This window comes from Rhodococcus sp. ARC_M6 (assembly GCF_022810305.1).
Lineage (GTDB): Bacteria > Actinomycetota > Actinomycetes > Mycobacteriales > Mycobacteriaceae > Rhodococcus_F.
Genome location: NZ_JALGQH010000005.1, coordinates 171,818 through 228,636, shown reverse-complemented (window position 1 = coordinate 228,636; position 56,819 = coordinate 171,818). Strand labels below are relative to the sequence as shown.

The window sequence follows — 56,819 nt, the reverse complement described above, 5'->3', positions numbered from 1 at the left end:
CAGCCATCCGACGCGTTCCACGTACTCCATCGGTGTGCAGCCGAACTGTTCGCGGCAGAACTCCAACTCGTCAACTGTTTCCGCGAGGTGAGTGTGCATCCGGACCCCGGCAGTACGGGCCACTATCGCAGACTCGCGCAGTAGAGCCTCCGTGACCGAGAACGGGGAGCAGGGCGCCACAGCGATCTGGAGCATCGATCCGGGACTAGGGTCGTGCCAGCGATCGATGACGGCCTGGGTTCCGGTCAGGACGTCGTCGAGTTTTTCCACGACGTGATCGGGTGGCAATCCGCCTGAACTCTGTCCGAGGTCCATCGATCCGCGCGTCGGATGGAACCGCAGGCCGACTTGTGCTGCGGCGGTGATCTCCGCTTCGAACACGTCTCCAGCGTCGCGCGGAACTACGTAGTGGTGATCCGTGGTGGTGGTGCACCCCGTCTTTGCCAACCATGCGAGACCGCCCGTCGCGGCAGTGTGTACGGCGTCCGCGTCTATGCCCGCCCAGACGGGATACAGAGTGGTCAGCCACTCGAAGAGCGTCGAATCGGCAGCCAAACCGCGAGTGATCCACTGGTACAGATGGTGGTGGGTGTTGACCAGTCCCGGTGTGATCAGGCATCCGCGGGCATCGATGACTGTCGCTCCGGGAAACGCCGGTGCAGGTCCAGCGCCGAGCGCGGTGATCGTGTTACCGGCCACTGCCACGTATCCGTTGGTGAACTCGGTACCCGCGCCGTCGATTGTGGCGATGTGGGCGTCCTTGACGACGTAGTCGGTCATGACAGCCAGCCTGAAAATGGTGTCCACGAAGGACCGGCATCCGGTGCGTCCGAGCGACTGACCGCCGCCTGGATCAGCCCGTACGGGCGATCTGCGGCCTGAAAGACCTCGTTGTTGTTCTCGACCCCGAAACGTTCCAGAGCGTAGTCGAAATGGTGTTTGTTGGGTGCAGAGAGGCGGACCTCGGCAATGATCGGGAACTCCTCCAGGATTGCCCTGCCGATCTGGAACAGTGTCTGCTGCAACGCAAGTGAGTGAACTGTCGCAAATTGCATCACAATCGTAGCCTTGATGCCCGCGTAGACCGACTCCCAGTCGACGTCGGTCCCGACGAACCGCCACTGCGCGACCAAAGCGGTGGCCAGGACACGGTCCTCGGTAGGTTCGAGAACCGTGTACGGATCCTGAAGGAACCCGGTGAACTCGCTGCCACTCGACTTGAGCAACACCAGGTCTTTCAAGCCTCCGATCACCCACGTTCCGGTGTCGTCCTGGGTGATCGACGCGGTCCGCACTTCCTGGCCCTTACGGACCCAGGTGTGATCGTGCTCGGTACCGTCGACAATCGCTCGCTCCCACGCGTATTCCTCGATCTCGATCCGGGCACCGGTGACGGGTTCGATGTCGTCGACAAAATGGGCGGCAAGTTCGAGCCCGTACGACTCGATCGAGATCAGGCCCTTCTCCTTGGCGTAGGCGTACGCCGTTTGCTTCTGGGAGTCGGTGGGGAGCACCGTGGATTGGTTGCCGGTGAGGTACGCGTCGGCGAAATCGCCTCGGAGGCACGTGGAGACGTTTACATCATGAATTTCGTGGCGGGGTCTGTCGCGGTAAATTCGGACGACACGATTCTCGGCCTTGCCGTACTGGTGTCCGGTGAGTTCGATCGATCCGGAGAGCGGCGCCGCGGTCGGGTTCTGTTTGCTCACAGTAGTTTTCAGCTCCCGCGGTAGGTGGAATATGCAAAAGGCGACAGCAGCAGTGGGACGTGATAGCCGCGTGCCGTGTCGTTGATCCGGAAGGTGACACTCACTTCCGGGTAGAAATTTTCTTGTCCGGTCTGCTCGAAATATGCTCCGGTGTCGAAGATCAGGTGATAGTTGCCCGGTGTCAGGCCGTCGGGGGCAAGTTCGGCTATCCGCCCGTCGGAGTCGGTGTAGCCACGTGAAATGGGCGCTCCGTCTGCGACACACAGTTGGACGCCGACTCCCGCTGCCGGCTTGCCGGTGGTGGAATCGAGAACGTGCGTGCTCAATACCTTGCTCATGGGGTCTCTCCCGGTAGCGCGTCGATCAGACGGGTGAGTCTGATGCGATTGATTGCAGCTAACTCTGTTCGTAGCACGGAACGCTCGGTGGCGGGGTCGTTTTCGAGACGCTCGAGAAGTATGTTCAGGAGCTCCGACCCCGACCGGCCACTCGCGCACACCAGATAGACGTGCGAGAACTTTTCCTCGTACTCCGCATTCTTGATGCGCAACTGGGCCAGCACCTGTTCGGATGCCGTAGACACGAGCGTCTGCTCCATGGTCGAGGATGCGCTGTCGGTGCGCTCACCGATACGCGGATGCCCCGCCAGTGCCTTGTCGATCTCGGATTCGGGGAGACCACGCAGCACGGAATCCGCAGTATCGAACAAGACGTCGATATTCGGGTAGGGACGGGCGGCTGCCACGGCCGACGCCCAAGCCGAGGAATGGCAGCATTCGAGCAGCGCCTTCAGCGCAGACTGATCCGCGAGGGCGTTGAATGCATCGAGACCACTGGAATTCCAGGCAGGCATGACCACAGCATTACCTGAACATGTTTCGGTGCGGTAGCGCAGCAATTACAGAAGATCAACCATCTAGATCTTCTTGTTCGTTGTCGGTCGGTATCTTCGTAGACATGACTGATACTCCGAAATTGCCATCCGTCGTGCCGTCCCTGGCGAACCTGCGCGATATCGGGGGACCGGAGTCGCGGTTCGGCGGTTCGGTACGAACCGGTGCGGTGTTCCGCTCGACGGACCTTGCTTCGCTGACAGGGGCGGGCGAGCAGACGTTGGCGGAGCTGGCCATCACCACGATTTACGACCTGCGCACCGCGTCCGAGCGTGAAACTGCGCCCGACCGGATTCCTGCCGGAATTCGCGACCTCGGCCTGGACGTATTGGCGGACAAGGAATATCGGGCCATTCCGGCTCAGATGCAGGAGATGATCGCCAACCCTCGAGCAGCTACCGAACTGCTGGGAACCGGTCAGGCACTCGAGTATTTTCAGGGCAGCTACCGCGATTTCGTGACGCTACCCAGTGCTGTCTCGTCGTACCGGCAACTGTTCGTGGATTTGGCGCAACCGACCAGCGCGCCGGCACTGATCCACTGCACGACCGGCAAAGACCGAACCGGGTGGGCGGCCGCCGCCCTCCTGCTGTTCCTCGGCGTCTCGGAAGACGCGGTGTTCGAGGACTACCTGCTGACCAACACGATCCTGCTCCCGATGTTCGCGCCACTCTTCGAGCGGTTTGCCGCTCAGGGCGGCGATCCGTCACTCCTCGAAGGGGTTCTGGGTGTGCGCCGCGAGTACCTCGAGGCGTCACTCGACGAACTTGCATCGGTGCACGGTTCCATCGACGCCTATTTCACGGACGGACTCAAGATCGACGAGCACACACAGACTCGGTTGCGGGAGAACCTGATCGGTTAGCTCGCCGGGGTGCGAGCGCGCCGCCGAGCGAGCAGGGAAACTATCCCGATTCCGATCGCGATACCGACCAGATCGGCCGCGCCGTCCCAGACCGAACCCGACCGTGAAATCGGCAGCACACCCTGCAGGACTTCGGATACCGCGGCAAAGGCGATCAGCCAGAGCGCCGTGAGCCACCACGGGATTCGGGCATGCAGTGATGTCATCGCCAGGACGACGAACATCAACGTGTGCGTGACCTTGTCGCTGTTTTCCGGTCCCGACGGCACCGTCGAACCGGGGGAGAACAGCATGATCAAGGCAATGACCACAGCGATGGCGAGTGGCCAGTATCGGTTGTTTTTCACGCGTGAGTCACAGTCAGTTCGAGGGCGCCTTCGGCGAAGCGCGTGACGGCAGCGGAGGCGGTGGCGAGGGCTTGGTCGTGGCCGGCTCTCGCCCAACCGCTGAGAATGCCCGTGCCGCCTTCAGGTGCGAGAAGTACCTCCGCGAGGAGTTCTCCGGTATTCGGCTGGCACACTGCCCACGAGTAGACGCTGTTCTCAGCCCACTGAGATGCCCGGAGGCCGACGTAACCGGGGTCGGTGATCCCACCGTCGGCCAGGGCCGGCCGGTCGTCCACACGCTCGTCGGCGCGTAGGGCGCGGAGGTACCAACCACCGGCATTGATCTCGATCGGATCCATTGGTTACGTGTTCCCGTCATCTCGAGACCTGCGGCGGTTCTTCTTGCGTTCTCGGTCAGTTCCGAACAGGAGCGCGCCGGCCAACGGAATGGCCAGGAACCACAGCCACGTCCCGGTCACGAAGAACAAGATGACTGCCAGAATCGGGATGACGGCCATTATGCGGCCCGACCAGTCGGGACTGAACTCTCGTGCCGGCGGCGAGGTGGGTGGAACCGTCGACATCGGAGCTGTTCCCGGCGCCTGATAGTTCCCCGGTAGGTCGGCGAAGACCGGTACGAGTTCGCTGCGAGTTGTTGCAGCCGTGACGATTCCGCTGCGCTCGTCGAATTCCGAGACGGTGAGGCGTCCGGCGGCAAAGTGCTCGCTCAGTAGCGAGAGTGCTTGCTCGCGTTCGGTGGTACCGATACGAATGTCGGGAACGTCAGCCATGAGTTACAGACTACTGGCCGGAAACGACTGTGCGCCCCGCCGGTAGTTCATTGACTACCGACAGGGCGCACAGTGTGAATTCTTTTACTTCAGTTCTGCGAGAACCGTGCCCTGAGTGATGGCAGCACCGGCTTCGACAGTCAGACCGGTGACGATGCCGGCCTTGTGTGCGTTGACCGGGTTTTCCATCTTCATGGCCTCGAGGACTGCGATGAGGTCGCCTTCGGCAACTTCCTGGCCTTCGATGACAGCGACCTTGACGACGGTGCCCTGCATCGGAGCGGTGACGGCGTCACCGGATGCTGCGCCTGCGCCGGCGCCGCCGCGCTTGCGTGCCTTCGGCTTCTTGCGGATGGCACCGGAAGGTGCGCCGCCGCCGTTACCGAGTGAGAACTGACCGGGCAGGGAAACCTCGACGCGACGTCCACCGACCTCGACGACGACGTTCTGACGCGGCAGAGCCTCGTCCTCGTCGTCTGCCGGGGTGCCGGCGCCGGCCCACGGCTCGATGGTGTTTTCCCAGTCCGTTTCGATCCACTTGGTGTAGATATCGAACGAAGTGCCGTCGCCGACGAATGCCGGGTTCTCGACAATGTGGCGGTGGAACGGCAGAACCGTTGCGAGGCCGTCGATCTCGAACTCGGCCAACGCACGCGACGCACGCTGCAGAGCTTCTTCACGCGTTGCACCGGTGACGATGAGCTTGGCGAGCATGGAGTCGAACTGGCCGCCGATGACGTCGCCGGCAACAACGCCGGAGTCGACGCGCACGCCGGGGCCCGCGGGCTCACGGTAAACGGTGACGGGGCCCGGAGCCGGCATGAAGCCGCGGCCGGCGTCTTCACCGTTGATACGGAACTCGAAGGAGTGTCCACGCGGGGTGGGATCTTCCTTGATGGAAAGCTCTTCGCCGTTGGCGATGAGGAACTGCTGACGCACCAGGTCGATACCGGCGGTCTCTTCGGTGACGGGGTGCTCGACCTGCAGGCGCGTGTTGACCTCGAGGAAGGAGACGGTGTCGCCCTGGACCAGGTACTCGACCGTGCCGGCGCCGTAGTAGCCGGCTTCCTTGCAGATAGCCTTCGCGGAGGCGTGGATACGTGCGCGCTGGTCGTCCGTCAGGAACGGTGCCGGAGCTTCTTCGACGAGCTTCTGGAAACGACGCTGCAGTGAGCAGTCACGGGTACCCGCGACGACGACGTTGCCGTGCTGGTCGGCGATGACCTGAGCTTCGACGTGGCGTGCCTTGTCGAGGTACTGCTCGACGAAGCACTCGCCGCGACCGAACGCTGCGATGGCCTCACGAGTAGCCGACTCGAACAGTTCGGGGATTTCTTCGATGGTCTGGGCGACCTTCATGCCGCGTCCACCGCCGCCGAAAGCTGCCTTGATGGCGACCGGAACGCCGAACTCCTTGGCGAACGCGATGATCTCGTCGGCGTTCTTGACGGGGTCCTTGGTGCCGGCTGCCATCGGAGCCTTTGCGCGCTCGGCGATGTGGCGGGCCGTGACCTTGTCACCGAGGTCGCGGATGGACTGCGGCGACGGGCCGATCCAGATCAGGTTCGCGTCGATGACGGCCTGGGCGAAGTCGGCGTTCTCCGAGAGGAAGCCGTAGCCGGGGTGGATTGCGTCGGCGCCGGACTTACGGGCGGCGTCGAGGATCTTGTCGAATACGAGGTAGGACTCGGCGGACGTCTGTCCACCGAGGGCGAATGCCTCGTCTGCGAGCTTTACGAACTGAGCGTCGGCGTCGGGTTCGGCGTAGACAGCGACGCTGCCGTAGCCGGCGTCCTTGGCTGCCCGAATGACCCGTACCGCGATCTCACCGCGGTTCGCGACAAGCACCTTCGTAATGTGCGCGCTGGCATGACTGGGCACTGAGCCTCCTGTGGTTCGCATTGTCTTTATCTCCGCGGTGTATTCCTCTGGGATTTCACCATCGGTGGATTACTGGCATCGCTTCGGAGTGTATTCATGGCTGCGATGCAGGTTGTAACCGGATCGGAATAGCCCGGTACGACTCATGAAACGGTCTGAAAAGCTACTGGCGAGTAGCTCGAACTGTCCGTTGTGGGCGGGTTGTCGTCGGTTTCGGTCGCAGCTGCCTCGATCGCGCGACGCAGCGCAGCTACATAGGTGTGCACCGAAGCGTTGGCGGTGTCGTTGTTGGGGTATCGCACGGCGAGATTGAGGCCCGTCGGTGTGCGATTGATCCAGATGTACACGTCGTGGGTGAATGCCTTGCTGCGCAGCGCGCGCGCATTCCACTCCGGCCACTGCGCGGCCTCGGGTACAAAGCGAACATCCATGTAGGACACCACGAATCGTGGCCGGATCGGAGTTCCGAGTTTCTCACCGATCCGATCGAAGGGGATGGCCGCAGCAGGCTTCATCGCGGTGAGGGACTCGGCGGCTCGCCGCGCGAGAGTGTCGAACGAGGTGTCGTCGCCGACCTCGAAATCGATCGGACACAAGCCCACGAACCAGCCGAGAGCGCCGGCCCATTCCTGGGCGGAGCGAGTGTGGACCGGAGTCACGATCTGGAAGCGGTCGGCGCCGGCAACGTCATGGCCGACGGCGGCAAGCGCGCCCAGTAAACCGGCGAAGTAGCCGACTCCGGCCTCAGCGGCGCGCGCACTGAAGCGCTTGGAGTGATCGGAGTCGAGCAGCCACATCGACAGTCCGTTCTGGGACTCGGTGCCACGATCTCCGATCGGCAGTGGAAACTGCGGTAGGCCGCCGTCGGCGAGCGCCTTGCTCCAGACCTCGAGAGCTGCGTCTTCGGTTTCCTGGTCGGACATGTGTTCGCGTTCGAGGGTCCCGAAATCGACGTAACTACCGACCGGGAACAGGTTGGCCGGATTGCCCGTCAGTGCTTCGCGGTACAGCGAAGTGATCTCGTGCGCGATCAGGACGATCGAGAAGCCGTCGATGATCGAGTGGTCCGCAGCAAAGAACACCGTGGACGGGCCGTCGCCGCCACGAGGCGTGAGTGTTGCGAACACGTACGACGGCCAACTGTGGGGGGAGGCAAAATCGTCGAACAGTCTGTGAAGGTGCTCGAAGTTGACCTGGCTCGGCGCGTCGTAACCGTGGTTGACAACTCCGATGTCGATGCCGCCGATCGGCACGGTGTGCCGAGTGATCTCGCCGGTCGAGGTGTCGAGTGCCGTATGTGAGCGCAAGACCTCATGGCGATCGATCCACTGCCGCAACGCAATTCGAAATGCGTCGACGTCCAGGGAGCCGGGAATTTCGAAAGCTGTACCCAGCCACGACTTGTCGCCGGAGCCGGCGGAAGAGCGTTGCAGGTGGGCCTCGTGAATGTACGACGCGGGCCGCGGATCAGGCGTCCACGGACCGGTTGCGCACGGTAACCATTCGATCAGCGATCCGCTCGGAATCGCGTAGTCGGCAAGTTCGGTGAATTCCATGTCTCTCTCAGCCCCGCAAGCGACGCTTGATGCGAGCGAGCATTGCGGACATGCCGCGCAGTCGCAGCGGGCTGACTGCTGCAGCCAGGCCGAGTTCCGAATAGAAGTCGTCGGGAACAGCGAGGATCTCGTCGGCACTGTGCCCGTCGAGGCCCTGCGCCAGGATCGACGCGAAACCACGAGTGGTCGGGGCCTCGGCCGGAGCGCTGAAATAGAGCCGTACCTTGGCACGATCGGAATCGTCGACCGAAAGGAACAGCGGTGACTGGCATTCCGGAACCGGCTCCATCGCGCTCTGCTCGAGCTCGGGAGGTAACGGCGGAAGTTCGCGGCTGAATTCGAGGAGCAGTGTCAGTTTGTCGGACGTGCCGACGGCCGCGAAATCCTCGACGATCTCGGCCAATGCTGGTGGTAGAGAACTCATGCCGAAACCTCGAGGGGAGCGTCGCCGGGCTCTTCGCCGATAGCGATGGGGACACGAACGGCATTGCCCCATTCGGTCCACGAGCCGTCGTAGTTGCGGACGTCGGGGTAACCGAGCAAGTGAGTCAAGACGAACCATGTGTGGCTCGAACGCTCACCGATGCGGCAGTACGCCACGATCTTGTCCTCGCGGGACAGATCGCCGTAGATCTCGTCGAGTTCTGCGCGAGTGCGGAAACGGCTGTCCGGTGCTGCGGCCTTTGCCCAAGGAATGCTGCGTGCGCTGGGAATGTGTCCGCCGCGCAACGCGCCTTCCTCCGGGTAGTCAGGCATGTGGGTGCGTTCGCCGGTGTACTCCTGCGGTGACCGCACGTCGATCAGCGGACCGGTACCGAGGTGTGAGAGAACGTCGTCCTTGAACGCGCGGATCGAGGCGTCGTTGCGCTCCACCACGGGATAGTCGGTGGACGTGGCATACGGGACGTCGAACGAGGTGTCGCGGTTTTCGGCGATCCAGGCGTCGCGGCCGCCGTCGAGCAGGCGGACGTCCTCATGTCCGAACAAGGTGAACACCCACAGTGCGTACGCGGCCCACCAGTTGCTCTTGTCGCCGTAGATGACGACGGTGTCGTCACGACTGATGCCCTTGCGGTTCATCAGGTCTGCAAAGGCCTCGCCGTCGATGTAATCGCGCGTGACCGGATCGTTGAGATCGAGGTGCCAGTCGATCTTCACGGAGCCGGGAATGTGCCCGATGTCGTAGAGCAGGACATCCTCGTCGGACTCGACCACTTTCAGTCCCGGCGTACCGAGGTTTGCCGACAGCCATTCGCTCGAGACCAACCGGTCGGGATGGCTGTACTCGGCAAACGCGGGCGAAGGGTCGGGGGCAACGGGCACGGGCTGGCTCCTGTAAGGCGAATCGATCAGTTCGAAGACGGACTGCATCGATTCTAGGCGCTTCCTGCGCGAAGGCGCGCTGGAAGCAAGTTCGGCCCACCCGTACCCAGTGCCGAAGAACTAGATCTGCGGTGTACCTGCTTCGACTACCGAATCTCTCAATTGTTCGGTGAGACTTCCGATCGGCGTTACACCGCGCTCGCAGATGTCCTGCAAAATTCGGCCGAGTTCAGTGAGGAATTTCACCATAGTGACGTTCGCTACGCCGGTATCCGGGAATCGCGATCGGAGTGACAAACCGCGATTGGTTCGCGAGATCCAGAACTGGGCGTCGTCCGCGACGGTGACGTTGCTGATGTGGTGAGCATTGAGCAGTTCATGATCGTCGGTACCGGGAAGTTTGCGGTAGTCGATGTACGACACCATGAAAACATCCGTACGAGTACGACGGATCTTCCCGCCCAAAGCATCTCGAACCTGCGCCATGGTCAGGCCCTCGAGTGTGAGCGCAACACGGAATGACGCGTGTGTGTGCGCCAGCGAAGCGCCGAAATCGGCGTCCGGGGTGACCTGCACGGTGATCGGTGCGCTTGTGGTGAGCCATCCGATGGCGTCGGCCCACCGGGGATCCTTGCGGATGTGTAGCGGAAACTGCAGTGGCAGTGCCGATTTGCCGGTACTTGCCTGAGTTGTCAGCCCCATTGCCGTGAGAATTCCCGTGAACACACTGCCGCCCGCCGCGAGGCATATCGCATCGAAATCGGCAGTCCGCTCCGCATCGAGTAGGACACGCACGTCAGCACCTTGCGGCGCTGGTTGTCCGGCCACTACGCCGAGGTCCAGTGGGAAGCTCGGCGACGTTCCGCCGCAGATTTCGTAGAATCGCTCCCACTCCCGGATGCGCGGATCATTGTCGACGGGTACCAGGCCGTCCGCTTCCAATTCGCAGTACCGTACGAAACTTCCAGGATTACCCAATTTGTCCATCAACTCGGCAACGGCCTGTGCATCGTCGAGGCGGGGGAGTGCGTTCAGTCCCTCGTAGATCTGCCGAAGTTCACCGAGGGCGATGACCAGTGAATAGCCGTCGACCAGGGTGTGGTCGAAGGCGCTCAGAACGGTGTAGTGCTCGTCGCGTTCTACGGTGGCAAAGGTGTACGCGGGGAAGGTCAAGGGATCACAGACCAGTGTGAATCGCTGCTTGAGATGGCGCCGTAGCTCGTCGGTGGTCACTGTTGTCAGCGGGTCCGACGTGATGATTATCGCGGTATCGGCATTGAGATCCAAACGGACAGTGGAAAATTCGTCGATCTCGAAACCTGTGTGCAGCGTATCGTGCCGGCTGATGAACAGGCGTAGTGCGATTTCCAACGCCGGCCGGTTCAATTGGCCGGGGAGGTCGAAAGCGGCCGCCATCCAGACGCTTCGGCCGACGCCGTGGGTGCGGGCAGTCTCCAGATGAAAATGCTGGTTGTACGACGGTGGCACCAGTGATTCGGTGAGCGAACCCTCGATGGGCTGCATCGCCCATTCGGTGACGACGCCAGGTTCGAGACCGTATCCATCGATCGACGTTACGTGCATCAGACGACGCCGAATGTGTCCGAGAAGGAGTAATCACCCTGTGTTGCAACAGCTTTGATTACTCCGGAGAGATGCGTGGCGAACCGTGTGACCGATTCGTGCGCGGTGGGGGTATCCGGATGCGAGATCGCCATCCAGGCGCCCTCGTGTACACGGTTGATCCAGACGGACGCGATCTGCGTTTCCTTTCCACCGACAATTCCTGTTGCGTTGGTGGCAACATAACTATCGGAGTCGGGCGTCCGTCTGCCGTCGATGTACGAGACGAGCGGCGGCGGCGTCAAGGTCTTCGACAATCCGCTCGACGCGCCGGCGTCGCCCATACTGGCGAGAACGACGTCGATGACCTGCTGCACCGATACGTCCAGAAGTGTCTTGCCCTGGTGATACGCCTGCTGTCCAGTTTCGGCCAACGCGGTGAACGATCGTTTCTCGCCGATGTCGATTCCCACCGGAATCAAGTTGATGAACCAACCTTGGGAGGACTCGTCGTTCTCGGTTCGTGTGTTGACGGGGGACAGTGCAATGTAATTGCTCCGTCCCGCCAGTTCGAATTCGGTGATGGCGAGTGCGGTGAAGATTCCACCGATGAAGTTCGAACCGTTGGCTTTGCAGACCTCGCCGAATTTCTCGCATTCGGCGCTGTCGGCCAGGTCGAACCGTGAACCGATGGCTGGTTTCGGGGCGTCGTCAGCACCGAGGGGCAGCGCGAATCCCGGAAACGAACCACCGCTGCGCATCAAATATCCGAGCCATTGGTGAACCTCGGGGGATTCCATCGTCAGGACGGAGGCCCGGGCGAATTCACGTCGGCCCACTTCGGCGTAGCTGCCTGCCGGCGGCAACGCCGCGTCGACACCGGCAACGTCGGCCGCATACAGCGCGCGCAGTTCCGAGTACATCAAGACCATGGAATACAGGTCGGTATGTGCGTGATCGACCGCGTGGAACATCGTGAAACTCGGTGCATTGCCTGCGGTCGCCGCATGCTCGACGGCGCCGAACACGAATGCCGGCCAAGCGAGTGCGCTGGTCTCCGAAGCGAACCGCTGCGCGACCAGTGCGCGGACGTCCTCCGGATCGCTCAATTCCGGGCCTTCCCGGCACGTGAGGTCGATCGACTCCGACGGCACCACATGCCGTCGCACGGGAAAAGTGACATCCGTCGGATCCGATGTGGCCTCGTCGAACGAGAACCAGCTGTGCAGGGTGTCGTGGCGGCGAACGTACTTCGCCAGACTACGTGTCATCGCTTCGCGGTCCAGGTTGCCTTCGAAGTCGAATGCTATTCCGATCCACGGCGACTGCGGGTCGCCGTTCTCGGCAGCGGCACGTGCACGTCGGACATGACGGTCCTGCATCGTTGTGGGTGGTAGATCTCGATCGATCGGTGCTGAGACGGCGCGTTCAGCGCTGGTTGCGGTGACGCCCCATTCGACTACCCTCCCCGGTTGCGGGCACCAGTGGGTGATCAGGTTCAGATCCATCGAGAAAAACTCCTGCGCATGTCGTGATAACCGTCTGTCCTGTTTGTAGGCAGACGAAGAACTATCCCATTTAGAGGACCGGGTTGTCTGATCTTTGGCTTTCTAAACCGATCACGTATCCACAGGCATGAATCGGGGCAGTGCCCGAGACGACACCGACGCACCACAGAACTCGCCGCGCTGCCAGAGCCGAAGGACCTCGACTACTGTGACCAGGTGCTTCCCAACTCGGGCCCGGTCATCGCTGACTCTGGGCGGACTACTCTCGCGCAATCGACCTTGAAACCCTGGCTCGGTCTTGCGACCAGCCTTGCTGCGGCTTTCATGCAACTGCTCGACGCGACAATTGTCAATGTCGCGTTGCCGAGTATCGCCGTCGACTTGGGTGCGGGTGTGTCTGCGCAATTGCTGATGGTCAGCGTGTACGTGTTGGCGTTTGCGTGCTCACTGATCACCGCAGCGCGCCTGGGCGATCTCTGGGGGCGTCGTAGCGTCTTCCTGACTGCGCTGGCGGTCTTCGTTCTGGCGTCGCTGCTCTGTGGACTCGCGCAGAGCGCCGTGATGCTCATCGTGTGCCGTGGCCTGCAGGGTTTGGCGGCCGGTTCGATGTCGGCGCAGACCTTCGCGATCATCTCGGGGCTCTTTCCCAAAGACCGGCACCCGAGGGTATTCGGAATCTACGGCGCCACCATCGGACTTGCGACCGTCAGTGGTCCGCTGATCGGCGGATTGCTCATCGAGTGGAATCTCTTCGACTGGGGTTGGCGCCTGATCTTCTTCGTCAACATTCCGATCGGCATCGCGGCATTGGTGCTGGGTTACTTCCACCTGGCCGACGCTCGGTCGGAGCACGTGCGGTCCTTGGATCTGGTGGGCGCAGTGTTGTCGTCCCTGGCGCTGTTCTTGTTGATTTTCCCACTCGCCGAAGGGCGCGCGAGAGGTTGGCCGATTTCGCTGGTGCTGATGATCGCTGCGTCGATACCCGTGGCGGTTGCGTTTGTCGTCTACGAATACCGGTTGGGCAAACGCGGCGGGGATCCCGTTCTACGGCTCGAACTGTTCCGAGATCGAGCGTTCGCGGTCGGCGCCGCGTTGGCGTTCGTGTTCTTCGGAACGCTGACCTCGTTGATCTTCACCATCAGTCTGACATTGCAGTTCGGGTTCGGATTCTCGCCGCTTCGAGCCGGTGTCATGACGTTGCCCTGGGCCGTGGGAATGGGCGTCGCTGCGGTCTTTTCGTCTGCTGTGTACAAACTTCTCGGCAACCGTGTGCTGATTCTCGGGATGATCGTTTTCGCGGGCTCGTTATTGACGCTGGGGGAAATTCTGGGGCGGGTGGGAACGGATCCTTCGTGGCTCTCGCTCGCTGGACCCCTGCTGATCGGTGGCGCCGGGCTGGGACTCTTTGTCGCGCCCTTGCAGACGGCCATCCTCGCGAGCGTTCAGCCGGAACACGCCGGTTCGGTGTCAGGACTTCTGCCAACGGTGCAGCAGGTCGGTAGCTCGATCGGGCTGGCATTGATCGGAGTCGTGTTCTTTTCCCTGGTTGCGGGCAACGCGCCTGCGGCAGTGCATGACGAGCGAAGCAACTATGTCGCAGAACTCGAGGCAGCGGGGCTCGATCAGGGGATCCGGGATATTGCCGAGAAAACCTTTGTCGATTGTGCGACAAGCCAACTCGAATCAGGATCGCCGATGAGCGTGGCGCCGCACTGTCGTTCCCAGGGTTCCGCACTTGCCGCGAGCGGCCCGGCCCAGATCGCAGTCAAAACTGCCTACACCTCGACGAGATCGGCAGCGGGAGAAGCCTTCCTGCAGGCCCAGCGAAGCGTGCTGACGATCATTGCCGCAATTGCACTGGCAATCGCGCTCGCATCGCTGGGTCTGCCCAGGAAGAATTCCGTAACCTAGAGGATGCTCTGAGTCCGCCACAGTTCGGAAACGGAAACGCCGACACGCTCCAAAAGTGTTCGTACCAAGGGTAATCCGATGCCAATGACACTCGACGGGTCGCCCTCGATTTTCTCGATGAACCATCCGCCCAGGCTGTCCAGGGTGAATGCGCCCGCAACCTGCAGTGGTTCTCCGGTGGCCAGATAAGCCTCGAGGTCTGCTGTCGACGGATTGGCGAAATGCACCACGGTGGCGCTGTGATCGGATGCCACGCGGACGATGTTTCCGTCGATCACCCGCATTACACAATGGCCGGTGAGCAATGTGGCACTACGGCCGGCCATAGCGGCCCAGCGGTGACGCGCGATATCGACACTGCCGGGCTTGCCCTGCAATTCGCCGTCGATCAGAAGCATCGAATCACAGCCGACGACAACAACATCGGTCAAACCGTCGACAGCCAAACCGGGAACGATCTCAGCTGCCTTGGCCTCGGCCAGGACCGTGACCACCTTTTCGGGGGCTGCACCCGGACCGAGTTCACCCGCGATCTTGTCCTCGTCGACACCGGACACACGTACAACAGGCAAAACCCCGGCCGCCCGCAATACTGCGAGGCGAGCCGGGGATGCCGAAGCCAGAACTAGTTGAGTCACAGGAGCAGGCTAGATCAGCCGCGCCGCATCGACGGGTTCAGGTATGCGTACGGAGAGTACGGCGCACGCGTGCGATGGAACTGCGTCGGATCGCCCCATGTTTCCGTGGGAACGGTCTCGGCCGGAGCGGAGCCGCCGCCGGCTGCAGCAGCAAGGACACTGACCAGCGCCGCGATCTCGACGTCGGTGGGCGAGCCCTTGACGATCTTGATCACGGACGCGTCGGAAACCGGGGTTTCCGTCAGTTCAGCGAGGACGCCGTCAGCCGCAGATTCGTCGACGACGACACCGTTGGCGGACTGAGCCTCTACAACTGCGACATCTTCGCGCGCGATGTCCTCGGTAACTGCGGTCATAGGGGAATGTTCCCATGCTTCTTGGGCGGAAGGGAAACAGACTTACGCTCGAGCAGTCGTAGTGCGGCGACGATCTGGCCACGGGTGTGCGACGGCGGGATGACCGCGTCGACGTATCCGCGCTCGGCAGCGACATACGGGTTGACGAGGGTGTCCTCGTACTCGTTCTGCAGCTTCAAACGCAATGCGTCGACGTCGTCACCGTTCTTCGCGGCTTCGAGAAGCTGCTTGCGGTAAACGAATCCGACAGCGCCCGAAGCGCCCATGACGGCGATCTGTGCGGTCGGCCACGCCAGGTTGAGATCGGCGCCCATGTGCTTGGAGCCCATGACGTCGTACGCTCCGCCGTAAGCCTTGCGAGTGATGACGGTGATCTTGCCGACCGTGGCCTCGCCGTACGCGTATAGCAACTTCGCGCCGCGGCGGATGATGCCGTTGTACTCCTGCTCGGTACCGGGCAGGAAGCCCGGGACGTCGACGAGAGTGATGATCGGGACGTTGAACGCGTCGCAGGTACGGACGAAGCGCGCAGCCTTCTCGGAAGCATCGATATCGAGGCAACCGGCGAACTGCATGGGCTGGTTCGCGACGATGCCGACGCTGCGGCCGTCGACGCGACCGAAGCCGACGATGATGTTCATCGCGCGCTCGGCCTGGACCTCGAGGAATTCGTCGTCATCGAGGATGCGACGGATGACCTCGTGCATGTCGTAGGGCTGGTTGGCCGAATCGGGGATCAGGGTGTCGAGTTCGATGTCCTCGGCGGTGAGGCTTTCCTCGATGGATCCGACGATCGGATCGGTGATCTCGCCGCGCGGTGCTGCGGCCTGGTTGTTGCTGGGCAGGTAGCTCAGGAGGTCCTTGACGTAGTCGAGGGCATCCTGCTCGCCGGAAGCGACGTAGTGAGCGACACCGGACTTGACCATGTGGGTGCGTGCGCCGCCCAGGTCTTCCATGGTGACGTCTTCGCCGGTGACGGTCTTGATGACGTCGGGACCGGTGACGAACATCTGCGAGGTCTCGTCGACCATCACGACGAAGTCGGTGAGAGCGGGGGAGTAGACGTGGCCGCCGGCAGCGGGGCCCATGATCAGGGAGATCTGCGGGATGACGCCGGATGCCTGGACGTTGCGGTGGAAGATCTCGCCGTACAGGCCGAGCGAGACGACGCCTTCCTGGATACGGGCGCCGGCGCCTTCGTTGATGCCGACCAGCGGACGGCCGGTGCGGATCGCGAGGTCCATGACCTTGACGATCTTCTCACCGTAGATTTCGCCGAGGGATCCACCGAAGACGGTGGCGTCCTGCGAGAAGACGCAGACGTCGCGGCCGTCGATGGTGCCGTAACCGGTGACAACGCCGTCGCCGACGGGACGGTTGTCGGCGAGGCCGAAGTTCACCGAGCGGTGACGGGCCAATTGGTCGAGTTCGACGAACGAACCTTCGTCGAGGAGTGCGGTGATGCGCTCACGGGCGGTCAGCTTGCCTTTGGCGTGGACTTTGTCGATGGCGGCTTCGCCGCTCGGTGCCTGCGCCTGCGCTTGCCGAATCCGCAGATCCGCGAGCTTTCCCGCGGTCGTGTGGATATCGGGTGCGGTCGCCGCCTCCGGCGCGTTCGGCTCTTGGACAGTGGTCATGAGTCGTGAGCTTAACGAGAGCAGTTGGGCCGCCTCGAAGGCAGGTCCGGTTGTGGAGGTTTGACCAACCGAAGCTACTGACCAGTACATTTTGCTTGTCGTCCTAGGCTGGGACTATGTGGACCGACCTGAACCGACCGCCCCTTGATCACGCCGCATTGCAACGCGTCCTCGTGCGTAGTGACGACAACACCGACGCCCGTGCTTTCTGGAACCGACTCGACGTAGTCGAGCGCACCGGATCCACCAATGCTGATCTCTTGGTCCGCGCTTCGGATCTCGGCGCCGATCGTCATGTGCTGATTGCCGAGTATCAGGAAAGTGCGCGCGGTCGACACTCACGCAGTTGGGTCAGCCCGGCGCAGGCCCAGATCTCGATGTCGGTTCTGTTGGTCATGCCCGGACTGAACCTTGCGGACATGGGATGGCTGCCGCTTCTGGCCGGTATCGCCGTCGTCGACGCGTTGCGGTCGGTAGCCGAGGTGCCGGCAGAACTGAAGTGGCCCAATGACGTTCTGATCGGGGACAAGAAGGTGGCCGGCATTCTCGCGGAGGTGGCACGGACCACCCCCGACCCCGCCGTCGTGGTGGGCGTCGGTTTGAACGTCAGTCTCGGGGAAGATGAACTTCCGGTGCCGACGGCAACGTCGTTGCTCCTCGAGAACGCCGAGACGATCGATCGCGACACGTTGGTTCGAGCGATCGCCCGCGAATTGGCGACGCAGTTCCGCGGCTGGGAGAAATCAGGATGGGACACGGCTGTGCTGGCGGCCGAATACCGTCAGCGCTGCGGGACGCTGGGCAAACGCGTTCGCGCAGTACTGCCCGGAGACAAAGAGGTTTTCGGAATCGCAATCGACATCGACACCTCGGGTCGTGTTGTCATCGAGATCGAAGACGGCGGCGGTGAAACTTTCGCGGTTGCGGCCGGAGACATCACGCATTTGCGGGCTGCGCCGATCGCAGACTAGGAGAACAGCGAGCCTTGTCGGTTTTCGTCTGTTCGAGTGATATTTTTCGGTCATGACCACACCGATCGTGCTTCCGACCGATTCCGAGATGGCGGAGAGTGCCCGCCGAGTTCTGACCGGGATGACAGTGCTGCTGGGCCTGCTGACGCTCGGCCTAGGTATCGCGGTGCTGGTGTGGCCGAACGCCACACTGTTCGTCGTCGCGGTAGTGATCGCCATCCAGCTCTTCGGCTTCGGCATTGTTCAGATCATCCGGTCCTTCGCCGACGTCACAGCAACGGGCGGCACTCGGACTCTGGTCGCGATTTCGGGTGCACTCGCAGTGCTCCTCGGCTTCCTCGTTCTGCGCAGCCCGCTACAGACCGTGGTGCTGATCGCCCTCGTGATCGGCGCGTGGTGGGTATTCCGCGGCGTGCTCGACATCGTCGACGCGGCCAAGGGCGGAACAGTGGATCGCGGACTGTCGATCGTGCTGGGCGTGATCAGCATCGTGGCCGGTGCAATCGTCCTGCTGCAGCCGGAACTGTCCCTTGAGGTGTTCCGCATCGTCGTCGGTGTCTGGATGGTTCTCTACGGCATCATCATCGTCATCACACCGTTGGTGCTGCGCAAGCTCAGCAAGCCCTGACAGCACTGTCCGGCTGAGGTGGCAGACTGCCACTCATGGGATATCCGGAAGATGCTCTCGCGCAAGACGAGGAACTGATCCTGCATCGGCATCCGCATTGGAAGATGTTGGTGCTTCCGGCACTCACCTTTGTCCTGGCGACGGCGGTGGCGGGGTTTCTGCTCGGGCTGACACAGGATCGGGCGGACGGTACGACGCGAACAGTTCTGTCGATCGCGATCGGTGTCATCTGGCTGGGGGTTGTTCTCTGGCGCTCGGTGGCACCGTTCACGGTCTGGAAGTTCACGCATTTCATCGTCACTGATCGACGAGTCCTCATTCGGCACGGCGTCCTGACACACACCGGTATCGATATTCCGATGGGGCGGATCAGCAACGTCCAGTTTCGGCACGGCCTGATCGATCGAATGCTCAAGACCGGCACTCTCGTGATCGCGTCGGCCAGTGACGATCCGCTCGAATTCGATGACATTCCGGACGTCGAGCAGGTTCACGCGATGCTTTATCACCAGGTTTTCGACTCCACCTTGCAACCTCGGGAACGCAATCGCACCGACGATCACTACCCGGCTGATCATGATGCGGACGACGAAAACGGCTGGTAATCAACGTGCAAAGGACCGCAGTACGTACGCTGTCCCCTGTGACTGCCGTATTGCTAGCCGAAGACGACGAGGCCATCGCTGCACCGCTTGCCCGAGCATTGGGGCGCGAGGGGTACACGGTTACCGTCGAACAGACCGGGCCCGCTGCACTTCAACAAGCGCTCGAGGGTGACTTCGATCTGTTGATTCTCGATCTCGGCCTGCCCGGAATGGATGGTCTCGAGGTGTGCCGCCAGATTCGCGCACATCGAACGGGATTGGCGGTATTGATGCTGACCGCTCGAACCGACGAGGTCGATTTTGTCGTCGGTCTCGATGCGGGGGCCGACGACTACGTCGGAAAGCCGTTTCGCCTCGCCGAACTCATGGCTCGTGTTCGAGCACTGCTGCGTAGGCATGGCAGCCGTGAAGACAGCATCGTCGAGGTCGGTGGCATCCGTCTCGAACCGGCGGCTCGTCGCGTCCTGGTCAACGGATCCGAGATCGCCTTGGCCAACAAGGAATACGAACTCCTGCGGGTGCTCCTCGAGCATGCCGGTGAAGTTGTCTCGCGAGATACGATCCTGCGTGAGGTCTGGGGCGACGTCGAACTTCGTGGATCAAAAACATTGGACATGCACATGTCCTGGCTGCGACGGAAGATCGGCGACGAGGGACCGGCTGTCGAACGTCGGATCGCCACGGTGCGCGGCGTCGGTTTCCGCATCAACACCGACTAGAACGAACCCCGGTCGATGCGTCGTCGCATTCTTCAATCGATTCTCGGTGTCGTGATCCTCACGGCTCTGCTCCTCGGTGCTCCGCTGATCTACACCGCGTGGTTGTGGGTCGAGGATGTGAGCCGGAGCGACCTGCGTGTCCGCTTGGATCGGATGGCAACCGAGGTGATCGCTCAAGAAGGTGCGAGTGGGGTGGTCGACGGGACCCTCGACACCGACGCACTACGCCTACTGACCCCGCGAGGCGGCCGCCTGGTGATCGTGTATCCGACGGTCTCGGACGGGGCCTCACGTGTCGACCTCGGTGAGTCGGCGGTGAAGAACCCACTCGTCGAATCGCTGGCGATGGGATCGTCGGGATCGCTGCGCCTCGAGGTTCCTTCGGAGAAAGTGCGTACTCAGCAGAAACAAGCTGTTGCTGCGGTCGGGATTCTTGTCCTCCTCGCAATGACGACCGGCGCTGTTGTCGCCGTTGTGACCGCGCGCCGACTCGCCGATCCACTGCAAGACGTCGCCGACCGGGCGGCGCGATTGGCAGAAGGCGACTTCCGGCCCGATCCCCGGCGCCACGCCATCCCGGAACTCGACCGAGTTTCCGATGTTCTCGATGCCGCGACCGTCGAAATCGCGGGACAATTGCAGCGGGAGCGCGCCTTGGTCGGGGACGTCTCGCACCAATTGCGCAGCCGACTGACCGCAGTGCGGTTGCGTTTGGACGAGTTGTCCGTGCACGAGGATCCCGACGTAGTCAACGAGGCCGAAGAAGCGATGGCTCAGGTCGACCGGTTGACGGACGGGATCGACGAGCTGGTCCGGTCTTCGCGAAGCAGCAGTTCTGCGACCAAGAGTGTGTCCGTGGTCGGGGAACTCGAGAGCGTGACGCGCGATTGGCGACCACAGTTCGAGGACGATGGCCGGAAGCTCCGTCTCAACGGTGACCGGGGTGTGCTCGCGTCGACCACCGGTTCTCGTTTGCGGGAAGCCGTCTCGGTTTTGGTCGACAACGCGTATGAGCACGGCGGCGGCAACGCCGCAGTCTCGGTGCGGTTGATCGCGGGAGCGGGTCAACGGGAACCGATGGTGTGCGTCGAGGTGACTGACGAGGGCGAAGGCGTCGACAACAATCTTGCCCCGCACATTTTCGATCGCGGATTCTCCGGAGCCGGCTCGACCGGTGTCGGATTGGCGCTTGCCCGGGCATTGATCGAAATGGACGGCGGACGACTCGAACTGCAACGGCGCAAGCCGGCACTGTTCGCGGTGTTCTTGCCGGTGGCAACCGGGCGGGGACAGGAACGACCACCCGACGTGAGTGTGCTCCGGGAGCCGCGCTGAGCGCGGTCAGGAGTGGCCGAGTTCCTCTTCCTCTTCGGCAGTCCGTACGTGTTCCTCGGTAATGATCGGGCCGTTCTCTTCCGGGAACACGAACTTGCGGAAGGTCCAGAACCGGAAAATCATCTGCAGAAGGTTGCCGATGATGTAGGCACTGACGAAGTCGGCGATGTTCTCCGTGGCCAAACTGACTTCCGGCACGCGGAGATTGAACACGTAACTCGAGATGTACAGCGGGATGAAGCTGATCACCACGCCGATAGCGCTGATCATGAAGAACAACGCCGCCTCATGCGCGGGTTCACGGCCGCCGCGATTCTTGAACGACCACTCCCGGTTGAGGATGTACGACGCGATCACGGCGATCACGCCGGCGATGATCTTTGCGGTGATCGGCTTGGATTCGAGGATCGACAACTTGAGCGTGTAGAAGATGCCCGAGTCGATCAGGAAGGTCGTGCCGCCGACAATCGCGAACTTGATCAGCTCGCTGTGACGCAGTGCGATATCTCGGAACGGCTGGGGTATGCGGGCGATTACCCCGTCGACAAATGGCACAACTGATGAGTTTACGAAACGAAACCGCGTCGCCACCAATTTTGCGTGGAATATCAGCAGAATCACAGATAGGGGTCACTGATTGAACGCAGCGCCGCGGCACATGACAATATTGAGAGCCGTGACCGGCAACAACGCAGATCAGATTCCCGCCCGCCCGACCAGTGCACGACCGGCAAACGCTTCGATGCCTGTCGTCACCATGATCGGTGGCGGACAGCTGGCCCGAATGACGCATCAGGCGGCGGTGGCTCTCGGCCAGACGCTCCGTGTGCTCTCGGGTACGGCCGGCGAGCCGGCGGCGCAGGTCAGCCCCGATGTCGTCCTGGGTAGCCACGACGATCTCGACGCACTGCGAGCAGCAGCCGTCGGATCCAATGCGCTCACGTTCGATCATGAGCAGGTTCCGACCGAGCACCTCGAGGTGCTGGTCGCCGAGGGCGTCAACGTGCAGCCGCCGCCGCACGCACTCATCTTCGCTCAGGACAAATTGCTGATGCGTCGCAAGCTGGCCGAGTTGGGTGCACCGATTCCCGCGTACGCCGAGGTGACGTGGGCCGAGGACGTCGTACGTTTCGGGGCCGAGCACGGCTGGCCGGTAGTCATCAAGGCAACACGCGGCGGCTACGACGGCCGCGGAGTGTGGATCACCGACGACTCCGAGGAAGCCGAGGCGATCGTCACGGAGCAGCTGGACAAGGGTGTGCCGTTGATCGTCGAGGAAATGGTCTCGATGCGCCGCGAGCTGTCGGCAATGGTCGCGCGGTCACCGTTCGGACAGGGCGCGTCGTGGCCCGTCGTGGAGACCGTGCAGCGAAACGGCCAGTGCGCCGTGGTGATCGCACCGGCTCCCGATCTTTCCGACGCCGTGGCTGCAGACGCCGAACAGTTGGCGCTGCGGATCGCGTCGGAACTCGGTGTTGTCGGCGCGATGGCAATGGAACTGTTCGAGACCACCGACGGCCGCCTGATTGTCAACGAACTGGCGATGCGCCCGCACAACTCCGGCCACTGGACCATGGACGGTGCCCGGACCTCGCAGTTCGAGCAGCACCTGCGCGCGGTACTCGACTACCCCCTCGGAGACACGACGCCCATCGCGCCGGTCACGGTGATGGCAAATGTGTTGGGCGCCCCCGAAGCTCCGGAGATGACGATGGACGAGCGCGTCCACCACCTCTTCGCACGGATGCCGGATGCCAAGATTCACCTGTACGGCAAGGATGAGCGCAAGGACCGCAAGATCGGGCACGTCAACATCGTCGGCGGCGCCGGTTCGATCGACGATCCGAATTATGTTGCCGCAGTTCGGGAACGAGCTGAGCGGGCAGCGCATTGGCTTTCGTACGCAGTTTGGACCGACGGATGGGATGTACACGGTGAGTGAAAGTATGGGCGCACAGGTCGGCCTGATCATGGGCAGTGACTCGGATTGGCCGGTCATGGAGGCCGCAGCCGAAGCGCTCGCCGAGTTCGGAATCCGCTTCGAGGTCGGTGTTGTCTCCGCGCACCGCACGCCCCAGCGGATGCTCGACTACGCCAAGGATGCAGCGGGCCGCGGTATCAAGGTCATCATCGCCGGAGCCGGCGGGGCGGCGCACCTTCCCGGAATGGTTGCCTCCGCAACACCGTTGCCCGTCATCGGTGTACCCGTGCCGCTGAAGTACCTCGACGGTATGGACTCCCTGCTGTCCATCGTCCAGATGCCGGCCGGTGTGCCGGTGGCGACGGTATCCATCGGCGGCGCTCGCAACGCCGGCCTGCTGGCGGCACGCATTCTCGGAGCTTCGGATCCGGCGCTGCAGGCTGCCATGGTGGTTTTCCAGGAAAGCCTCGAAGCGATGGTTCTGGAGAAAGACAAGGCGCTGCGCGACAAGCTGCTGGGCTAGAGATTTTTTGTGTCTGAACATCGCGGCCTGCCGCTGATCCGAGCTAGTCGGGGCAGCGCGCAGGCCGCTTTTGTTACGCGCCTGGCACTGCGCTACGCGCGACTCCTGGGCGCCGACGTCACATTCGACCCGGAATTCGGCATATTTGTCGCCTCGGGCATGCGCCGCGGATTTGCCCGTGGCGGAACAACTCTCGGTGGGGTGTACCTCACCCGCCGCAATGTCAGCCGGACGGTGCTCAGGCACGAAGCGATTCACGCGGACCAATGGGCAAGGGCTGGGTTGGCATTCGGGGTCATGTACCTCTACGAGGAGATCCGTCGCCCCGGTCTGCGCAATCGCTTCGAAATCGAAGCGGGACTCGCAGACGGCGGCTACACGCACTGAGTCGCTACTGTTGGCGGCATGGCTCGCTTTCCGACTAGTGAACGCTTCGTCCGTTGGAGCGCGGATCATGCGCGCGGTATCGATATCGGTATCGCAGTCCTGGTGACACTCTCCAGTCTGGTGGTGGCGGTAGAAACCGGCCCCCTCGCGGTACCGATCTCCCTGGGCATGACGGTGCCGCTCGCCTGGCGGCGATCCAAGCCCGAACTTTCCGGCATGACAGTTGCGGCCTTTGCGGTCCTCCACGTGATCTTGATCGGGAACACACTGCTCGGCAGTGCGATCGCGGTGCCGATCTCGCTGTACGCGTTGGCCGCGTACGGCGCGCGCTGGAGCAGTCTCACCGGGTTGGGGTTGGGGCTGCTCGGGGCGATTGCGGCTGCTATCCGCTATTTCAACTACGAAGATATCGCGCTCTCGGCGTTGCTGTTTCAGTGTGCGGCGGTGATGGTCTTCGTTCTTGCAGTGTGGGCGTTCGGGGACCTACGACGCGTTCGCACCAAGCAGTTGGAGGGACTCACCGAACGCGCGCATCTGCTCGAACTCGAGCGCGCTCAGGAAGCTGAAATCGCCACCATCAGTGAGCGTTCGCGTATCGCCCGCGAGATGCACGACATCGTCGCCCACTCGTTGACCGTCGTCATCGCCCAGGCGGACGGTGGACGCTACAGCGCAGCGCAAGATCCACAGGCCGCGGTTCGGGCGCTCGAAACCATCGCGGCTACGGGTCGGCAGGCCCTGACCGACATGCGGGCACTCTTGTCCGTACTCCGCGAAGACAGTCCACGAGACTTTGCAGTGATTCCGGGCGTCGGCGACATCGATACCCTGCTCGGTGAATTGACTCGTAATGGCCTCGACGTCGAAGTTACTGTCACCGGTGAACCGCGCGAACTCTCGGCCGGCGCCGGGTTGACTGCGTATCGCATTATGCAGGAATCGCTGACCAATGTTCTCAAGCACGCCGGACCAGGCGCCCACGCTGCCGTCGAGATGACCTGGACGGAAACCGAACTGGTACTCGGAATCACCGACGACGGACGCGGCGGCAGTGCTGCCTTGGTCGAATCCTCACCCGGTGGACAAGGCCTGATCGGGATGGCGGAGCGTGCTCGCCTGCACGGCGGCACGGTCACGGCGGGCCCTCGGCCCGGCGGTGGATACAGCGTGCGCGGCGTCCTGCCGTACCGGACCGACTAGGTGGCACTTAGGGTGAATGGCATGGACGAACAGGCGAATCCGATCGCAGTGGCACTGGTCGATGATCAGCAACTGGTCCGAGCAGGCTTCCGAATGGTGATCGATTCCCAACCTGATCTCCACGTTGTGCTCGAGGCGTCGGATGGGCAGCAAGCTCTCACGGAATTGACTACCCGTCGGGTCGACGTGGTGCTCATGGACGTACAGATGCCGCGTATGGATGGAATCGAAGCAACGCGGCGGTTGCTGGCCAACCCGAACGCTCCGAAAGTGGTGGTGCTCACCACTTTCGACAACGACGAGTACGTGATGTCGGCCATCCGAGCCGGTGCCAGCGGATTCCTCCTCAAGGATGTACCACCGGAACAGTTGCTCGACGCCATTCGCACGGTGCATCGCGGTGATGCGGTGATCGAAGCCCGGGCCACGCGGCGGTTGCTCCAACACGTCGGACCACTGCTCGAAGGTTCGGCGCCCGGAGCGAAGCTCCCGGAAGAGTTGACGCCGCGGGAAGTGGAAGTCCTTGAAGCTATGGCGTACGGACTGTCCAACTCGGAGATTGCCGCCAAATTTCACGTCTCCGAAACGACCGTGAAAACCCATGTGGGAAGAGTTCTTTCGAAAACCAAATCTCGCGACCGTGTGCAGGCAGTCGTCTTCGCCTTCCAGGTCGGTTTGGTTCGCCGGGCAGACCTCTTGGGTACTGCAGACTGACCTGGTGTCCTCCCGGAGGATGACACACTCCCACTGAAGATGGCCCCGCGCTCCGACGCGGACAGCAGGCGCGCTCCCATAACGTCGACAACATGAATCAGCACAGGGGCAGTACGCCTGAAATAGCAGTGCCACCGGCGATCACGGCGCGTGGTGTCACCAAGATTTACGGCACCGGCGAAACAGCTGTGCATGCGCTGGGCGGCATCGACGTCGATTTCGGGCGGGGGATGTTCACAGCGATCATGGGTCCGTCCGGGTCCGGGAAGTCGACGCTCATGCATTGCCTTGCCGGTCTCGACACCGTTTCCGGCGGCAGTGTGTTCCTCGGCGACACCGAGGTGACAAAACTTGGCGATACCGAATTGACCGAATTGCGGCGTGAGCGTATAGGTTTCGTATTTCAGGCCTTCAATCTTCTGCCGGTGATCTCGGCGCGCGAAAACATGCTCTTGCCTATGCGTTTGGCCGGGAGTGAGCCCTCGGGGGAGTGGATGGACGAAGTTGTCACTCGACTCGGGTTGACCCATCGCCTCGATCACCTACCTCACGAACTCTCGGGCGGCCAGCAGCAACGCGTGGCAGTGGCGCGGGCACTGCTGCCGGCGCCGGACGTGATCTTCGCGGACGAGCCGACCGGAAATCTTGATTCACGCTCGGGAACAGAGGTTCTCGGATTGTTGCGTACCGCAGTGCGTGAGAGCGGGCAGACGGTGGTGATGGTGACTCATGATCCATTGGCTGCGTCGTACGCAGATCGAGTGGTATTGATCGCAGACGGTCGTATTGCCGGCGAAATCCTTCGTCCCACCGTCGATTCCGTGATCGGTGCGATGCGTGCGCTCGGCGCCGACGACCTCGCTGACATGCCGGAAACCGCGAGCGTGCTGCGATGAGGGGATTGGTCATTGCGCAGGCCAAGGCGCACGCGGGCCGCTATGTAGCATCGATCCTGGCGGTGGTGATTGCGGTCGGGTACATCGTCGCGACGCTGACGCTGAGTTCGACGGTAAATGCCAGTATCAGTAAATCCCTTGCCTCCCAGTATGAAACGACGGATGCAGTTGCTTCCGGGCCGGGAGTGAGCGTTGCCCTCCTGGAGTCGGTTCCGGGCGTGCGCGCAGTCGCCGAAGACGTGTCGGGCTCGGTCCGCGTGGATTCCGCAGCCACGGGTGCCTCGTACGGTGAGGCTCTCTCGGTTGCGCCCAGCGCGGAACTGCGGTGGGAGAAACTCGCCGAGGGTGTTGTGCCCACCGGGCCTGGACAGGCGCTGGTGAGTGCTGACTCGGGGATCCCCGTGGGCGCCGATGTCACGGTGACAGCGGCTAACTCGACCGATGCAGCCACGTCGACCGCACGAGTTGTCGGACTGGTGGACCTCGAGGGATCAGCGCAACGTCTCGGCGGAATGAAGGTATTTGCGACACCCGAGCAGGTGAGTTTGTGGGCCGGAGAATCTGCCACCCGTGAGTTTCGTGTCGCCGGTGACAGTTCGGGGACTTCGTCGGAACTAGTTGATCGCGTGGCGAGTGCTCTGCCGGCCGGATCGACGGTGATCTCCGGGGAGTCCGCTACCGAAGCAGCAGCCGCCCAGTATCTGGGCGGCACGGACATACTCAGCACGGTGTTGCTTGCATTCGGTGCCATCGCGGTAGTTGTTGCGGCACTGGTCATTGCCAATACATTTGCTGTTCTGCTTGCTGCTCGCACTCAGGAGCTTGCATTGCTGCGGTGCATCGGAGCAACGGCCAAACAAGTTCGCCGAAGCATCCGCGCCGAAGCTGCTGTCGTCGGTGGGATCGCCTCGGTGATCGGGGTGGGACTCGGCATCGGACTGGCGTGGTTGATCGGGGCCGTTGCCACCGCTGCTGACGTGCCTGTGCCGCTCTCCACACTCAGTGTCACGCCGGTGACGGTACTGGTCGGTCTCGCCGTCGGAATCGTGATGACCATGGTCGCAGCGTCGGCACCGGGACGCGCCGCCACCAGACTTTCGCCGATGGCTGCTCTTGCGCCGATGGAGTCGAAGCCGGAACGTATTCAAGATTCCGTCGTGCGCCGGGTGCTCGGAATTGTGGCGCTCCTCGCCGGAATTGCGATGACTGTCCTGGGCGTCAGTGGGCAGCAGGTGCTGCCGGCAACGATCGGTGGGTTGCTCTCGTTCCTGGGGATCGCAGCTTTAGCGGGGCGGATCGTTCCCGCGCTGATCAACAAGGCCGGCGGATTGCTGGCGCGTGCGATCGGTCCGGTCGGTGGCCTTGCCGCTGGTAACGCCGGCCGCAATCCGCGTCGAACATCCGCCACCGCAGTGGCATTGCTGATCGGTGTTGCACTGACGAGCACCCTGGTTGTCGGGATCGCCACCGTCAAAGCTGCTGCGCCCGGAGCCTTGGACAGTCAGTTTCCGGTCGACGTGATAGTGAGCGGTTCGGGTTCTGCGCCCCTGCCCGCCGCGCTCGGTACCGGTATCGGTCTGGTCGACGGTGTGCGCGCCGTGACCGGTCTGGAAAACGCCGACCTGGTTCTCGACGGACGTGGAGCTCTGTCCGGTTACGGAGTCGACGGGGCGCTGGTGAAAGATATTCTGCGTACCGAGATTTCGGTTCCCAGCGCAGGTCAGCTGATCCTTTCGCCGGCTGTGTTGAGTGACTACGGTCTCGGCACCGGCGATACTGCAACGGTGCGCGGAGATCGTGGAAGCGTCAATTTGAGGGTCGTCGAGGGCGTGGAAGGTCAACCCGCCCTACTGGATCGGGGGGACCTCGCTGCGGCCGCGACACTGCCAACCACTGATGCGTACTGGGTCAGACTCGATACCGAGACCGACGACCAAGCTCTGGTAACTACTGACCGAATCACCGAACTGGCTCGCCAGGAAGCGCCGGGCAGCAATGTTCAAGGCATGACCGAGATGCGTTCGACTCTCGATTCGATCCTGGACACGATGCTCATGGTGGTTGCGGGCCTGCTGTCGGTCGCGGTCCTGATCGCGCTCATCGGTGTCGGAAACACGATGGCGCTCTCGGTCCTCGAACGACGACGCGAATCCGGGTTGCTGCGAGCACTCGGCATGACCAAGAAGGGAATTCGGGCAATGCTGATCTGGGAAGCTCTACTCGTGGCGGGAGTTGCGTCGGTGATCGGAGTTGTGTTCGGTCTGGTGTTCGGCGTCGCGGGGACGGCGTCGGTGTTCGGGATCGACGAAGTTGCCCTGGGCGCGGTTCCGTGGGTGCAGTTGGTGGCAATTACGTTGATCGGTGGGATCTGCGGAGTGATCGCGTCACTGCTGCCCGCTCGCCGCGCTGGGATGGTCTCGCCGGTCAGTGCGCTCGCCGGTTGAACAACTCGAGTTGAGTCAGAACTGCTTCGTGATCTTTTCGGTGCTCACTCGGCGCGCGGTAGTTTCCGCGTCCGGGTGGGCCACCTGCACGAGCGAGGCACCGGCGGCGAAGACGGATAGTAGACCGTCGATGAGTTCTTGCGCTGAATCCCACGGGCGGCTCGACAGCACTCGGTCCGCGGAGGTGAGCTCGCGAGCAGTCGAAGATTCCTTTGCAGCACTGATAGTTTCCGCGACCGATCGACCTTCCAGTGCGGATCCGGCTCCGGCACTGCGGAACTGATCGCCATGCACACGAATGGACGTCGCGTAGTCCGCAACTCCGATCGGCAGGCCACTCAAGCCTTTTCCGAAAGCGTCGAGCGAGAGAGCCGCAACCTCGGGCACGTCAGTGACGTCACCGAGGCGGTCCTCGGTGACAAAAGCGAGTTCGGCATCGGAATCAGGGGAGAGGACAACCTCGCACCCGGCCCACCACACACCGAGCAGCACGGCAACACTCTGCCAGTGCGCGGGCAGCAGTACGGCGACCTTCGCGCCCGGATCGAGAGCGAACTCGTCAACCATCATGTTCGCTGTCTTGGCCGCCCAGTTCATCAAGGTGCTCGCCGAGAGTTCGATGCGCTCGCCGCTCGCGTCGTCGTAGTACGTGACCCGCGGGCCCGCCGAGTCGGCAGCCAGGATCGGTCCGAGGAGCGCGTCGGTCAGGTTGTCGACAGGTGAAGGCATCAGGTCAGTTTACGCAGTGGTCAGTTGACACACCGAGGCCCGCTGGATGCCGCGTCGATCGGAGGGCCCGGGGGAGCGGGCGTCGGACTGGTCTCGGTCGTGCTCGCAGAGTTCGACGTCGAGGTGGAACCGGAATCACTCGGTGACACGGAGTCGGCAGACTGCGGGCCGGAGTAGCCCGCGGCGAGAACGACGCGAACTGTGTTCGAAGGCAACGATGAATCTGCTTTCACCGTCAGACCTCCGAGGGCGTCGGCGACCGCGAGTGCGGCGTCGTCGTCCGCGGACTTCGAGAAGACAGTGGATTCGGAAACGCTTGCGCCGGTGTTGTTACCGACCTTGCCCTCCTTGTATCCGAGGGCGCTCAGCGCCTCGGAGACACCGCTCGCAAGTCCGGCGGTGTCACTCGCATTGGCAACGTCGACAGTGAACTTGGACGCATCGACAGTCGGTGCCGACGACGTCGTGGTTTCCTCGGCCGGGGCGTCGGCCCCGACCAGGCTCGCGATGTACTTCTTCACGTCCTTCGGATCGACCTTGACGATGGACTCGCCGTAGTCGGTCATCCCGTTGATGTCGAGCACCGGGATCGTCTCGAACTGAACTTTGCCGCCTGCGAGATTCTGTAGTTGCTTGGCGAATTCGATGATGTCCCAATCGTCGTCGATGACAACCGAGCGTTCGACGGCGTTGGTCAACGAACCGAGTTTGCCGGGATCGCTCAGTGTTTTTGCGCTGAGGACCTTGCTGACGAGGGAGGCCATGAAGACCTGCTGACGGACGATGCGGTCGAGGTCGCCACGGGGGAGATCGTGACGTTGCCGCACGAAGCTGAGGGCATCGGATCCGTCGAGAGTTTGTTCACCGGCGGGAAAGTTGGCGCCCGACATCGGTTCGTCGACCGCAGCGTTGAGGCAGACATTGACGCCGCCGACGGCATCGGTCAGGAGGACAAATCCGAGTAGACCGATTTCGGCGTAGTGGTCGACAGTGATGCCCGTCAGGTTCGAGACGGACTTGATCAACGCGGTCCGGCCCGCTTCGGTAGATTTGCGATCGGCTTCCGAATCGCTGGCACCGTTGTTGACCAGACGCAGTCGCTCGGTCTCCTTGGTCGCACCAAAGGCACCGTTGATCTTCGACATGCCGATGCCCGGGACGTTGACGTAGGCGTCGCGCGGAATGGAGATCGCGGTGGCGGAACTGCCGTCGTTGGGCACGCGGATCAAGATGATCGTGTCGGTGTTGGACGCGACCTCCTCGCCGGCACGCAACGAGTCCAATTCTTTCTGCGAGAGCGGGTTTCCATGCGCATCGGTTCGACTGTCGGTTCCCACCATCAGGATGTCGATGGCACCGTCCTTGCCGCCGCCCAAACCGAGGCCGCTCGCGGTGGCGAGACTGTTGCGTAGGGAGTCAACTCCGCGCCAGGCGAAACCGGTAACCAGCAACACCAGAACGGACACCACGGCGACAGCTATCCGTCCGGGGCTCGTCTTCTGCCGAGCAGGCGCAGGTCGTGGACGTGCGCGGCGTTGTGGTTGCTGGTGTGACACCCACTCAGGTTACTGGTCTCTCTGCGCGTCGCCGGTACCTCGACGCGGCGTGCCAAACTGAACGGTGTGACGAACATCCTGCTCACCGGCGCCCGTGGACAACTCGGAACGCGCATCGAAACGCTGGCCCGTTCGGCGGGTCTCGCCATTGCGGCGTTCGATTCGTCGCAGTGGGATATCGCCGACCTCGGCGCAGTCGAGCGGATCATGAGCTCGAACGACGTGACGCCGAACAGCGTGGTGATCAACTGCGCCGCCTACACGGCAGTGGATGCCGCTGAGTCCGACGAGGCGGTAGCTACCCGAGTCAACGCCGTCGGACCGGGCAACCTGGCCGATGCCTGTGCTCGTGTCGGTGCTCGACTCATCCACGTATCCACCGACTACGTCTTTCCCGGCGACGCACACACTCCCTACGAGAGCGACGCACCCACCGGTCCGTCGACGGTCTACGGTCGCACCAAGCTGGCTGGTGAGGAGGCCGTGCGGGAGTCCGGGGCCGCTTCCGCGATCGTTCGAACCGCCTGGGTGTACTCCGGCGAGGCCGGCGATTTTGTCGGCACAATGCGCAGGCTCGAAGCCGAGCGTGAGTTCGTCGACGTCGTCGACGACCAAATCGGTTCACCCACCTACAGCCTCGATCTTGCGGCCGGACTGCTCGAACTCGCAGCCCGACCCTTCACCGGCAGCACGACTCTGCATGCCACCAATGCCGGGCAGGCCAGTTGGTTCGACCTGGCTCGCGCGGTGTTCGAGGAGATCGGTGCCGATCCCAACCGGGTCCGGCCGTGCAGTAGCGCGCAGTTCGTTCGCCCCGCCCCGCGCCCGGCGTATTCGGTCCTGTCCGGCCACGCGTGGGCGGCGGCCGGACTGAGCCCGCTGCGTCCGTGGCGTGAGGCGCTTCACGACGCTCTGGGGCGCTCACAGTTCGGGCGGAGCGCTGCGGGCGGCTAGGCTGACCAGCGTGAGTCCCAAGCTGGCCGTGGTAACGGTGACCTACTCGCCAGGCGAGCATCTCGAGAACTTTTTGAGCACACTCGCTGTGGCGACGACAGAAAAACCCCAGGTCATCATGGCCGACAATGGGTCGACCGACGGTGCTCCCGAGGCAGCCGACGCGAAGTACGAGCATGTTCGTCTGCTTCGTACGGGCGGAAATATCGGTTACGGCGGTGCCATAAATCGGGCCGTCGCGGAGATCGATCCGGCGATCGAATTCCTCGTTATTTCCAATCCGGACGTCCAATGGGCACCCGGTTCACTCGACAAATTGGTCGCTGCGGCAGATCGGTGGCCAAGGGCCGGTGCACTCGGGCCCAAGGTCCTCGAACTCGACGGCAGTGTCTATCCGTCGGCGCGAGCCGTTCCCGACATCGCCTCCGGCGCAGGGCACGCAATTCTGGGAACCGTGTGGCCGAAGAATCCGTGGACCACTCGATACCGCCAGGAAAACGAGGCTCTGACCGAGCGGGCCGTCGGCTGGCTGTCCGGCTCGTGCCTGTTGGTTCGTCGGGACGCATTCGACGCCATCTCCGGATTCGACTCCCGCTACTTCATGTATATGGAAGATGTCGATTTCGGTGACCGCCTCGGAAAAGCAGGGTGGCTCAACGTTTTTGTACCCTCAGCTGAGGTGACTCACGCGAAAGGGCATGCGGCCGGGCGCCATCCGGAGTTGATGTTGCCGGCACACCATCGCAGTGCCTATCGTTTCCAAGCCGACCGCCATCCACACTGGTGGCAGGCGCCGCTGCGTCTTGCCCTACGCGGCGGGCTGGCCGTGCGGTCCAAGATCGCCGTGGCATCCGCAGTACGTGCGCGTAGTCGCACCGAAAACTCGACCGACAACACTTCAGTTTCGAATCACGGGGGACAACGATGACCGAGCCGAATCCGACCGACGCCGTAATCCTGGTAGGAGGCAAGGGTACTCGCCTGCGCCCGTTGACCTTGTCGGCGCCCAAACCGATGCTGCCGACTGCAGGCTTGCCGTTTCTGACACACCTTCTGGCGCGGATCGAGGCCGCCGGAATCAAGCATGTCGTGCTCGGTACTTCGTTCAAAGCGGAGGTGTTCGAGGACTACTTCGGTGACGGTTCCAAGATGGGGCTCGAGATCGACTACGTCTTCGAAACCGAACCGCTCGGAACCGGCGGCGGCATTCGTAACGTTCTCCCGAAACTGCGCGGCGACAACATCATGGTGTTCAACGGCGACGTGCTCGGCGGCACAGACTTAAACGCGATTCTCGACACCCACGCCAAGACCGATGCAGATGTGACTCTGCACCTCGTCCGTGTCGGCGATCCGCGTGCATTCGGTTGCGTTCCCACCGACGACAACGGCCGGGTATCCGCGTTCCTGGAGAAGACGCAGGATCCGCCCACCGATCAGATCAATGCCGGTTGCTACGTCTTCAAGCGCGAGATCATCGAGCAGATCCCCGCGGGACGTCCCGTTTCCGTCGAGCGTGAGGTTTTCCCCGCACTGTTGTCCGAGGGCAAGCGCGTTTTCGGCCACGTGGACTCGTCGTACTGGCGTGACATGGGTACCCCGGAAGACTTCGTTCGTGGTTCCGCAGACCTGGTGCGAGGTATCGCGCCTTCGCCCGCTCTCGACGGCCCGCGCGGTGAGTCCCTCGTGCACCCGGGCGCCGGCGTTGCTCCCGGTGCCGTACTGATCGGCGGCACGGTTGTCGGCCGCGGCGCAGAAGTAGGCGCTGGTGCGCGCCTGGACGGCGCCATTCTGTTCGACGGCGCCGTGGTCGAGGCCGGCGCGACGGTGGAACGGTCCATCATCGGTTTCGGTGCCCGGATCGGACCCCGCGCGCTCGTACGTGACGCAGTGATCGGTGACGGCGCCGACGTCGGTGCTCGTTGTGAGCTGCTTCGCGGTGCTCGCGTGTGGCCGGGCGTGACACTGCCGGACGGTGGCGTGCGTTTCAGCACAGATGTGTGATTGTTGAGCTTCGCAACTGGAATACTAGTGGGATGACTTCATTTCCGAGCCGGTACGTCGCTCTCGGTGATTCGTTCACCGAGGGCGTCGGCGATGCAGACGAGCGCTTTCCCAACGGCTTGCGAGGGTGGGCTGACCGCGTCGCCGAGCAGTTGGCGAGCGGCAATCCCCAGTTTCGCTACGCCAACCTTGCTGTCCGTGGCCGCTTGCTCGGTCCGATCATCGAAGAGCAGCTTGCGCCGGCACTGGCCCTGAAGCCGGATCTGGTGTCGATCTACGCCGGCGGAAACGACATGATGCGTCCGAAGTTGGATCTTGACGCATTGGTGGATCACTACGACACCGCGATAGCGCAGCTCACCGAATCCGGTGCGCGCGTACTGATTTTCACCGCCTACGACACGGGATGGTCGGCGTTCTTCGGCAAGCTCCGTGGCCGCATGGCGATTTACAACGAATTGGTTCGTGAAGTAGCCGACCGGCACGGCGCGACCATCGTCGACTTCTGGCGATTCGACGAATACCAGGACTTGCGGATGTGGGACTTCGACCGGCTGCACATGTCGCCGGCCGGGCACCAGAACATGGCCACTCGTGTCTTGGACGCGATCGGCGTCGACCACGGTCTCACTCCGCCGGATCTCGGTCCTGCACCGGTTCTGTCCAAAGCGGAGACCCGGGCCGAAGACCGTGCGTGGACCCGAGAGTTCTTGGTGCCGTGGGTAGCTCGACGCGTCAAGGGGACTTCCTCCGGCGACGGCGTCAGCGCCAAGCGGCCGGAACTTGCTCCGGCATTTCAATCCTGACGGCTTTTCAGTCCTGATCGAGGCGAGTGCGGGCCAGTGCGACCAAATGGTCGATGGTCTCGCGTTCCGCTGACTCCGGAAGTGCGTCGACGGGCCACCACCTCAGGTCCGTCGACTCCTCACTGCGCACGATCGGCGAATTGTCCGGTGCCACAACAAGAAACCTCAGGTCGAGGTGCCGCGTCGGAACGCCCAGTGAACAGGTGATCGGATGGGTGTGCGCCGAGAGCAACGTGGGATCGATGCGGAGATCGTGAATACCGGATTCCTCGCGGGCCTCACGCAGCGCCGAGTCGACCACGCTGTTGTCTTCCGGTTCACAATGCCCGCCGAGTTGGATCCACCGACCCACCCGTGGATGCAGAGTCAGTAAGACATGTCGTCCGCTCTCGTCGAGAACCAGCGACGACGCAGTGATATGCCCGGGTGCGTGACGACGGAGGCAACCGTCGGGTGCCGAATCGAGAAACGCCAACATGGTGTGCCGCAAGGACTCATCGTGCTCGGAGGGCGTGATCCAGCCCTCGAGAACACTTGTGGCGGACGCATGCAGGGTTTCGGCGCTCACAGCTCTACCAGGGCATCGCCGGGCGCGGAAGCCTCACGCACAGTGAGCGGTTCGAGCGGATGGCCGATGGCAACAGCGCCGAGTGGCTGCCAATCCGCAGGAAGCCCCAACAGTTCTCGTACCGCATCGGCCGCGAAAATCGTCGAACCGATCCAGCAACTTCCGACCTCGCGAGTCGCGAGTGCAACCAGCAATCCCTGCACTGCCGCTCCCGCAGCAACCGTGAACATCGTGGACTCGGCAGCGGTACGACGGTCGTCGGGATAACTGTGCGCACCATCGGGGACACAGAACGGGATGACCACTTCGGGGGCGTCGAAAAGTATGTTGCCGCGCGCGACGCGGGCCCGGATCGATTCCTCGCTCCGCCCGTCGGCCCGCAGATCCGCAGCCCACAGTTCGCGCAACGCATCGAGCAGCTGCGCACGAATTTCCTTGGTGCGCAACCACACAAATCGAACCGGACGGGTGTGGTGCGGGGCCGGAGCCGTGAGGGCCTCGGAGATGGACGCGCGAATGAGTTCGGCGTCGACAGGTTCCGCGGTGAACTGACGAACGGAACGACGGAGAAGCAGCGCTTGGCCGCGGCCCATCGCCGTGGCTTCGGCAGTGCCGAGCCAGAACAGATCCTCGGGCCCGCGGCGGATGAGGTCCTGACCGGTGGAACCGTCGTCCTCGAAGCGCAAGCCACGCACGACTGCAACGGGAACTCCACCGACTTTGCCCTTGACCAGATCGCCGGCAGCCGCGATTTCGTCGGCCACGGCGATCTCGGTGACGACAAGGTCGTTGCCTTGACTGTCCTGCGCGCCGAGGTACCCGTGTAGAACGGGAATACCCGCGGAGCCGATGGCAGCATCGGTCTGCCCGTTGCGCCACGCGCGGCCCATCGTGTCGGTGACCACGACAGCCACGGACTTGCCGGTGCTCGCGAGTATTCGCATGCGCAGCGATGCGGCACTGGCATCCGGATCCACTGGCAGTAGCGCCAATTCCGCGCCGTCGACGTTGGAGCCGTCGATGCCTGACGCAGCTTGGACGATCCCGAGCTTGTTCTCGGTGATGAGGGTTCGGCCCTTGCGCGCAACGACGCGTACGGCCTCCTGGTCGACGAGAATGCGTCGGGCGGCGTCGCGCTCCTCGGGGTCGGTCGGAGAGGCGACGATGCGACCTTCGACCTTCGAGAACACCTTGCTCGTCACGACAAGCACGTCATCGTTTTCGAGCCAGGGTGTAGCCGCGATGAGCGCGGCAGCCAAGTCGTCTCCCGGCCGAAATTCCGGAAGTCCCGGTACCGGAATCACTTCGATAGCTGCGCCGGGGGAGTGATCACCGACAGTCACAGGGATACCCCGGCGATGTCGAATGCAGTACGGACCATCTCGGCCGTCGCTTCGGGCGACGTCATGATCAGCGGGAGGCTGCGCACTTCCATTCCGTCGACAGTGGCTGTGTCACCTTCGTCGATCAGCCAGCCGTCGAGAATACCGTTGATCGACCGCGCACCGTAATGGCGACCGATCGCTTCGGACGTGGTTTCGACGCCGATGACCTCGAGGCATTCGTCGGCCATGCCGCGCAACGGTTTTCCGGCGATCACGGGGGAGAGTCCGATGACCTTTGCCGACGTCGTACGTAGTGCGCCGCGGATGCCGGGGACAGCGAGTATCGCGCCGACGCTGACCACGGGGTTGGACGGAGCGATCAAGACTATGTCCGCGTTCTCGATCGCCTCGATCACTCCGGGAGCCGGCTTGGCCTGCTCGGCACCGACGTGCGCGAAACTGTGTGTGGGGACCTGAGCGCGGTGACGTACCCACCATTCCTGGAAGTGAATTGCTTTTTGCTCGCCGTCTTCGGGGTCGGTGATGACGACGTGCGTCTCACTGCGGTCGTCGCTGACGGGAATCAAATCGACTCCCGGATTCCAGCGATTGCACAGTGCTTCCGTGATTGCGGAGAGTGGATATCCGGTTCGCAGCATCTGGCTTCGAATCAAATGAGTGGCGATATCTCGATCGCCGAGGCCGAACCAATCCGGCTTGGCGCCGTAGGCTGCGAGCTCTTCTTTTGCGTTCCAACTCTCACCGGCGTGGCCCCACCCACGCTCGGTGTCGATGCCGCCGCCGAGGGTGTACATGCAGGTATCGAGGTCGGGACAGATGCGCAAGCCGTGCATCCACACGTCGTCGCCGACGTTGACAACCGCCGTGATCCGATGCGGGCCTTCATATTTCTCGAGCGTTTCGCCACCAGAGATGCCGAGCGCATGTTGCACTCCTTGGAGGAAACGAGCTCCACCGACGCCGCCAACCAACACAGTCACGTTCACTTGACAAAGACTAGGCGGTGCTCGATTTGTCATGACCGCTGGGCAGTAGGTCGGCTGCGAATATCGGGCCGGAATACTAATGGATTGATATCGATTAGCTTGACCGCGACACGCAGGACGTGTGTAATCTCAAATGTGTCATTCCACCGTTGCTCGCGAGAAAGCTTGCAGCGAGACCAGATTCGAACGTAGTTTCGAATGGTCAACGGGGTGGGGTTGAAAGATGGAGTGAAATTCTGCGCTATTACAGGTGAGGAGGCGGAACGATGCCCAATGAAAATGTCGAGATCAGTTCTCTCGCAATGACAGTGAGCTACGAACCGCAGACCGATTCCCGAGCAGGCGCAGCAGAAGGTGCCTGCAACAGTGATTTCGGAGCAGTGAGTACTCGGCCAGTGCTGAGTCTCGTGACTGGTTTCGAGGAACTGTTCGACACAATCGAGGATCAGTGGCAGGAGCGCGCACTGTGTGCGCAAACCGATCCCGAAGCGTTCTTCCCGGAAAAGGGTGGATCGACTCGGGAAGCCAAGAGGATCTGCCTCGGCTGTGAGGTTCGTGACGAGTGCCTCGATTATGCACTCGCCAACGACGAACGATTCGGTATCTGGGGAGGTTTGTCGGAGCGTGAGCGTCGACGCCTAAAGCGGGGGATCATCTGATCTTCTGCTGAATCGGTTCCGTCAGCGTCGGGGCTGACGGATGGTCTGCGAAGTCTGACCTGCAACGGGGAATTGCAGGTCGTACACAGACCTTCATTCATCATGCTCGGTTTTTATCAAGTTCAGTATTCAACTAATCTTCGTCAGGCAGTGTCGGGTCGATCACCTGTGGGTCTACTCCGAGAAACGTACTGACCTGATGGACCAGCACGTCGTGAACCAGGTCTGTGAGTTCATCCGGATTTTTGGCACGCTGCTCCAATGGCCGACGGAACAATACAATCCGCGCCCGCGTCGTTTTGCCGTAGCGATCTATGCCGGCCGGAATCAACCGTGACAGCGGTACGGGTCCGTCTGCGACAACTTCCGGCGGCCAGGTCACCGAGTCGGGATCGCGGGCGAAAATTTTCGGAACCTCGTCCACTGCGATGTCGAGTTTTTTCAGTCGGTCGTGCCACGCGCGGTCGACCGGGGCAAAAGCATCCATGACCAATAAGTCGAACTTCTCCGCTCGGGTTCGGCGAGCGGGAACCTCGGGTGGAAGCAAGGGTCCGCGTAGTCCTCGTCCGCGCCGCTCGATCGAACGGGTGGTCACCGGGCGTCTGCGGGGGGAGCGTGGCATGCCGTCGAGATTACGACAGTCGAACCCGCCCGGTGTGTCCGAGTAGGTTCCGGCAGCGGGGAGGACTAGGCTCCGTACCTGTGAGATCTCTGCGTCGCTGCTGCCGCCCCGGGTGTAAGAACCCCGCCGTCGCGACGTTGACGTATGTCTACTCGGATTCCACCGCTGTCGTAGGTCCGCTGGCTACTGTCGCGGAACCGCACTCGTGGGATCTGTGTGACAACCATGCGTCGCGTATCACGGTCCCCAAGGGCTGGGAAATGGTCCGGTACGAGGGAGGATTCTCCTCGAGTACCCCGGACGAGGATGACTTGACCGCCCTGGCGGAAGCCGTTCGTGAGGCCGGTTTCGGCGACCGAAACAAGGGTCGTGAGGATTCCGGCGCGTCGTTGAACGAGGACGTCCGTTCTATCACTCCCACCGCGGCCCGTACCGGGCGCCGAGGGCACCTCCGTGTCCTGCCGGATCCGTCGTCCTGACTCGAGGCGACCAGCCTTCCGTGGCAAGAAATTGTCCTGCGTGAAGCACTAGGCTTGTTCACAACTTTCAGCGTCCCACGGACAGATCCGTCGGGATGCGCATACAAGGAGAATGAATTCAGTGGTGCGAACAGCCGAGTCTGTTGCTGCAATCATCAAGGCGTACGACGTCCGCGGCGTAGTCGGTGAGCAGATCGACGAAGATTTTGTGCGCGATGTCGGCGCTTCGTTTGCACGTCTGGTCCGGGACGAAGCCGGCGCAGCGACCACCGTCGTGATCGGTTACGACATGCGAGCATCCTCGCCGTCCTTGTCGGCCGCTTTCGCGGACGGCGTCGTCGCGCAGGGACTCGATGTCGTCCATATCGGACTGGCGTCCACCGATGAGCTGTATTTTGCCTCCGGATTGTTGAACTGCCCCGGTGCGATGTTCACCGCGAGCCACAACCCGGCCAAGTACAACGGAATCAAGCTGTGCCGCGCCGGTGCCAAGCCTGTCGGCCAGGACACCGGGCTGGCAGTCATCTCGGCCGAGGTTGTTTCCGGCGTACCCGAATTCGACGGTCCGGCAGGGTTGGTCAGCAGCCAGGATGTGCTCGAGGAGTACGCGAGTTACCTGCGAGGACTGGTGGACCTCTCCGAAATGCGAGAGATGAAAGTTGCCGTCGACGCGGGCAACGGTATGGGTGGGCACACAGCCCCCGCTGTATTCGGGCCGATGCCCCTCGACGTGGCACCCCTGTATTTCGAACTCGACGGCACGTTCCCGAACCACGAGGCGAACCCGCTCGATCCGGCCAACCTCGTGGACCTGCAGGCCTACGTCCGTGAGACGGGAGCCGATCTCGGTCTCGCTTTCGACGGCGACGCCGATCGATGCTTCGTCGTCGACGAAAAAGGCGACCCGGTGTCACCGTCCGCGGTGACCGCGCTTGTCGCAAAGCGCGAGTTGGCCAAGGAGCCCGGCGCCTCGATCATCCACAACCTCATCACGTCAGCGGCCGTGCCCGAACTGGTCACCGAGTTGGGTGGAGTGCCGATTCGTACTCGAGTGGGCCATTCGTTCATCAAGCAGGAGATGGCCGACACCGGCGCGATCTTCGGCGGCGAGCATTCCGCTCACTACTACTTCCGCGAATTCTGGGGTGCAGACTCCGGCATGCTGGCAGCACTGCACGTCCTTGCTGCACTCGGTGAACAGGACCGGCCGCTGTCGGAACTCATGGCCGAGTACACCCGCTACAGCGCTTCCGGCGAAATCAACTCCACGGTCGCGGATGCTGCCGACCGCACCGCTGCAGTCGTTGCAGCATTCGCAGACCGCACCGAATCCGTTGATCACTTGGACGGCGTCACGGTCAACCTGTCCGGCAAGGCATGGTTCAACCTGCGCGCATCCAACACTGAACCGTTGCTCCGACTTAACGTCGAAGCCCCGACGCAGGCAGATGTCGACGCATTGGCCGACGAGATCTTGGCGATCGTGCGCGGCTGAGAAGGTATCTGCTCGATTGGTTTGTCGGCGCATCGACTTACCTGGGATAGTTGGGGGACTATCCCGCACGGGACACTGCGAGAGAATTTGGTATGGAGAAGGGGGTGCGGTGAGATGACAGCGCCGACGCCGCTTCTCGACCTCGACGACAGTGACGGTTTGTCTGCTGCCGATTTCGAGGGGCTACTGCGTTCGGTAGCCATGGGGGGCGCACAGATTCGCTCTACGGCTTCGGCAATTGCCGAGGGCACACTGGATCGATTGGCTGGCCTACGGCCACGAAGCATCGTGCTGGTGGCAGGTTCCGGGGGGGCCAGGCATGCTGCCCGGATCGCCACCGCTCTGCTCGGTAACTCGGTCAGTTGTCCGTTGCTCCTGTTGGACCGGACACCGTCATGGGTAGGTCCACTCGACGTCGTGGTTGTCGCGGGTGACGACGCCGGCGATCCGAGGCTGGTGGAATCCGTCGACGGCGGGGTCCGCCGTGGTGCAGAAGTTGTTGTCGCGGTTCCCGAAGAAGGTCCGATGCGTGCTGCCGCTGCCGGCAGAACCATGTCTCTGGCGCCGCGGGTGTTCACTGCGCCACGCCATACGATGATTCGTTTTCTCGCAGTCTTCGCCGCCGTTGTCGCCGCGATCGACAACCGTGATCGCCATGCGGAGGGACCGTCGTTTCTCGATCGGATCGCGGATGCCGTCGATGCGGAAGCAATCAGCGACGGGCCGACAAACGAGGTGTTCCACAACCCGGCAAAATCGTTGGCCACTCGCATGCGTGACCATCGCGTCGTTCTGTGCGGCAGTGGCGCACTCGCGACTGCGCTCGCTGAATATGCAAGTGCTTCACTTCTTGCATCCGGGCATTCTGCTGCCGGCGCGGAACTCTCCGATGTGATCGCCGCCGCCCGATCACTGTTCGTCCCGGCCGGTGGCACGCGTGATTCGGTGTTCCACGATCCGTTCTTCCATGATCCGGAGTTCGACGGCGCACTACCGGTCGACCCCGTTCGTGTCTTCGTTTTTGCCATGGAAGCGGGCCGCGGAGAGGCCATACGCAGGATCGATGCGCTGGCAGATGCCGACTTGCTGGTCGCCGCGCACGACGACACAGCCGACACGGGGGTATCGGAGATGGAACAACTATTTATTTTGGCGTCGCGTCTGGACATGGCGTCGGCGTACATGCAGTTGACGGGTGGTGCGCGGTAGTGCAAGAACTCGAAGGTGCTTTGAGGTCGTATGCGTGGGGGTCACGCACGGCCATCGCGGAACTTCGCGGGCGCCCCGTACCGTCGGCGCATCCCGAGGCAGAATTGTGGTTAGGTGCGCATCCCGGTGATCCGGCTCGGGTCGTCGACGAGAACGGCACCGAATCTTTGCTCGAGGTGCTGCGCCGCGACCCCACAGGACAGTTGGGGGCTGCCAACGTCGAAGCATTCGGCGAGCGGCTGCCGTTCCTGCTGAAATTGCTCGCGGCGGAAGAACCTTTGTCGTTGCAGGCTCATCCGAGCGCCAGGCAGGCAGCCGAGGGTTTCCGCCGGGAAAACGAGTTGGGCGTGCCGATGGACGCATCGATTCGCAACTACAAGGACGGTAGTCACAAGCCTGAACTTGTTGTCGCTTTGAGTCGGTTCGAGGCTCTCGCCGGGTTCCGTGAACCGACGCGGACGGTCAAGATGCTGCGCGCATTGGCGGTAGCTGAACTCGAGCCGTATATCGGTCTCCTCGAAGGACAACCGGACTCCGACGGACTGCGCGCTCTGTTCACGACGTGGATAACGCTGCCGTCCGCTGCGCTCGGGACGTTGCTGCCGGCGGTACTTGCGGGATGCATCAGTTACGTTTCGCAACGAGACGTCGAGTTCGCGCCCGAGATACGCACGGCGCTCGAACTCGGCGAGTCGTACCCCGGCGACGCCGGAGTGCTGGCTGCGCTGCTTCTCAACCGAGTCACGCTCGAGCCGGGTCAGGGAATCTTCCTTGCTGCCGGGAACCTGCATGCCTACCTGCACGGACTGGCAGTCGAGATCATGGCAAACTCCGACAACGTCTTGCGCGGTGGATTGACCCCGAAACACGTCGATGTTCCCGAGTTGCTTCGCGTCCTCGATTTCGACGGCGCCGATATCACGATTCTCGAGCCCGAGCCGGAACCGGATTCGGCAGAATTCATCTATCCGACACAGGCTCCCGAATTTCGGTTGACCCGGATCGAGTTCGGCGAAGGAACGACGGAGAGCGTCGTACCGGAGGGTGGTCCGAGAATCTTGATCTGCACCGCAGGCGCGGTGACGGCTCGGTGTGGAAGCAGTGAGCTCGACCTCGGCGCGGGTCGGTCGGCGTGGATTTCCGCGGACGAGCCGGCGGTTCGGATATCGGCGAAAAGCACGCATGCGCAGGTATTCAGTGCTTCGGTTGGCCGATAGCTACATTTTGTCGTCAGACTAGGAGATAATCTGTGTCGGCTAGCGGCAGTAAGAAAGCAATTCTCGCGGCATTGGGTGCTAATGCCGGAATAGCAGTAGCCAAATTCGCAGGATTCCTGATCACCGGTTCGTCGTCGATGCTGGCAGAGTCGGTGCACTCGGTCGCTGACACGTCCAATCAGGGACTGCTGCTTCTGGGGCAGAAGAAAGCGGAACGTGAAGCCGACCAGCTCCATCCGTTCGGGTACGGACGTAGTCGATACTTCTATTCGTTTGTTGTCGCTCTGGTGCTGTTCACTCTCGGTTCGATGTTCGCGATCTATGAGGGAATACACAAGATTCAACATCCCGAGGACCTCAACTCGGCGTACGTCGCCGTCATTATTCTGGTCATTGCGATCGGACTCGAAGGCTTCAGTTTCCGGACAGCCATCAAAGAATCACGTTTGATCAAGGGCGACTCGACGTGGTGGGGTTTCATCCGCAATTCACGGAGTCCGGAACTGCCCGTGGTCCTGCTCGAGGATTTCGGCGCGTTGATCGGACTGGCGCTGGCACTTGGCGGCGTCGCGTTGACGATGATGACGGGCAACCCGGTTTTCGACGGTATCGGCACACTCTGCATTGGTATTCTGCTCGGGATCATCGCGATCATTCTGATCGTCGAGATGCAGAGCCTACTGATCGGTGAAGGCGCTACCAACGCAGAAACCGATCGGATTCTGGCGGCGCTGGTCGACGGAACCCGCATCGAACGCGTCATCCATTGCAAGACTCAGTACCTAGGGCCCGAAGAACTTCTGGTTGCCGCGAAGGTCGCGGTGCCGTTCGGTTCCACGATCTCGGATGTCGCCGTCGCGATTGACGAAGCTGAGGTGCGGGTGCGCGCTGCGGTTCCCGCCGCGCGTGTGATCTACCTGGAACCCGATCTGGACAGGCTCGCGAAAGACGCCAGGCGAGCAATCTTTCCCCCACAGGCTTAGGCTGAATGCATCTCTGTTGCCACTGACGGGACCGGCTGGTCCACCTTGCCGCCCGCGGTATGTAGTCGGTCTGCAAGGAGGCGGCTGTGGCCATCAAGGACGAGCAAGCCGGATCGCGACGTTCGAAACTGTTCCGAACCAAATCGATTGAGCAGTCGATCAAGGACACAGACGAACCGGAGACCAAACTCCGAAAAGATCTGAACTCTTGGGATCTCACCGTGTTCGGTGTCGCGGTGGTCATCGGCGCAGGCATCTTTACATTGACGGCCCGGACGGCAGGTAATGTCGCCGGGCCGTCGGTGTCTCTTGCGTTTGTCATCGCGGCATTTGCCTGCGGACTCGCAGCACTGTGTTACGCCGAATTCGCGTCGACGGTGCCCGTCGCGGGTAGTGCCTACACGTTTTCCTACGCGACGTTCGGGGAGTTCGTCGCGTGGATTATCGGCTGGGACCTCATTCTCGAATTTGCGTTGGCATCCTCGGTGGTGGCCAAAGGCTGGTCCCTGTATCTCGGTGAGGTGATGGGTTCGCGTAGTCCGATAGTCGAATGGGGACCGATCAATGTCGACTGGGGAGCGGTGCTGATTGTCGCCGCCATCACGGTGGTGCTTGCCACGGGCACCAAACTGTCTTCGCGGGTCTCATTGGTGATTACGGCAATCAAAGTGGCGGTGGTGCTGCTGGTGATCATCGTCGGCATGTTCTACATCAACACCGACAACTACACGCCGTATATCCCGCCGTCGCAACCAGGATCGACGGGTGAAGGTATCCATCAGTCGCTGTTCTCCTTCGTGACGGGGGCGGGCGGGAGTTCGTTCGGCTGGTACGGGTTGTTGGCGGCGGCGAGTTTGGTGTTCTTCGCGTTCATCGGTTTCGACGTGGTCGCAACTACCGCGGAGGAGACGAAGGACCCACAGAAGGCGTTGCCGCGGGGGATTCTCGGTTCACTGCTGATCGTCACAGTCCTGTATGTCGCGGTGACGCTCGTGTTGACAGGCATGGTCAACTACCACGTCCTCGAAGGCGACACATCCAATCTCGCAACTGCATTCGCGTTCCATGACATTACGTGGGCGAAGAACGTCATCTCGTTCGGAGCCCTCGCGGGTCTGACGACGGTGGTGATGGTGTTGATGCTCGGTCAGACTCGTGTGCTCTTCGCGATGGCGCGTGACGGTTTGATGCCGCGCCGGCTCGCCCCGACCGGTAAGCACGGAACTCCGGTGCGGATCACGGTGTTGGTCGGCGTGGTGGTCGCGGTGTTGGCCGGTGTTTTCCCGATCGGCACCCTGGAAGAAATGGTGAACATCGGAACGCTCTTCGCGTTTGTTCTGGTTTCGATCGGGGTGTTGGTTCTGCGCCGGACGCGACCGGATCTGCCTCGTGGATTCCGCGTTCCGCTTGTCCCGTTCGTGCCGATTCTGGCAGTGCTGGCGTGCTTGTGGCTGATGTTCAACTTGTCGGTGGAGACCTGGCTGCGGTTCATCGTGTGGATGGCTCTCGGTGTTGTCATCTACTTCGCGTACAGCCGACGGCATTCGATGATCGGCAAGCGAGAACGCGGGGAAGTTCCCTAGTTTTACAAAATCCTTCATTTGTCTATGCGTTGGACAAAATACATTGTATTGTCGACTTCATGGTGAACTGACTCACAATGGTGGGTCGATTCGAATGGAGGAGGCACACCGTGTCGACACACGTGAGCGCGCAGTCCGGGCCGACAACGCCGCCCGAGGAATGGCGCGACAGAAAGCGGTATCTCTGGCTGCTCGGCCTGGTTCCGCCAACTTCGGTGTTCATCGCCGTCGGAATGGTCGCGCTGTTCAACAGTGCCGGATGGACTGCCGTTGCGCCCGCATGGTGGTGGATCGGGCCACTCCTTGTGTATGTGCTGCTGCCGATTCTGGATGTCTTCTTCGGCCCCGACGGTGAGAATCCGCCGGACGAGGTCATGGAGCAACTCGAGAACGACAAGTACTACCGGTACTGCACGTACCTTTACATTCCGTTCCAGTTGGTCAGCCTCGTCGTTGCCTGCTACCTGTGGTCGGCAACCGATCTGTCCTGGCTCGGTCTGGATGGTGGGCTGGGACTGATCTCCAAGATCGGCCTGGCCATCACTATCGGTTGTGTCGCCGGCATCGGCATCAACACAGCGCACGAGTTGGGTCACAAGAAGGACGACCTCGAGCGCTGGCTGTCCAAAATCACTCTGGCGCAGTCCTTCTACGGGCACTTCTACATCGAGCACAACCGTGGGCATCACGTGCGTGTAGCGACACCGGAGGATCCGGCGTCGTCTCGATTCGGCGAGAGCTTCTGGGCTTTCCTGCCGCGAAGCGTGTGGGGTTCCCTGCGCTCCTCCTGGGAACTGGAGAAGGCTCGATTGGATCGACTGGGCAAGAATCCGTGGACAATTCGCAATGACGTCCTGCATTCGTGGCTCATGTCCGTGGTCCTGTTCGGAGTGCTGACGGCTGTGTTCGGACTTTCGATCCTGCCGTTCCTGGTGTTGCAGGCAGTGTTCGGGTTCTGTCTCCTCGAAACGGTCAACTACCTCGAGCATTACGGACTCAAGCGCAATCGACTCGATAGTGGTCGGTACGAGCGCGCCGCTCCGCAGCACAGCTGGAATTCGGACCACATCTGTACAAACATTTTCCTCTATCACCTGCAGCGTCACAGCGATCATCACGCGAATCCGACTCGGCGCTACCAGACGCTACGAAGTATGGACGGTGCACCTAATCTGCCCAGCGGGTATGCCAGCATGATCATCCTGGCCTACGTTCCGCCACTGTGGCGAAAGGTGATGGACCCCAAGGTTATCGCTCATTACGGTGGCGACATCATGCGTGTCAATGTTCAACCGTCGAAGCGTGAGCGAATCCTCGCTCGGTACGGGGCAGTATCAGGAGGACCGGCATGAGTGCCTACCGATGCCCCGTCTGCGAGTACGTCTACGACGAAGCGATCGGTGCACCGCGAGAAGGCTTTCCGGCCGGAACGCCGTGGACGGAAGTTTCCGACGACTGGTGCTGCCCGGACTGCGGTGTGCGGGAGAAGATCGATTTCGAAGCGGTGTCGATTGAATCAGGAAGTGAATCATGAACGACTACAAGCTCTATCAGTGTGCGCAGTGCGGTTTCGAGTACGACGAAGCCGAAGGCTGGCCCGAGGACGGCATAGCGCCCGGTACTCGCTGGGACGATATTTCGGAGGACTGGAGTTGCCCGGATTGCGGGGCGGCAAAGGCAGACTTTTTCATGGTGGAGGTCGAGCGCGCCTGAACCGGCAGGACGCGTATCGGTAAAGTCGCTGTCATGACTTCGACGCACGTCCGCCTGCCGCAAAAAGAGGCGTCGCGTCTGCTGCTGCGTAACTCGGTGCTCGACGCGATGTGCGAGCTTCTCACCGAGAAAGACTGGTCTGAGGTCACTCTGACGGTGCTGGCGAAGCACGCCGGAGTCAGTCGGCAAACGCTCTACAACGAGTTCGGTTCACGGCAGGGATTGGCGGAGGCATACGCCCTGCGATTGGCCGACGGGTTCGTCGACGCCGTCGATGAGGCAATGGTTGCGAATGAAGGCCACAGCGTTGTTGCACTCATGGCAGGCTTCGGCAGTTTCTTCGCCTCGAGCGGCTCTGATCCTCTGGTGCAATCTCTGCTGACGGGGGAGGCTAAACCCGATCTGCTCCGGTTGATCACCACCGACAGTGCCGTCATCATCGATCGGGCGTCGGCGCGACTCGCGGAGAGCTTCCAGCGGGGCTGGATTCAGGCGTCGGCAGCCGATGCAGGCATTCTGGCCAGGGCAGTTGCCCGGTTGGGGCTGAGCTACATTTCGATGCCGCCGGAGTCCGGGGCGTCCGTGGCGGAGGATCTGGGTACGTTGCTGGGGCCGTTCATCGACGTGGCACGTCAGGGGCGATCAGGCGTCGCCCGTGGTGCGCGCGACGGGTTGTGAGGTTCGCCGGATCACGGTGGTGTGCTTCTCGGGGCCTCGAGCGGATAGCCTTGGGGGGAGTATGCACGTCAACCAGGAGAGGCAGATGACGACCTCAGTTTCAGCAACACCCGTGGCCGATAGCAGCAACGGAATCGACTTCAAAGTAGCGGACCTTTCGCTGGCCGAGTTCGGTCGCAAGGAAATCCGTCTGGCCGAGCACGAAATGCCGGGCCTCATGGCGCTGCGTCGTGAGTACGCAGATGTGTTGCCGCTCAAGGGCGCTCGCGTTTCCGGATCGCTTCACATGACCATCCAGACCGCAGTTCTGATCGAGACGCTCACGGCGCTCGGTGCCGAGGTTCGTTGGGCCTCGTGCAACATCTTCTCCACGCAGGATCATGCCGCGGCTGCCATCGTTGTCGGCCCGCACGGTACGCCGGAGGAGCCCAAGGGCGTTCCGGTTTTCGCTTGGAAGGGTGAAACCCTCGAAGAATACTGGTGGGCAGCAGAGCAGATGCTGACCTGGCCGGGTGAGCCCGCCAACATGATTCTCGACGACGGTGGCGACGCCACGATGCTGGTGCTCAAGGGCGCGCAGTTCGAGAAGGCGGGCGTTGTCCCCCCGACGGACGACGATCAGGACTCCGACGAGCACAAGGTGTTCCTGGCTCTGCTGCGTCAGTCGCTCGAAGCTGACAAGGGCAAGTGGACTGCCATTGCCGAGTCGGTTCAGGGCGTCACCGAGGAAACCACCACGGGCGTTCTGCGTCTGTACCAGGTTGCCGCTGCCGGAGAACTCACGTTCCCGGCCATCAACGTCAACGACTCGGTCACCAAGAGCAAGTTCGACAACAAGTACGGCACCCGCCACTCGCTGCTCGACGGCATCAACCGCGGCACCGATGTTCTCATCGGCGGCAAGGCTGCTCTCGTCTGCGGTTACGGCGACGTCGGCAAGGGTTGCGCCGAGGCGCTTCGCGGCCAGGGCGCTCGCGTCGCGGTCACCGAGGTCGACCCGATCAACGCTCTGCAGGCACTGATGGACGGCTTCGAGGTCAAGACCGTCGAGCAGGCCATCGGCTGGGCCGACATCGTGATCACGTCCACCGGCAACAAGGACATCATCACGTTCGACCATATGAAGGCGATGAAGCACCAGGCCATCCTGGGCAACATCGGTCACTTCGACAATGAGATCGACATGGCCGGCCTGGAGAAGTCCGGTGAGGTCACGCGGATCAACATCAAGCCGCAGGTCGACGAGTTCACCTTCGCTGACGGTCACTCGATCATCGTGCTGTCCGAGGGACGTTTGCTGAACCTCGGAAACGCGACGGGTCACCCGTCGTTCGTGATGAGCAACAGCTTCTCCAACCAGGTCATCGCTCAGATCGAGCTGTGGACCAAGCCGGAGGAGTACGACAACGAGGTTTACCGTCTGCCCAAGCATCTCGACGAGAAGGTCGCGAAGATCCACGTCGAGGCACTCGGTGGCACGTTGACCAGGCTCTCGAAGGAACAGGCGGAGTACATCGGCGTCGACGTCGAAGGCCCGTACAAGCCGGAGCACTACCGCTACTGAGCTAGTTGGTTCCAGCGCAGTAGTTCTCTCACCGTCCCCCGGTCCGCGTCTGCGGGCCGGGGGATAGGCTTTCGTCGTGGGAATTCTTGTGGCGTTGGAAGGGCTCGACGGAGCCGGCAAGCGGACGTTGATCGGCAAGGTCGTCGACGAACTCAGGCGGACCGGCACTTCGATAGCCACCCTCGATTTTCCCCGCTACGGGCAATCGATCCATGCGGATCTTGCTGCCGAGGCACTCAAAGGTGCCCACGGTGACCTCGCTGCTTCGGTGAATGCGATGGCAGTGCTGTTCGCTCTGGACCGGGCCGGTGCTTCATCGCAGATCTCGGAATTGCTGAGCGTCAACGATATTGTCCTGCTCGACCGCTACGTGGCGTCCAACGCGGCCTACAACGCGGCTCGACTGCACCAGGGCATCGACGGTGAAATGGTCGAGTGGGTACGTGAATTGGAACTGAGCCGGCTGGAACTGCCGACGCCTGACCTTCAGTTGTACCTCGACGTTCCGGTCGCGCTTGCGGAGGAGAGGGCCCGCGGCCGTGAGGCCGAGGATGCGACCCGCGAGCGCGATGCCTACGAGCGTGACGGGGAGTTGCAAATCCGAACGGGCGCGCTCTACTCACAGCTCGCCGCAACCGAATGGATATCGCCGTGGTGGGTTATCGGCCCCGACACGGACCCCGCCGATCTCGCTCGAAAACTGGCCGATTTCACGTGAGGAATCGCGATCAGAGCGTGAATCGGAAGTTTCCGGCACAGTAGAGGGAAACGCGCGGCACGCCGCACAGTCACGTAACAGACAGATTCACCACTCGAAGATGCAACGATAGGGACATGAAACCAAGGATTCTGGTTGTCGACGACGACACGGCACTCGCCGAGATGCTCACGATTGTGCTGCGTGGTGAGGGATTCGATCCCTACGTTGTAGGCGATGGAACCCTGGCGCTCGCGGCAGTGCGTGAGACTCGCCCCGACCTCGTTCTGCTCGACCTCATGCTTCCGGGCATGAACGGTATCGATGTATGCCGGGTCCTGCGTGCGGATTCAGGCGTTCCGATCGTGATGCTCACCGCCAAGACGGACACCGTCGACGTCGTGCTGGGCCTCGAGTCCGGTGCCGACGACTACATCATGAAGCCGTTCAAGCCCAAGGAACTGGTCGCCCGCGTTCGAGCGAGACTGCGACGCACCGAGGACGAGCCTGCCGAACTGCTCAGCATCGCCGACGTCGTCATCGACGTACCGGCACACAAAGTCAGCCGCGGCGGTGAGCAGATTTCGCTCACCCCACTCGAATTCGACCTGCTGGTCGCGCTCGCCCGGAAACCGCGTCAGGTCTTCACCCGCGAGGTTCTCCTGGAACAGGTGTGGGGCTACCGCCACGCTGCCGACACTCGACTGGTGAACGTCCACGTTCAGCGTCTGCGTGCCAAGGTCGAAACTGATCCCGAGAATCCCGAAGTGGTTCTGACGGTGAGGGGTGTCGGCTACAAGGCCGGACCGCCGTGAGCGGTGTCTCTCGATGGCGTCGCCGCCTCAATCGGTGGCTGACGCCATTTCTGCGGTGGTGCCACTCTCTGAGTAACACCCTCGCTCACACGTGGCGACGTTCGCTTCAGTTGCGAGTGGTCGTCTCGACGTTGTCGTTGTCGTTGATCGTCATCGTCATCTTGGGTGTCGTTCTCACCAGCCAGATCACCGACAGGCTTCTCGAAGCGAAGATCACTGCGGCGACAGAGGAGATGGATCGCGCGCGGGGGATCGTCGAAGATCAAGTGGCCGGCGCCGACGGCAATCTCGAAGCGCAACTCGAGAGCGCGGCGTCGAGTTTGACCAGTCGCAATCAACCGGCCGGTCAGGCATCGGGTTCTGCGGGGACGTTCGATCCGGTTCTCATCGTGGAAGGCGGCGGGCCGCGGCAACCGACTTCTGCCGGCCCGGCCGAACAGATTCCCGCAAACCTACGTGAGTTCGTTCAGAACGGTCAGATCGCATACCAGTTCGCGACAGTCGCGAATCCGGGCGGTTACTCGGGTCCGGCGTTGATCATCGGCAGTCCGACGGCATCGTCGATCTCCAATCTCGAGTTGTATCTCGTGTTTCCACTCGCAAGTGAGGACCGCAGTCTCTCGCTGGTGCGCAGCACCCTGTTGATCGGTGGCGCAGTTCTCCTGGTCCTTCTGGCCGCAATTTCGCTACTGGTCGCCAGACAAGTCGTGTTGCCCATCCGATCGGCGTCGAGGATTGCCGTGCGGTTTGCCGACGGCCGACTCAAAGAGCGGATGCCGGTTCGCGGTGAAGACGACATGGCTCGTCTCGCAATGTCTTTCAACGAAATGGCGGAGTCTCTCTCGAAGCAGATCACCCAACTCGAAGAGTTCGGCAATCTGCAGAAACGCTTCACTTCGGATGTCAGTCACGAACTGCGCACTCCGCTGACGACGGTTCGGATGGCCGCCGACCTCATCCACGACGGCAGCGACAGCCTCGATCCGATCCTTCGTAGGTCATCGGAACTGCTTGTCGCAGAACTTGATCGGTTCGAGGGTTTGTTGGCCGACCTGCTCGAGATTTCCCGTCACGACGCCGGCGTCGCAGAACTTGCTTCCGAACAGCTCGACGTCAGAATGTGTGCGCGTGCCGCAGTGTCCACGGTTCGCCATCTCGCCCGTGAGTCCGGCACCGAGCTGATCGTGGATATGCCGGACGAGCCGGTCATCGCCGACGTCGATCCGCGACGCGTGGAACGCGTGCTGCGGAATCTACTGGCCAACGCTATCGATCACGGTGAAGGGAAACCCATCCTGCTCCGCTTGCGTTCTGACGACAATGCTGTGGCCTTCATCGTTCGCGACAGCGGCGTCGGATTGCGTCCGGGTGAAGAGAAGCTTGTGTTCAACCGTTTCTGGCGATCCGATCCGTCTCGGGTACGCCGCAGTGGCGGTACCGGACTCGGCTTGGCAATCAGCGTCGAGGACGCGAATCTGCACGAGGGCAAGCTGGAGGCATGGGGCGAGCCTGGCGTCGGAGCGTGTTTCCGTCTGACGTTGCCTCGGGTGCGGGGAAAGAAACTGGTGTCCAGTCCACTTCCCTTGAAGCCGACCACAACCAAGTTCGTGCGGTCGCCGTCCGCAGCGGACATGGTCGCAGAAGAGGTCGTCGCGGAAGAGGTCGGAGACGTCACCTCGTCCGTTCCCACTCCTCACGACCAGGAATCTCGAAGTGGTTCGCAAGGCGGTGAGCGTTCATGAAAAATCACCTTCACCGCGGTGTGCTCGCAGTGATGCTGTGCACGGTTCTGTTGACAGGGGCGTGCGCGAGCCTGCCCGACTCGTCGTCTCCCCAGGCAATCGGGACCCTTGCCACAGTGGCGCCGGGAACGTCGATCGCTCCGCCGGCCGAGGGCCGCGAGCCAGATTTGTTGTTGCGGGACTTCGCGAAAGCCAGTACCGATCCATCGAATCGACACCTTGCGGCGCGGCAGTACCTGGCTCCTGCGATGTCGGCAAAATGGGATGACGCGGCCAGCGCGACCATCGTCGACAGAGTGGACACGCTTTCCGAATCGCGAACCGACAAGGAAGCCGTCTACACGATTCGGGGGAACAAGGTCGGACGCCTCGACCCCGGTGGTGTGTACGTTTCGGAAGAGGGCAGCTACGAATCCAAGATGACCCTGACGCTGGTCGACGGCCAGTGGCGGATCAGCGATCTCCCGTCCGGCGTGATCATGGAGAAACCGGCGTTCCTCGGTGCGTATCAACGAAAGTCGTTGTACTTCCCCGATCCGAGCGGGCAGACCATGGTTCCGGATCTGCGGTGGGTTTCGGGGCCGCAGGATCAGATGGCGTCGCAGTTGGTGGGCTTGTTGATCAACGGACCCAAGTTGGCGCTCGCCGCCGCAGTCCGCAACGAACTCGGTGCCGGAGTGTCCGTGATCGGACCGATAACGAAGGCTGACGGCAGAACCGGTCAGGTCGGTGTCGGTCTCGGCGGAGTCCGGATCGACTTCCGGATCGATCCGGCGGATCCGGCCGATCGCTCGATGGATGCCGCTACTCGCGGATTGTTTGCGGCGCAGATCATCTGGACGTTGGCCGGTGCCGACATCTCCGGTCCGTATGTTCTGCTGGTCGACGGGCAACCGCTCGACGCGGCGCATCCGGACGGATGGACCACCGCCGATGTGGCGTCCACGAACCCACTCGCCACCGCCGGCGCCACGGTCGGCCTGCACGCTCTACTCGGTGGGTCCCTGGTCAGTGTCACCGAGCAGGCTGTGATCCCGATACCCGGGTTCGCCGGGAACGCCGGCAATCTGGTGTCGGCGTCCTTGTCCCGGGATGGCAAGACCGTCGCCGCAGTCGCAGATACCGCAAAACCCGATCCCTCGACGCGGTTCTCGCTGGTGCTCGGGCCCTATGCCGACGGCGGGGTGCAGGTGCTCGAAGCGCCGGCCATTACGCGGCCGACGTGGGAACTGGACAACAATGCGATCTGGGCGGCAGTCAACGGCAATACCGTCGTGCGAGTGGTTCGCGAGCCCACTACCGGCCGCGCATCGGTGACGAATGTGGATGTGGGCGCATTGATTCCGTTGGGTTCGAACATCACCGAACTCAGGCTTTCGCGAGACGGAGTGCGGGCGGCGATGATCATCGACGGCAAGGTGTATCTGGCGATCGTGGTGCGGATGCCGAGTGGTGTGTTTGCACTCACCAGTCCGCGGGCAGTGGCTCCGGGTCTGGGCAGTTCTGCGCTCGCATTGGACTGGAGCAACAGCGATACCGTTGTGATTGCGCGCAACAATTCTGACGTTCCCGTTGTACAGGTCGCGATCGACGGTTCCCGAATGGACTCGTTGCCCCGAGGAAATCTCACAGCGCCAGTGGTTTCCGTGGATGCTTCACCGACCACCGAGTACGTTGCCGACGCGCGGGCAGTGTTCCAGTTGAACAACAACGATCCGGCCGGCGACAGGTTGTGGCGTGAAGTGCCGGGTCTGACGGGGCAGAAAGCAATTCCGGTACTGCCCGGCTGAATGGTCGGCGGGCATGTGTCGGTGCTGTGCCTCAGACTTCCCGTTCATGGGGGAATTCGCGTTTCGTGATCTGGGAAAACTGGGCGGTGCGGCGCTCGATCTTGTCTTGCCACGAGAATGCGGAGGATGCGGAAGGCCGGGCGCGCAGTGGTGCGGCGTGTGCGCCGGCGAGCTTCGGGACCATCCGATCCGACTGACTCCGAGAGTCGATCCCGGGGTGCCGGCGTGGGCGCTCGGGCCCTACAGCGGCCCGAGGCGGCGCAGCGTGATCGAGATGAAGGAACGTGGCCGACGAGATCTCGTCGGGCCGCTGGGAGCCGCGGTGGCGGCAGCGATGACATGTCTGAACCGGTGGGGCGAGCTTGATTTCGATTCCGAGCGGCCAGTGGTTTTGATCCCGGCGCCGTCGCGCTCTCGGGCCGCGCGTTCTCGGGGCGGAGATCCGGTCCGAAAGATCGCGCGCGCAGCGGTCGGTGCCTTGCCGACGGACTGCGGCGAGGTTCGGTCTGGGTTGGTCATGTCACGTGGCGTCCGGGATTCGGTAGGGCTGTCGGCCGCGGACCGAGCTACCAATGTGACCGGAGGGATATCGGTCACTGTGGCTTTGGACGAGCTGGCGGGGCGGGATGTCGACGTGGTCCTCCTCGACGATGTTCTGACGACGGGAGCGACTGCGGCAGAGTCGATTCGGGTGCTCGGGCAACACGGAATCCGGACAACCCTCGCACTCGTGGTTGCCGGCGTTTGAATGAATTTCAGGCGAAGAGTGGCACTCGCGCGAATTACGTACTAGCGTCGGCGGCACACCCGAAAATACAGGTGGGAGGTGGTACTTCAATCCTGGTGCCGGGCGGATCCCCTCTCGGTACTTGAAACACCTGCTGCCGCCCAACTTTGGGCGGAGCCGTAATTGGGAGGTACGAGTGACGACCCCTTCGCAAGCCTCATTTTTCATCGAGGACGCCACCACCGAGCGTTCCGAAAGATCCGCCGTTCCGAAATCCGACATCGTCCTGACCGGACGCAATGTCGAGATACCCGATCATTTCCGAGTTTATGTCTCGGACAAACTGGCGCGACTCGAACACTTTGACCCCTCCATCTTTCGTTTCAACGTCGAACTCCAACATGAGCGCAACCCGCGGCAGTCAAAGACCGCTCAGCGCGTCGAGATCACTGCCCGAGGCAAAGGTCCCGTAGCGCGAGCAGAAGCCTCCGCCGACAGCTTCTATGCCGCGTTCGAGGCTGTCATCGCAAAACTCGAGAATCGGCTGAGGCGTACCAAGGGCCGCAAGCGCGTCAGCTACGGCGACAAGCGCCCGGT

At 62.2% G+C, this 56,819-nt stretch carries 59 protein-coding genes (2 of these 59 running past the window's edge); 36 read left to right on the top strand and 23 right to left on the bottom strand.

Features of this window, described 5'->3' with window-relative positions; genetic code table 11:
- The 4 genes in view from MTX36_RS09345 to uraD are tightly spaced (at most 8 nt apart) and all read right to left on the bottom strand, a layout consistent with a single transcriptional unit that may run on beyond the window.
- Window positions 1-780: the 5' portion of an 8-oxoguanine deaminase gene (locus tag MTX36_RS09345; RefSeq protein WP_243619430.1), read on the bottom strand. 576 nt of this gene lie to the left of the window's left edge; only the first 780 of its 1,356 coding nucleotides appear in the window; its start codon is at window positions 778-780; its stop codon lies beyond the left edge, outside the window.
- Entirely contained in the window at window positions 777-1,709 is a 933-nt protein-coding gene (gene pucL / locus MTX36_RS09340) for a factor-independent urate hydroxylase (RefSeq protein ID WP_243619429.1), read from the bottom strand. The genes MTX36_RS09345 and pucL overlap by 4 nt, the downstream gene beginning before the upstream one ends.
- Before the next feature lie 8 nt (window positions 1,710-1,717).
- Window positions 1,718-2,047 carry a hydroxyisourate hydrolase gene (gene uraH / locus MTX36_RS09335; protein ID WP_243619428.1) on the bottom strand — a complete coding sequence of 110 codons (330 nt, stop codon included), beginning with the start codon at window positions 2,045-2,047 and terminating at the stop codon, window positions 1,718-1,720.
- Window positions 2,044-2,562, bottom strand: a complete 519-nt coding sequence (gene uraD, locus MTX36_RS09330; RefSeq protein ID WP_243619427.1) for a 2-oxo-4-hydroxy-4-carboxy-5-ureidoimidazoline decarboxylase — start codon at window positions 2,560-2,562, stop codon at window positions 2,044-2,046. The genes uraH and uraD overlap by 4 nt, the downstream gene beginning before the upstream one ends.
- Window positions 2,563-2,666: 104 nt before the next feature.
- Between uraD and MTX36_RS09325 the strand changes: the two genes are divergently transcribed.
- Complete coding sequence (locus MTX36_RS09325) at window positions 2,667-3,467, top strand: tyrosine-protein phosphatase (RefSeq protein WP_243619426.1); 801 nt, start codon at window positions 2,667-2,669, stop codon at window positions 3,465-3,467.
- Here the strand turns inward: MTX36_RS09325 and MTX36_RS09320 are convergent.
- From MTX36_RS09320 to MTX36_RS09280, 9 genes are all read right to left on the bottom strand, one after another.
- Window positions 3,464-3,814: a VanZ family protein gene (locus MTX36_RS09320; RefSeq protein WP_243619425.1), complete on the bottom strand. Its 351-nt coding sequence runs from the start codon at window positions 3,812-3,814 to the stop codon at window positions 3,464-3,466. The two genes, MTX36_RS09325 and MTX36_RS09320, sit on opposite strands and share 4 nt — an antisense overlap.
- A complete protein-coding gene (locus MTX36_RS09315) occupies window positions 3,811-4,152 on the bottom strand; it encodes a hypothetical protein (RefSeq protein WP_243619424.1) in 342 nt (113 codons plus the stop codon). The genes MTX36_RS09320 and MTX36_RS09315 overlap by 4 nt, the downstream gene beginning before the upstream one ends.
- A 3-nt stretch (window positions 4,153-4,155) precedes the next feature.
- Complete coding sequence (locus MTX36_RS09310) at window positions 4,156-4,584, bottom strand: DUF1707 domain-containing protein (RefSeq protein WP_243619423.1); 429 nt, start codon at window positions 4,582-4,584, stop codon at window positions 4,156-4,158.
- Window positions 4,585-4,668: 84 nt separating this feature from the next.
- Window positions 4,669-6,465 (bottom strand): acetyl/propionyl/methylcrotonyl-CoA carboxylase subunit alpha, encoded by a 1,797-nt coding sequence (locus MTX36_RS09305; protein ID WP_243619422.1) that lies wholly within the window; start codon window positions 6,463-6,465, stop codon window positions 4,669-4,671.
- A gap of 143 nt (window positions 6,466-6,608) precedes the next feature.
- On the bottom strand, window positions 6,609-8,021 hold the full coding sequence (locus MTX36_RS09300) for a condensation domain-containing protein (protein ID WP_243619421.1): 1,413 nt from the start codon (window positions 8,019-8,021) through the stop codon (window positions 6,609-6,611).
- 7 nt (window positions 8,022-8,028) lie between these two features.
- A complete protein-coding gene (locus MTX36_RS09295) occupies window positions 8,029-8,445 on the bottom strand; it encodes a SufE family protein (RefSeq protein ID WP_094272064.1) in 417 nt (138 codons plus the stop codon).
- Window positions 8,442-9,344, bottom strand: coding sequence for a sulfurtransferase (locus tag MTX36_RS09290; RefSeq protein ID WP_243619420.1), 903 nt, complete (start codon window positions 9,342-9,344; stop codon window positions 8,442-8,444). Before MTX36_RS09290 ends, MTX36_RS09295 begins: the two co-directional genes overlap by 4 nt.
- Before the next feature lie 120 nt (window positions 9,345-9,464).
- The gene (locus MTX36_RS09285) at window positions 9,465-10,928 is read right to left on the bottom strand and encodes a condensation domain-containing protein (RefSeq protein WP_243619419.1); all 1,464 of its coding nucleotides are present in this window, start codon (window positions 10,926-10,928) and stop codon (window positions 9,465-9,467) included.
- A complete protein-coding gene (locus tag MTX36_RS09280; RefSeq protein WP_243619418.1) occupies window positions 10,928-12,415 on the bottom strand; it encodes a condensation domain-containing protein in 1,488 nt (495 codons plus the stop codon). The genes MTX36_RS09285 and MTX36_RS09280 overlap by 1 nt, the downstream gene beginning before the upstream one ends.
- A 240-nt stretch (window positions 12,416-12,655) precedes the next feature.
- On the opposite strand from MTX36_RS09280, the gene MTX36_RS09275 reads away from it, so the two are divergent.
- Window positions 12,656-14,326 carry an MFS transporter gene (locus MTX36_RS09275; protein ID WP_308198209.1) on the top strand — a complete coding sequence of 557 codons (1,671 nt, stop codon included), beginning with the start codon at window positions 12,656-12,658 and terminating at the stop codon, window positions 14,324-14,326.
- Here MTX36_RS09275 and MTX36_RS09270 read toward each other — a convergent pair.
- The 3 genes from MTX36_RS09270 to MTX36_RS09260 are packed head-to-tail and all read right to left on the bottom strand — an operon-like array spanning window position 14,323 to window position 16,957.
- Window positions 14,323-14,964, bottom strand: coding sequence for a nucleoside triphosphate pyrophosphatase (locus MTX36_RS09270; RefSeq protein ID WP_243619417.1), 642 nt, complete (start codon window positions 14,962-14,964; stop codon window positions 14,323-14,325). The two genes, MTX36_RS09275 and MTX36_RS09270, sit on opposite strands and share 4 nt — an antisense overlap.
- A gap of 14 nt (window positions 14,965-14,978) precedes the next feature.
- A complete protein-coding gene (locus MTX36_RS09265) occupies window positions 14,979-15,320 on the bottom strand; it encodes an acyl-CoA carboxylase epsilon subunit (RefSeq protein ID WP_243619416.1) in 342 nt (113 codons plus the stop codon).
- Complete coding sequence (locus MTX36_RS09260) at window positions 15,317-16,957, bottom strand: acyl-CoA carboxylase subunit beta (protein WP_243619415.1); 1,641 nt, start codon at window positions 16,955-16,957, stop codon at window positions 15,317-15,319. Before MTX36_RS09260 ends, MTX36_RS09265 begins: the two co-directional genes overlap by 4 nt.
- Before the next feature lie 116 nt (window positions 16,958-17,073).
- On the opposite strand from MTX36_RS09260, the gene MTX36_RS09255 reads away from it, so the two are divergent.
- From MTX36_RS09255 to MTX36_RS09235, 5 genes are read left to right on the top strand one after another with little or no spacing between them, the layout of a single operon-like run.
- On the top strand, window positions 17,074-17,928 hold the full coding sequence (locus MTX36_RS09255; protein ID WP_243619414.1) for a biotin--[acetyl-CoA-carboxylase] ligase: 855 nt from the start codon (window positions 17,074-17,076) through the stop codon (window positions 17,926-17,928).
- Between the two features lie 52 nt (window positions 17,929-17,980).
- The gene (locus MTX36_RS09250) at window positions 17,981-18,556 is read left to right on the top strand and encodes an HdeD family acid-resistance protein (protein WP_094272071.1); all 576 of its coding nucleotides are present in this window, start codon (window positions 17,981-17,983) and stop codon (window positions 18,554-18,556) included.
- 35 nt (window positions 18,557-18,591) lie between these two features.
- Window positions 18,592-19,161, top strand: coding sequence for a PH domain-containing protein (locus MTX36_RS09245; RefSeq protein WP_243619413.1), 570 nt, complete (start codon window positions 18,592-18,594; stop codon window positions 19,159-19,161).
- Between the two features lie 38 nt (window positions 19,162-19,199).
- Window positions 19,200-19,880 (top strand): response regulator transcription factor, encoded by a 681-nt coding sequence (locus MTX36_RS09240; protein ID WP_094272073.1) that lies wholly within the window; start codon window positions 19,200-19,202, stop codon window positions 19,878-19,880.
- 15 nt (window positions 19,881-19,895) lie between these two features.
- Window positions 19,896-21,215: a HAMP domain-containing sensor histidine kinase gene (locus tag MTX36_RS09235; protein ID WP_243619412.1), complete on the top strand. Its 1,320-nt coding sequence runs from the start codon at window positions 19,896-19,898 to the stop codon at window positions 21,213-21,215.
- Between the two features lie 6 nt (window positions 21,216-21,221).
- Here MTX36_RS09235 and MTX36_RS09230 read toward each other — a convergent pair whose 3' ends face one another.
- Entirely contained in the window at window positions 21,222-21,770 is a 549-nt protein-coding gene (locus tag MTX36_RS09230) for a GtrA family protein (protein WP_243619411.1), read from the bottom strand.
- 121 nt (window positions 21,771-21,891) lie between these two features.
- Here MTX36_RS09230 and MTX36_RS09225 point away from each other — a divergent pair, with 121 nt between their 5' ends.
- From MTX36_RS09225 to MTX36_RS09195, 7 genes are all read left to right on the top strand, one after another.
- Complete coding sequence (locus MTX36_RS09225) at window positions 21,892-23,157, top strand: 5-(carboxyamino)imidazole ribonucleotide synthase (protein WP_243619410.1); 1,266 nt, start codon at window positions 21,892-21,894, stop codon at window positions 23,155-23,157.
- Window positions 23,141-23,659 (top strand): 5-(carboxyamino)imidazole ribonucleotide mutase, encoded by a 519-nt coding sequence (purE, locus tag MTX36_RS09220; protein WP_243619409.1) that lies wholly within the window; start codon window positions 23,141-23,143, stop codon window positions 23,657-23,659. The genes MTX36_RS09225 and purE overlap by 17 nt, the downstream gene beginning before the upstream one ends.
- A gap of 9 nt (window positions 23,660-23,668) precedes the next feature.
- Window positions 23,669-24,046 carry a hypothetical protein gene (locus MTX36_RS09215; protein WP_243619408.1) on the top strand — a complete coding sequence of 126 codons (378 nt, stop codon included), beginning with the start codon at window positions 23,669-23,671 and terminating at the stop codon, window positions 24,044-24,046.
- Between the two features lie 18 nt (window positions 24,047-24,064).
- The gene (locus MTX36_RS09210) at window positions 24,065-25,246 is read left to right on the top strand and encodes a sensor histidine kinase (RefSeq protein ID WP_243619407.1); all 1,182 of its coding nucleotides are present in this window, start codon (window positions 24,065-24,067) and stop codon (window positions 25,244-25,246) included.
- Between the two features lie 21 nt (window positions 25,247-25,267).
- Window positions 25,268-25,960: a response regulator transcription factor gene (locus tag MTX36_RS09205; protein WP_243619406.1), complete on the top strand. Its 693-nt coding sequence runs from the start codon at window positions 25,268-25,270 to the stop codon at window positions 25,958-25,960.
- Window positions 25,961-26,052: 92 nt separating this feature from the next.
- Window positions 26,053-26,856: an ABC transporter ATP-binding protein gene (locus tag MTX36_RS09200; protein WP_243619405.1), complete on the top strand. Its 804-nt coding sequence runs from the start codon at window positions 26,053-26,055 to the stop codon at window positions 26,854-26,856.
- Complete coding sequence (locus tag MTX36_RS09195) at window positions 26,853-29,300, top strand: ABC transporter permease (protein ID WP_243619404.1); 2,448 nt, start codon at window positions 26,853-26,855, stop codon at window positions 29,298-29,300. Before MTX36_RS09200 ends, MTX36_RS09195 begins: the two co-directional genes overlap by 4 nt.
- 15 nt (window positions 29,301-29,315) lie before the next feature.
- On the opposite strand, the gene MTX36_RS09190 is transcribed toward MTX36_RS09195, so the two are convergent.
- Together MTX36_RS09190 and MTX36_RS09185 are read right to left on the bottom strand one after the other, a co-directional pair.
- Window positions 29,316-30,029, bottom strand: coding sequence for a TIGR03089 family protein (locus MTX36_RS09190; RefSeq protein WP_243619403.1), 714 nt, complete (start codon window positions 30,027-30,029; stop codon window positions 29,316-29,318).
- 20 nt (window positions 30,030-30,049) lie between these two features.
- Window positions 30,050-31,585 carry an LCP family protein gene (locus tag MTX36_RS09185; RefSeq protein ID WP_374230454.1) on the bottom strand — a complete coding sequence of 512 codons (1,536 nt, stop codon included), beginning with the start codon at window positions 31,583-31,585 and terminating at the stop codon, window positions 30,050-30,052.
- Between the two features lie 66 nt (window positions 31,586-31,651).
- Here MTX36_RS09185 and rfbD point away from each other — a divergent pair, with 66 nt between their 5' ends.
- Genes rfbD through MTX36_RS09160 form a run of 4 tightly spaced genes read left to right on the top strand, consistent with a single transcriptional unit; the run spans window position 31,652 to window position 35,349 of the window.
- Window positions 31,652-32,539, top strand: coding sequence for a dTDP-4-dehydrorhamnose reductase (gene rfbD, locus MTX36_RS09180; RefSeq protein ID WP_243619402.1), 888 nt, complete (start codon window positions 31,652-31,654; stop codon window positions 32,537-32,539).
- A 10-nt stretch (window positions 32,540-32,549) separates the two neighbouring features.
- Window positions 32,550-33,467, top strand: coding sequence for a glycosyltransferase family 2 protein (locus MTX36_RS09175; protein WP_094272086.1), 918 nt, complete (start codon window positions 32,550-32,552; stop codon window positions 33,465-33,467).
- On the top strand, window positions 33,464-34,543 hold the full coding sequence (locus tag MTX36_RS30225) for an NDP-sugar synthase (protein ID WP_308198207.1): 1,080 nt from the start codon (window positions 33,464-33,466) through the stop codon (window positions 34,541-34,543). The genes MTX36_RS09175 and MTX36_RS30225 overlap by 4 nt, the downstream gene beginning before the upstream one ends.
- Window positions 34,544-34,575: 32 nt before the next feature.
- The gene (locus MTX36_RS09160; RefSeq protein WP_243619401.1) at window positions 34,576-35,349 is read left to right on the top strand and encodes an SGNH/GDSL hydrolase family protein; all 774 of its coding nucleotides are present in this window, start codon (window positions 34,576-34,578) and stop codon (window positions 35,347-35,349) included.
- Window positions 35,350-35,356: 7 nt separating this feature from the next.
- Here the strand turns inward: MTX36_RS09160 and MTX36_RS09155 are convergent, their stop codons facing one another.
- Genes MTX36_RS09155 through cofD form a run of 3 tightly spaced genes read right to left on the bottom strand, consistent with a single transcriptional unit; the run spans window position 35,357 to window position 38,249 of the window.
- The gene (locus tag MTX36_RS09155; RefSeq protein ID WP_243619400.1) at window positions 35,357-35,917 is read right to left on the bottom strand and encodes an NUDIX hydrolase; all 561 of its coding nucleotides are present in this window, start codon (window positions 35,915-35,917) and stop codon (window positions 35,357-35,359) included.
- A complete protein-coding gene (locus MTX36_RS09150) occupies window positions 35,914-37,266 on the bottom strand; it encodes a coenzyme F420-0:L-glutamate ligase (RefSeq protein ID WP_374230457.1) in 1,353 nt (450 codons plus the stop codon). The genes MTX36_RS09155 and MTX36_RS09150 overlap by 4 nt, the downstream gene beginning before the upstream one ends.
- Window positions 37,257-38,249, bottom strand: a complete 993-nt coding sequence (cofD, locus tag MTX36_RS09145; protein ID WP_243619398.1) for a 2-phospho-L-lactate transferase — start codon at window positions 38,247-38,249, stop codon at window positions 37,257-37,259. The genes MTX36_RS09150 and cofD overlap by 10 nt, the downstream gene beginning before the upstream one ends.
- A 395-nt stretch (window positions 38,250-38,644) precedes the next feature.
- Here cofD and MTX36_RS09140 point away from each other — a divergent pair, with 395 nt between their 5' ends.
- Window positions 38,645-38,908 (top strand): WhiB family transcriptional regulator, encoded by a 264-nt coding sequence (locus tag MTX36_RS09140; protein WP_165826358.1) that lies wholly within the window; start codon window positions 38,645-38,647, stop codon window positions 38,906-38,908.
- A 133-nt stretch (window positions 38,909-39,041) separates the two neighbouring features.
- Here MTX36_RS09140 and MTX36_RS09135 read toward each other — a convergent pair whose 3' ends face one another.
- Window positions 39,042-39,530: a metallopeptidase family protein gene (locus tag MTX36_RS09135; RefSeq protein WP_243619397.1), complete on the bottom strand. Its 489-nt coding sequence runs from the start codon at window positions 39,528-39,530 to the stop codon at window positions 39,042-39,044.
- Window positions 39,531-39,610: 80 nt separating this feature from the next.
- On the opposite strand from MTX36_RS09135, the gene MTX36_RS09130 reads away from it, so the two are divergent.
- From MTX36_RS09130 to hpf, 17 genes are all read left to right on the top strand, one after another.
- Window positions 39,611-40,009: a DUF3499 domain-containing protein gene (locus MTX36_RS09130; RefSeq protein WP_243619396.1), complete on the top strand. Its 399-nt coding sequence runs from the start codon at window positions 39,611-39,613 to the stop codon at window positions 40,007-40,009.
- A gap of 121 nt (window positions 40,010-40,130) precedes the next feature.
- Window positions 40,131-41,504 carry a phosphomannomutase/phosphoglucomutase gene (locus MTX36_RS09125; protein WP_243619395.1) on the top strand — a complete coding sequence of 458 codons (1,374 nt, stop codon included), beginning with the start codon at window positions 40,131-40,133 and terminating at the stop codon, window positions 41,502-41,504.
- A 114-nt stretch (window positions 41,505-41,618) separates the two neighbouring features.
- Entirely contained in the window at window positions 41,619-42,713 is a 1,095-nt protein-coding gene (locus MTX36_RS09120) for a tobH protein (protein ID WP_243619394.1), read from the top strand.
- A complete protein-coding gene (gene manA / locus MTX36_RS09115; RefSeq protein ID WP_243619393.1) occupies window positions 42,713-43,930 on the top strand; it encodes a mannose-6-phosphate isomerase, class I in 1,218 nt (405 codons plus the stop codon). The genes MTX36_RS09120 and manA overlap by 1 nt, the downstream gene beginning before the upstream one ends.
- 32 nt (window positions 43,931-43,962) lie before the next feature.
- Window positions 43,963-44,913 (top strand): cation diffusion facilitator family transporter, encoded by a 951-nt coding sequence (locus MTX36_RS09110; protein WP_243619392.1) that lies wholly within the window; start codon window positions 43,963-43,965, stop codon window positions 44,911-44,913.
- Between the two features lie 86 nt (window positions 44,914-44,999).
- Complete coding sequence (locus MTX36_RS09105) at window positions 45,000-46,496, top strand: amino acid permease (RefSeq protein ID WP_243619391.1); 1,497 nt, start codon at window positions 45,000-45,002, stop codon at window positions 46,494-46,496.
- Between the two features lie 110 nt (window positions 46,497-46,606).
- The gene (locus tag MTX36_RS09100) at window positions 46,607-47,848 is read left to right on the top strand and encodes an alkane 1-monooxygenase (protein WP_243619390.1); all 1,242 of its coding nucleotides are present in this window, start codon (window positions 46,607-46,609) and stop codon (window positions 47,846-47,848) included.
- Complete coding sequence (locus MTX36_RS09095) at window positions 47,845-48,030, top strand: rubredoxin (protein ID WP_243619389.1); 186 nt, start codon at window positions 47,845-47,847, stop codon at window positions 48,028-48,030. The genes MTX36_RS09100 and MTX36_RS09095 overlap by 4 nt, the downstream gene beginning before the upstream one ends.
- Complete coding sequence (locus MTX36_RS09090) at window positions 48,027-48,209, top strand: rubredoxin (RefSeq protein WP_243619388.1); 183 nt, start codon at window positions 48,027-48,029, stop codon at window positions 48,207-48,209. The genes MTX36_RS09095 and MTX36_RS09090 overlap by 4 nt, the downstream gene beginning before the upstream one ends.
- Before the next feature lie 33 nt (window positions 48,210-48,242).
- Window positions 48,243-48,887 carry a TetR/AcrR family transcriptional regulator gene (locus MTX36_RS09085; RefSeq protein WP_243619387.1) on the top strand — a complete coding sequence of 215 codons (645 nt, stop codon included), beginning with the start codon at window positions 48,243-48,245 and terminating at the stop codon, window positions 48,885-48,887.
- Between the two features lie 85 nt (window positions 48,888-48,972).
- A complete protein-coding gene (gene ahcY / locus MTX36_RS09080; protein ID WP_243619386.1) occupies window positions 48,973-50,451 on the top strand; it encodes an adenosylhomocysteinase in 1,479 nt (492 codons plus the stop codon).
- 76 nt (window positions 50,452-50,527) lie between these two features.
- On the top strand, window positions 50,528-51,169 hold the full coding sequence (locus MTX36_RS09075) for a dTMP kinase (RefSeq protein ID WP_243619385.1): 642 nt from the start codon (window positions 50,528-50,530) through the stop codon (window positions 51,167-51,169).
- Window positions 51,170-51,285: 116 nt separating this feature from the next.
- Window positions 51,286-51,963 carry an MtrAB system response regulator MtrA gene (gene mtrA, locus MTX36_RS09070; RefSeq protein WP_169632739.1) on the top strand — a complete coding sequence of 226 codons (678 nt, stop codon included), beginning with the start codon at window positions 51,286-51,288 and terminating at the stop codon, window positions 51,961-51,963.
- Window positions 51,960-53,705: an MtrAB system histidine kinase MtrB gene (gene mtrB, locus MTX36_RS09065; RefSeq protein WP_308198206.1), complete on the top strand. Its 1,746-nt coding sequence runs from the start codon at window positions 51,960-51,962 to the stop codon at window positions 53,703-53,705. Before mtrA ends, mtrB begins: the two co-directional genes overlap by 4 nt.
- Window positions 53,702-55,495 (top strand): MtrAB system accessory lipoprotein LpqB, encoded by a 1,794-nt coding sequence (gene lpqB, locus MTX36_RS09060; RefSeq protein ID WP_243619384.1) that lies wholly within the window; start codon window positions 53,702-53,704, stop codon window positions 55,493-55,495. The genes mtrB and lpqB overlap by 4 nt, the downstream gene beginning before the upstream one ends.
- A 46-nt stretch (window positions 55,496-55,541) precedes the next feature.
- Complete coding sequence (locus tag MTX36_RS09055; protein ID WP_243619383.1) at window positions 55,542-56,243, top strand: ComF family protein; 702 nt, start codon at window positions 55,542-55,544, stop codon at window positions 56,241-56,243.
- Window positions 56,244-56,418: 175 nt separating this feature from the next.
- Window positions 56,419-56,819, top strand: partial view of a ribosome hibernation-promoting factor, HPF/YfiA family gene (hpf, locus tag MTX36_RS09050; RefSeq protein WP_243619382.1) — the 5' portion only. It continues 280 nt past the right edge of the window; the window shows 401 of its 681 coding nt (coding positions 1-401); its start codon is at window positions 56,419-56,421; the stop codon falls past the right edge of the window.

Excerpts from the sequence above, each read along its gene's own strand:
- MTX36_RS09255 (WP_243619414.1), top strand. The coding sequence starts at position 17,074 with ATGTGGACCGACCTGAACCGACCGCCCCTTGATCACGCCGCATTGCAA.
- MTX36_RS09085 (WP_243619387.1), top strand. The coding sequence starts at position 48,243 with ATGACTTCGACGCACGTCCGCCTGCCGCAAAAAGAGGCGTCGCGTCTG.
- MTX36_RS09265 (WP_243619416.1), bottom strand. The coding sequence starts at position 15,320 with ATGACCGCAGTTACCGAGGACATCGCGCGCGAAGATGTCGCAGTTGTA.
- MTX36_RS09095 (WP_243619389.1), top strand. The coding sequence starts at position 47,845 with ATGAGTGCCTACCGATGCCCCGTCTGCGAGTACGTCTACGACGAAGCG.
- MTX36_RS09285 (WP_243619419.1), bottom strand. The coding sequence starts at position 10,928 with ATGCACGTAACGTCGATCGATGGATACGGTCTCGAACCTGGCGTCGTC.
- MTX36_RS09260 (WP_243619415.1), bottom strand. The coding sequence starts at position 16,957 with ATGACCACTGTCCAAGAGCCGAACGCGCCGGAGGCGGCGACCGCACCC.
- MTX36_RS09195 (WP_243619404.1), top strand. The coding sequence starts at position 26,853 with ATGAGGGGATTGGTCATTGCGCAGGCCAAGGCGCACGCGGGCCGCTAT.
- uraD (WP_243619427.1), bottom strand. The coding sequence starts at position 2,562 with ATGCCTGCCTGGAATTCCAGTGGTCTCGATGCATTCAACGCCCTCGCG.
- purE (WP_243619409.1), top strand. The coding sequence starts at position 23,141 with ATGTACACGGTGAGTGAAAGTATGGGCGCACAGGTCGGCCTGATCATG.
- MTX36_RS09310 (WP_243619423.1), bottom strand. The coding sequence starts at position 4,584 with ATGGCTGACGTTCCCGACATTCGTATCGGTACCACCGAACGCGAGCAA.
- MTX36_RS09280 (WP_243619418.1), bottom strand. The coding sequence starts at position 12,415 with ATGGATCTGAACCTGATCACCCACTGGTGCCCGCAACCGGGGAGGGTA.
- uraH (WP_243619428.1), bottom strand. The coding sequence starts at position 2,047 with ATGAGCAAGGTATTGAGCACGCACGTTCTCGATTCCACCACCGGCAAG.
- MTX36_RS09325 (WP_243619426.1), top strand. The coding sequence starts at position 2,667 with ATGACTGATACTCCGAAATTGCCATCCGTCGTGCCGTCCCTGGCGAAC.
- ahcY (WP_243619386.1), top strand. The coding sequence starts at position 48,973 with ATGACGACCTCAGTTTCAGCAACACCCGTGGCCGATAGCAGCAACGGA.
- lpqB (WP_243619384.1), top strand. The coding sequence starts at position 53,702 with ATGAAAAATCACCTTCACCGCGGTGTGCTCGCAGTGATGCTGTGCACG.
- MTX36_RS09300 (WP_243619421.1), bottom strand. The coding sequence starts at position 8,021 with ATGGAATTCACCGAACTTGCCGACTACGCGATTCCGAGCGGATCGCTG.
- MTX36_RS09120 (WP_243619394.1), top strand. The coding sequence starts at position 41,619 with ATGACAGCGCCGACGCCGCTTCTCGACCTCGACGACAGTGACGGTTTG.
- MTX36_RS09295 (WP_094272064.1), bottom strand. The coding sequence starts at position 8,445 with ATGAGTTCTCTACCACCAGCATTGGCCGAGATCGTCGAGGATTTCGCG.
- MTX36_RS09200 (WP_243619405.1), top strand. The coding sequence starts at position 26,053 with ATGAATCAGCACAGGGGCAGTACGCCTGAAATAGCAGTGCCACCGGCG.
- MTX36_RS09210 (WP_243619407.1), top strand. The coding sequence starts at position 24,065 with ATGGCTCGCTTTCCGACTAGTGAACGCTTCGTCCGTTGGAGCGCGGAT.
- MTX36_RS09160 (WP_243619401.1), top strand. The coding sequence starts at position 34,576 with ATGACTTCATTTCCGAGCCGGTACGTCGCTCTCGGTGATTCGTTCACC.
- mtrA (WP_169632739.1), top strand. The coding sequence starts at position 51,286 with ATGAAACCAAGGATTCTGGTTGTCGACGACGACACGGCACTCGCCGAG.
- MTX36_RS09315 (WP_243619424.1), bottom strand. The coding sequence starts at position 4,152 with ATGGATCCGATCGAGATCAATGCCGGTGGTTGGTACCTCCGCGCCCTA.
- MTX36_RS09245 (WP_243619413.1), top strand. The coding sequence starts at position 18,592 with ATGGGATATCCGGAAGATGCTCTCGCGCAAGACGAGGAACTGATCCTG.
- MTX36_RS09190 (WP_243619403.1), bottom strand. The coding sequence starts at position 30,029 with ATGCCTTCACCTGTCGACAACCTGACCGACGCGCTCCTCGGACCGATC.
- MTX36_RS09135 (WP_243619397.1), bottom strand. The coding sequence starts at position 39,530 with ATGCCACGCTCCCCCCGCAGACGCCCGGTGACCACCCGTTCGATCGAG.
- MTX36_RS09055 (WP_243619383.1), top strand. The coding sequence starts at position 55,542 with ATGGGGGAATTCGCGTTTCGTGATCTGGGAAAACTGGGCGGTGCGGCG.
- MTX36_RS09205 (WP_243619406.1), top strand. The coding sequence starts at position 25,268 with ATGGACGAACAGGCGAATCCGATCGCAGTGGCACTGGTCGATGATCAG.
- MTX36_RS09090 (WP_243619388.1), top strand. The coding sequence starts at position 48,027 with ATGAACGACTACAAGCTCTATCAGTGTGCGCAGTGCGGTTTCGAGTAC.
- MTX36_RS09235 (WP_243619412.1), top strand. The coding sequence starts at position 19,896 with ATGCGTCGTCGCATTCTTCAATCGATTCTCGGTGTCGTGATCCTCACG.
- MTX36_RS30225 (WP_308198207.1), top strand. The coding sequence starts at position 33,464 with ATGACCGAGCCGAATCCGACCGACGCCGTAATCCTGGTAGGAGGCAAG.
- MTX36_RS09250 (WP_094272071.1), top strand. The coding sequence starts at position 17,981 with ATGACCACACCGATCGTGCTTCCGACCGATTCCGAGATGGCGGAGAGT.